Origin of the sequence: Paractinoplanes lichenicola (assembly GCF_016785085.1) — a bacterium.
In the GTDB taxonomy this organism is placed as follows: Bacteria; Actinomycetota; Actinomycetes; order Mycobacteriales; family Micromonosporaceae; genus Actinoplanes; species Actinoplanes lichenicola.
On sequence record NZ_JAENHO010000025.1, the window covers coordinates 1 to 57671 of the forward strand.

A 57671-nucleotide genomic window follows, 5' to 3' on the forward strand; every position below is an offset into this window, starting at 1 on the left:
CGCCTCACACCCATCACCACCGATGCTGACCAGCCAGAAACCGACCAGATCGTCGAGATCGCGGCCTAGCATCAGCACACACGGATCTGCGGTGACCGGCTCTTACACCACGCCAACGGACGTGACCCGGCGGGAGGCGGCGGGGTGGCGAGCGCGGCAGGCGGCAGGTGGCGGCGGATGGCGGGCGCGACAGGTGATGGGCGGTCGTCGGTGAGGGTGGCGGCGGCATGGGAGTGGCAGCGGCGACAGCAGTACGTGCCGGCGGTGGTGGTGATCGTGGTCGGCGGGGTGGCGGTGGGGGCTCGAGTGGGGTTCGAGGTGGATTTGGGACGTTGGGGGTCCGGCTGAGATTGGTGAGGGCTGAGAGGCTTGGGTGGGCCGGCTTTGGGAAAACGGGTCGCGCTCCGGGCGTCGGTGGTTCAGATTGAGGGCTGACCGAGCGGGCATGCCAACCTTGGCGTCCGTTTTGGATCTTGTTGAGGGTGGGGAGGAGTGGGCGCGAGCAGTGTCAAGGGGCCATTTGGCCTGATGACGGCCATTCGGGTGGCATGATTCACTGCTTCGCTACGGCGGGACGCCTCCGCAGCGCTTGACGGATTCTGGGCGACGGCGGACTATGGAGGTGTCGCCAGTCGCGCCCACTCGCGCCCGTTTCCAGTCGAGCGTGAGCGATCTGCACTCTTGAGAACCTCTCCTAGGGTGCATGATTCTGTGCTCAAGCGTGCCCTTGAGTTCAGTGTGGGTTGTGGCCTGAGCGCGCGTAGGCCGGCTTCTCCGGCAACGCTATCCATAAGAAGAAGCAGTGCTTCTCAAGGAGTCACCATGGCGAAGGCCCTCTTTGGCCACGTAGGTGCGGCGCCCGACCGGCGTCTGCTCGACGAGGTCACCCGTCTGCGTTCCAGGGTGCAGGCCCTGGAGTTCGAGGTCACCCGCCTCCGGGCGGAAAATGATCGTCTGGCTGCGGCAGCCGCAGAGGCAGACGATTTCGCGCGGCTGACCGAGCCCGCGCTGACCTGAGCTCCGCCGGCCGCCGCAGTCGGGTGATCGACGGCCAGGCGGCCACAGTCCCCCCACCGCACCAAAGACGCACCCCGAAATCGCGCGCCTCCACCTCGTGGCGGCGCGCATCTTTTTGAGCGGCGGCCGGTAAGTGTGAGCGGCGCGTATCGAGAGGCCGGCAACGAGCGGCCATCAGCGGGCGGCCAAGGCGGCGGGCGGCCAGCAGCGACCGGCGGGCGGCCAAGGCGGCGGGCGGCCAGCAGCGACCGGCGGGCGGCCAGGGCGGCGGGCGGCCAGAAGCGACCGGCGGGCGGCCAGGGCGGCGGGCGGCCAAGCAGCGAGCGGCGACCCGCGAGTAGTAGCAGGCGGTAATCACGTCCACCCCCAGGTGTTACCGTACGTGCCTTTTTGTCCGGTTTCTGTGGCCTCCGGAGCGGCGGGTACGGCCGCCGGCGCGTGCCGGGGGTAATCTGCGCCGAAGCAGACACGACTGACCCTCGGAGATCCGTGCACCTCAAGAGCCTGACGGTCAAGGGCTTCAAGTCCTTCGCCTCCGCTACGACGCTGCGGCTGGAGCCGGGCATCACCTGTGTGGTGGGCCCCAACGGCTCCGGCAAGTCCAACGTCGTCGACGCCATCGCCTGGGTGCTCGGCGAGCAGGGCGCCAAGGCGCTGCGCGGCGGCAAGATGGAGGATGTCATCTTCGCCGGCACGTCCGGCCGGGCGCCGCTGGGCCGGGCCGAGGTGACGCTCACGATCGACAACAACGACGGCGCGTTGCCGATCGAATACACCGAGGTGTCGATCACGCGGCGGATGTTCCGGGACGGCGCCAGCGAATACGAGATCAACGGCAACGCGTGCCGGCTGCTCGACATCCAGGAGCTGCTCAGCGACTCCGGCATCGGCCGCGAGATGCACATCATCGTCGGCCAGGGCCGGCTCGACGCCATGCTGCACGCCAAGCCGGAGGACCGGCGCTCCTTCATCGAGGAGGCCGCGGGGGTCCTGAAGCATCGCAAGCGTAAAGAGAAGGCGATCCGCAAGCTCGACGCGATGCAGGTGAACCTCAACCGGCTCACCGACCTCACCGCCGAGCTGCGGCGCCAGCTCAAGCCGCTCGGCAAGCAGGCCGAGGTGGCCCGGCGTGCGGCCGGCATCCAGGCCGACCTGCGTGACGCCCGGCTCCGGCTGCTCGCCGACGACCTGCACACGCTGCGCACCACCCTCGACAAGGAGATCGCCGACGAGTCGGCCATGCGCGACCGGCGCGGCCAGGTCGAGGACGAGAATCGCGAGGTCCAGCGGCATCTGGCCGACCTCGAGCTGGCCCACGCCGAGGACGCGCCGCTGCTGCAGGCCGCGCAGGACGTCTGGTACAAGCTGTCCGCCCTGCAGGAGCGCTTCCGGTCGACCGAGCAGCTGGCCACCGAGCGGCTGCGTCATCTGGCCGCGACCCCCGACGAGGAAAGGCCCGGTCGCGATCCCGACCAGCTGGTGGCCGAGTCGGAGCGGGTGCGCGAGCAGGAGGAGGAGCTGCGCGAGGCCCTCACCGACGACCAGATGCGCCTGGCCGAGGCGATCGAGCACCGCCAGGATCTGGAGCGCCAGCTCGCGGCGGCCGAGGGGGCCCTGCGTACGGCGGCCAAGGCCATCGCCGATCGGCGCGAGGGGCTGGCCAAGCTCACCGGCAACGTGAACGCGGCCCGGGCCCGCACCGAGGGCGCCACCGACGAGATCGAACGCCTCGCGGCCGCCCACACCGACGCGATGATGCGCGCCGAGGCGGCCCAGGCCGAGGTGGACGCTGTCGCGGCCGAGTCGTCCGAGGCCGACCGGGGCAATGTGGAGCTCGACGAGCGGCACGCCGAGGCGGTCGACGCGCACGATCGGGCGTCCGCCGTCGTCAAGGAGCTGTCCGACGCCGAGCGGGCCGCCGAGAAGGACGCGGCCAGCTGGAAGGCCCGCGAGGAGGCGCTCGCGCTCGGCCTCAAGCGCAAGGACGGCGCCGGGGCCCTGCTGGCCAAGGCGGGCGAGGTGCCCGGCCTGCTGGGCAGCCTGGCCTCGATGCTGACCGTCCAGCCCGGACACGAGGCCGCCCTGGCCGCCGCGCTGGGTTCGCTGGCCGACGCCGTCGCGCTCTCCGGAGTGGACGAGGCCGTCGAGGCCATGCGCACCCTCAAGATCGCCGACGCCGGGCGGGCCGCGCTCGTCGTGGCGTCGCCGGCCGGTCCCGGCATGCAGGGCTCGCTGGACGCGCTGCGGCCGTCGCTGCCCGCGGGCGCGACCTGGGCCCCGGATGTCATCGGCTGCCCCGACAACCTGAGGCCGGCCCTCAACCGGGCGCTGCGGGACGTCGTCCTCGTGCCTGATCACGCCGCCGCCGTCGCGCTGATCGGCGCCAACTCGGAGCTGCGGGCCGTCACGCCGGACGGGGACGTGCTGGGGTCGTACGCGGCCGCGGGTGGCTCCGGCAAGGCGACCAGCTATCTCGAGGTGCAGGCGGCGGTCGACGAGGCCAAGGCCAGCCGGGCCACCGCCGAGGAGTCGATCGTCGAGCTCAAGGAGCAGCTCGCGGCGGCCCGGGCCGAGGTCGCCCGGCACAAGGAGACCGTCAACGTGGCGGCCGCGGCCAAGCGGGCCGCCGAGGGCGAGCGCAACGCGGCCGCGCGCCGGCTGGCCGAGCTGGGCGCCGCGGCGCGGTCGGCCAAGGCCGAGACCGAGCGTCTCGGGGCCGCGCGGCAGAAGGCCGAGTCGGCCCGCGAGGCCGACCTCATGCGGGTCGCCGAGCTGGAGGAGCGGCTCGCGCTGGCCGAGGCCACCCCGATCGACGAGGAGCCCTCGACCGACGAGCGGGACCGGCTGGCCGCCCTCGTGCCGCAGGCCCGGCAGAACGAGATGGAGGTCCGGCTCGCCGTCCGTACGGCCGAGGAGCGGGTCGCCTCGATCGCCGGCCGGGCCGACTCGCTGCTGCGCCAGGCCAACCAGGAACGTCAGGCCCGCGAACGGGCCGCCGCCCGCCGCGCCGCCCGCGCCCGGGGCGCCGAGATCGCCAAGGCCGTCGCGCTGGGCGCCGGCGCCGCGCTGGCCCGGGTGCAGACGTCGCTGGCCGCCGCCATCGAGGTCCGTGACGAGCTGGCCCAGGCCCGTACGCTGCGGGAAGCCGAGCTGCAGGAGGTGCGGGCCGGGGCCAAGCGCCTGGTCGCCGAGCTCGAGCGGCTGACCAACGAGGTGCACCGCGACGAGGTGGCCCGGGCCGAGCAGCGGCTGCGCATCGAGCAGCTCGAGGCCAAGGCGGCCGAGGACTTCTCGCTCGACGTCGACACGCTGATCACCGAGTACGGCCCGGAGCAGCCGGTGCCGCCGACCCAGGCCGAGGTGGCGCTGGCCGAGAAGGACGGCAAGCCGGAGCCGCAGCCGGTGCCGTTCCACCGGCCGACCCAGGAGAAGCGGGCCAACAAGGCGGAGCGCGACCTGGCCCTGCTGGGCAAGGTCAACCCGCTCGCGCTGGAGGAGTTCGCGGCGCTGGAGGAGCGGTTCAAGTTCCTCAGCGACCAGCTGGAGGACCTCAAGGCCACCCGCAAGGACCTGCTGACCGTGGTCAAGGACGTCGACGACCGGATCCTCGAGGTCTTCACGACGGCGTTCGAGGACACCGCCCGCGAGTTCGAGACCGTCTTCCAGGTGCTGTTCCCGGGCGGCGAGGGCCGCCTGGTGCTGACCGACCCGGAGGACATGCTGACCACGGGTGTCGAGGTCGAGGCCCGCCCGCCCGGCAAGAAGATCAAGCGGTTGTCGCTGCTCTCCGGTGGCGAGCGCTCGCTGACCGCGGTCGCGATGCTGTGCGCGATCTTCCGGGCCCGCCCCTCGCCCTTCTACATCATGGACGAGGTCGAGGCGGCCCTCGACGACGTCAACCTGGGCCGGTTGATTACGCTCTTCGAACAGCTGCGGGAGAAGAGCCAGCTGCTGATCATCACGCACCAGAAGCGCACGATGGAGGTCGCCGACGCCCTGTACGGCGTCACGATGCGCGCCGGTGTGACCCAGGTGATCAGCCAGCGGCTCAAGCACGATTCGGAGGACTAGTAACCCATGACGCGCGAGCGCGCCCAGGCCCTGCTCATCGACCTGGACGGCGTGCTGCGCCGCTGGGACCCGGCCCCGATGATCGCCGTCGAGGTCGAGCACGGCCTGAAGCCGGCCGCCCTGCTGGAAACGTCGATGTCGTGGGACATCTACCGCCCCGCGATGGCCGGCGAGATCACCGACGCCGAGTGGATGGAGCTGGTCGCCTCGCGCCTCCCGCTCGACATCGAGGTGGCGCGGGCGGCGGTCGCCCAGTGGCAGTCGTATCGGGGCGAGCCCGACCCCGAGGTGCTGGCGTTCGTGCGTGAGGTGCGCGCCGCGGGCCGCAAGGTCGGCCTGGCCACCAACGCCACCGACCGCCTGCGCGGCGACCTCGACGCCCTGGGCCTGGCGGCCGAGGTCGACGTGGTGATCAGCTCGTGGGAGATCAAGACCCACAAGCCCGCCCCCGAGTTCTTCGAGCAGGCCTGTGAGCTGATCGGCTTCCCGGCCAAGGTCGTCCTCTTCATCGACGACGACGAGCGAGCCGTACGCGGGGCGCGCGCATCAGGCCTCGCGGCGTACCGCTGGAGCGGCCCCGAGCACCTCGACTACCTGCGGAAAGCGCTGGATCTTCAGCGGGGGTAGGGGACCTCGGCCACCTCGAACAGGTTGCCGTCCTTGTCGGTGCCCTCGACCTTGGCCGTGGCGTCCATGCCGTTCAGGCGCAGGGTGCTGATCGCGTTGCCGAAGTATGGTCCGGCCAGGCGTTTCCACGTCCAGGCGGGGCGCCGCACGCCGGCCGAGCGGGCCACCCCGCGTACGGCGTGGGCGGCGGCCCGGGACCAGCTGAAGCGCATCAGCGGGCGCATGAAGGCGGGCACCTGGTTGTGCACCGGCGAGCAGGTCAGCTGCATGACCGGGGTGGCCATCTTGGAGCCGAAGTCGGCCTCGGCCACGTACGAGTGGTGGACGTCACCGGAGAGGACGCTGATCGAGGCGGGGGCCGCGTAGGCGCCGCCCGCGCCGACCCGATGCCCCGGCGAGCCGGTGCCTCCCTCGCCCAGGCGGCGGAACAGTTCGCCCAGGGCGTTGAACGAGCGGCCGAACGCGGCCCAGTGCTCGAGGTCGACGGCGCGGCGAAGCTTTTCCGCGTACGCCGCCACCCACGGCCGGCGCGACGCCGCGGTGCTCTCGTTCCACGACTCCAGGTAGTGGATCGCGGGCGGCATCAGCCAGGGCAGCGACGAGCCGACGACCAGGTGGTCGTACTCGCCGTGGGCCCGGTCGACGAACCAGTTCCACTCGGCGGCGGGCAGCATCTCGCGGCGGTCGGGGGTCAGCACGCGGCTGCACCGGTTGTCGAGCATCACCAGGCGGGTGCGGCCCACGTCGAGGGAGTAGCTCCACTGGTACGGCTGCTCGCCGCTGTCGACCGTACGGCCGAAGTCGTGCAGCAGGTCGGTGGCGTCGTCGACCGTGATCACCTTCTGGAACAGCGGGTCGGTGGCCAGCTCGTCGGGGCTCAGGTTGCCCAGGTGCTGATAGACCCAGTACGAGGCCAGGCCGCCGGTGATGCGCTCGATCCACCACGGTTTCTCGAGCATCTCTTTGTGCCACGACTCGGAGGTGTTCCAGTCGTCGATCAGCTCGTGGTCGTCGAAGATCATGACGCTCGGCACGGTGGCGAACAGCCAGCGCACCTCGGGGTCGCGCCACGACTCCAGATAGAGCTTGGTGTATTCGTCGAACGTGATGACCTGGTCGTCCGGGCCGTCGTGGTGCGAGGGGCGGCGCTTCTTGAGGAATCGCTTGACCTTGGCCGAGGTGTTGTCGGCGTACACCTGGTCGCCCAGCAGGACGATCAGGTCGGGCCGGAGCTCCGGGTTCTGCGGGTCGGTCATCAGGCGCCGGCTGTACGCGTCGAGGGCGTCGGGCGGCAGCTTGCGGCTGTTCGACGTCGGGGTCGCCTCACGACAGGAGCCGAAGATCAGGCGTACGGGGGTCTCGGCGTCCTCGGCCGGGCGGGTGCGAATCACCGACGGCGGGTAGGTCGACTCCTGCGACGGCCAGACCTGGCGATCGTCGAGGAACACCCGATACGCGCTGGCGGTGTCGGGCCGCAGCCCCTCGACCACCACGATCGCGTAGTGATGCCCGTACGCGGTGAAGGTGGGGGTGGAGCCGGCGCCGCCGCCCTCGGCCTCGACCCGCACGAACGCGGGCTCGGTCGTCTCGACCCAGATGGTGGCGCGGTCACCGATCACGCGGCGTAACAAAGGGCCTATCAGCAGGTGAGCGGTCACGGGAGAGAGCCTTCACACGAGGGGTCGAGGGATCTTCATCCTCCTGCACGTGTGATGCAAGATGCCACCCGGCGGGCGACGCCACGCGCCGCGAAGACATCTGTCAGGATTTCGGCTATGGAATACGTGGTCGCCGCTGTCATCCTGCTCGTCGTCCTGCTGGCCGGCGGGATCGGCCTGGTCGTGCCCCGCATGCGCCGCCGGGAGCTCCCGCCCGCGGAGACCGGCGGCGACACGACGACCCTGGAGCGTCCCTCCGCGGCCGAGCCGGGCGTCCAGACCCCGCCGCTCGTTGTTCCCGCGGAAGTCGACGAAGGTTTGCCGCCGCTGCTCGAGCGGGAGCCGGAGGTCGTCGAGCCGGAGCCGGAGCTCGACCGCCCGGAGCCCACGGCGGGGCGCCTAGTGCGCCTGCGGGCCCGCCTGTCGCGCTCGCAGAACATCTTCGGCCGCGGCCTGCTCAGCGTGCTCTCCCGCGATCACCTCGACGAGGACGCCTGGGAGGAGATCGAGGACAGCCTGATCAGCGCGGACGTCGGCGTCGAGGCGACCCAGGTGATCGTGGCGCGGCTGCGCGAGCGGGTCCGGGTGCTCGGCACGCGTACGGTGGCCGAGGTCCGGGAGCAGCTGACCGAGGAGCTGGTCGCCGCGCTCGACCCCGAGATGGACCGCACCCTCAAGACCACGCCGCACGACGGCCGCCCCGCGGTGATGCTGGTGGTCGGCGTGAACGGCGCCGGCAAGACCACGACCTGCGGAAAGATCGGCCGGGTGCTGATCGCCGACGGGCGCTCGGTGCTGTTCGGCGCGGCCGACACCTTCCGCGCCGCCGCGGCCGACCAGATCCAGACCTGGGGCGAGCGGGTCGGCGCCGAGACCGTACGGGGTCCGGAAGGGGGAGATCCGGCCAGCGTTGCTTTCGACGCCGTGAAGCGGGGTATCGACATCGGCGTGGACACCGTGGTGATCGACACAGCGGGCCGCCTGCAGAACAAGGTCGGCCTGATGGACGAGCTGGGCAAGGTCAAGCGGGTCGTTGAGAAGCACGGCCCGGTCGACGAGACCCTGCTCGTGCTAGACGCCACGACCGGGCAGAACGGCCTCGAGCAGGCCCGCGTGTTCACCGAGGTGGTGGACGTGACCGGCGTGGTGCTGACCAAGCTCGACGGCACCGCCAAGGGTGGCATCGTGATCGCGGTCCAGCGCAAGCTGGGCATCCCGGTCAAGCTGGTGGGTCTGGGCGAGGGCCCGGACGACCTGGCCCCGTTCGAGCCGGCCGCCTTCGTCGAGGCCCTGCTTGGCAGCGCCGCGTAGTCTCGTTGAACAGAGAACCGAGTAGCAGGGGAGGGTGTTGGTGACGCAGGAGCGGGAGATCCCGCTGCACGGCGGCAACGTCAGCACCGTCTCCAAGGTCGGCGACACCGTGCGGCGCAACGCCGGGCCGTGGACGCCGGCCGTGCACGGTTTGCTCAACCACCTCGAGCGGGTCGGTTTCACCGGCTCGCCGCACGCGCTGGGCATGGACGACAAGGGCCGCGAGGTGCTGTCGTATCTCGACGGCGAGTGCGGCGAATACCCCCTGGCCCCGCACTGGGTGACCGAGGAGGCGCTGGTCACCGTGGCCACGATGCTGCGGATGTTCCACGACGCGCAGTACGGGTTCGTGCCGCCGCCGGGTGCCGTGTGGCGCTCGTTCGGCCCGCCCCCGCCGGACACCGAGGTGATCTGCCACCACGACGCCGCGCCGCACAACGTGGTCTGGCGGCCGGACGGCACCCTCGCCCTGATCGACTTCGACCTGGCGTCGCCGGGCGCGCGGATCTACGACGTGGCCTACGCCGCGTGGACCTGGGTGCCCCTGTTCAGCGACCGCGACTCGTACACGCTGGGCTGGAAGCGGCCCAACCGCCCGCGCCGGCTGCGGCTGTTCGCCGACGCGTACGGGTTGATCCCGCGTGACCGGCACCGGCTCGTGCGCACCATCCGCAAGCGGATCGTCGATCACGTCGAGGGCATCCGCCGGATGGCCGCGTCGGGCGACCCCGCGTTCGTTCGCATTGTTCACAAGGGGCATCTCCGGCGCCCGATGCGCGACCTGAGGCTGCTCGATTACGAGCGTCACACCCTCGAATACGCGCTTCGGTGATCGGCTGGTGACAATCGGCTGCGCCGCCTGGTGCGCCGATTGTCCCAGTTCCAGCCGTTTCCCTGCCGCGCCTGTGAGGCTTTCTTCACACGTACGAAACAGTCGGTCACGCGCCGGAAATCGCGCGTAGACCGTGCGTGAAACCTCCGACCGGAAGTCTCTCGTCACGAAACCGGCCGACCGGCGACGCCGCCCGTGGCTGTTTGTGAGACACCTTCATTCCGAGAGGAGGCAGCGTGGAGATCGACACCGGCAATACCGCCTGGTTGCTCCTGTCGTCTGCGCTCGTATTGCTCATGACCCCGGGTCTGGCGCTGTTCTACGGTGGCCTCAACCGGTCCAAGGGCGTTCTGAACATGATGCTGATGAGCTTCTCAGCCATCGGCCTGATCTCGATCCTGTGGGCGGTCTACGGCTTCTCGCTCGCGTTCAGCGCGAACGGCTCCGAGAGCGTCAACAACATCATCGGTAACTGGGGCTACGCCGGAACCAGCACCAGCTGGGTCGGCGACATGTGGGGCGAGACCGGCATCCCCACGTACGTCTTCATGGCCTTCCAGATGATGTTCGCCATCATCACGGTCGCCCTGATCAGCGGGGCCGTCTCCGACCGCTTCAAGTTCGCGGGCTGGATCCTCTTCGCGTTCGGCTGGTTCACCCTGGTCTACGTCCCCGTGGCCCACTGGGTCTGGGGCGGCGGCTTCATCGGCGCGGACATCAAGGCGCTCGACTTCGCCGGTGGTACGGCGGTGCACATCAACGCCGGCGCCGCGGCGCTCGCCCTGGCCCTGATCCTCGGCAAGCGCATCGGCTGGCCGCGCGAGAACATGCGGCCGCACAACGTGCCGTTCGTCGCCCTCGGCGCCGGCCTGCTGTGGTTCGGCTGGTTCGGCTTCAACGCCGGCTCCGAGCTGACCGTCGACAGCACCACCGCCGTCGCCTTCGTCAACACCCAGCTCGCCACGGCGGCCGCGGTCGTCGGCTGGCTCGCCGTCGAGTGGATCCGGGACCGCAAGCCCACCCTGGTCGGCGGCTCCTCCGGCGCGATCGCCGGTCTGGTCGCGATCACCCCGGCCTGTGGCTTCATCGCCCCGCTGCCGGCCGTGCTGCTCGGCCTCATCGCCGGCGTCGTCTGCGCCCTGGCCGTGGGCCTGAAGTACAAGCTCGGTTACGACGACTCGCTCGATGTCGTGGGCGTGCACTTCGTCGGTGGCTGGATCGGCTCGCTGTTCATCGGCCTGTTCGCCACCACCGACGTCAACGGCGCGATCACCGACGTGCTCGGCGCCAACGAGGGCCTGTTCTACGGCGGCGGCGCGACCCAGCTGGGCCGCCAGTTCCTCGGCAGCCTGGTCGTCACGATCTACTCGTTCGCCATCGCGGCTGTTCTCGCCATCATCCTCAAGGCCGTCAAGCTCGGCCGGGTCAGCGAGGACGCCGAGGTCGGTGGCATCGACATCGCCGACCACGGCGAGTCGGGCTACGACATCACCCCGGCCGGCGGCTCCGGCGGTGGCGGCGCGTTCGCCATGGCCGGCCTCAAGCCCGGCGCGGCGGTGGACGCTGACGGTAAGGCCGACGTCAGCCAGAAGGTCGCCGGTTAGATAGCCCTATGACTGCACCGATGGAAGGACTGAGCATGAAGCTGGTGACCGCGGTCATCAAGCCGTACCAGCTCGACGCGGTGAAAGAGGCTCTGCACGCGCTCGGCGTGACCGGCCTGACCGTGAGCGAGGTACAGGGCTACGGCCGGCAGAAGGGCCACACCGAGGTGTACCGCGGCGCGGAATACACGGTGGAGTTCCTGCCCAAGATCAAGGTCGAGGTGGTGACCGACGAGATCGACGTCGAGAAGATCGTCGACGCCGTCGTCACCGCGGCCAAGACCGGCAAGATCGGCGACGGCAAGGTCTGGGTCACGTCGGTCGACGACGTGATCCGGGTCCGCACCGGCGAGCGCGGCCTCGACGCGCTCTGATCTGGCCACGATGCTGAACATGCCCAGCGAGCCGCCGGCCCCGCCGCAGGTGCCGGTCGGCGGCTCGCTGGACAAACTGCGCGAACACATCGGCGCCGCCGCCCGGCAGGATCGGGCCGCGGCGCTCGATGCTTGGCTGCGCGAGATGTTCCCGGCCCACGTGCCCGGGGTCAGCCTGGTCGCGGTGGGCGGGCTGGGCCGGCGCGACTGCGCCCCCTACAGCGACCTCGACCTCGTGCTGCTGCACAACGGCGCGGCCGGCATCGACCGGATCGCCGCCTCGCTCTGGTATCCGATCTGGGACGCCCGGCTCGGCCTCGACCACTCCGTGCGCACCCTGCCGGAGGCGCTGTCGGTCGCGCACGACGACGTCAAGGTCTCCCTCGGCCTGCTCGACGCCCGCCACGTGGCCGGCGACGCGGCCCTGACCGCCGAGCTCGTCGCCGCCGCGGACGACCAGTGGCGGCGCACCGCCGTACGGCTGCTGCCGGCGCTCAAGGAACTGACCACCACCCGCTGGGCCAGCCACGGCGAGCTCGCCTTCCTGCTCGAGGGCGACCTCAAGGAGGCGGCGGGCGGGCTGCGCGACGTGACCCTGCTGCGCGCGATCGGCCGCGCCGGGGTGGCCGACACCATGCGACCCGCCGTACGGGCCGCGAACCTGCGCCAGCTCGACACCCGGGACGCCCTGCACCTGGCCGTCGGGCGCCGCGTCGACCGGCTGGTCGCCCAGGAGCGCGCCGCCGTGGCCGACCTGCTCGACCTCGACGACGGGGACGCGCTGCTGCGCCGGGTCGCGGGCGACGCCCGTACGGTGGCCCATGCTCTCGACGACGCCTGGCGGGCCACCGACCGGCTCCGCAACGGCCGCCGCCGGGGTCTGCCGGCCGGAACGCCGAGCCGCCGCCCGGTCGCACGCGACGTGGTCGAGCAGGACGGCGAGCTCGTGCTCGCGCGCACCGCCATCGGACCCAAGCCCGACCCCAGCCTGTCGCTGCGGGTCGCCGCCGCGGCCGCGGTCGTCCAGTTGCCCATCGCCCGGGCCACGTCCGAGTGGCTGGCCGCCTTCTCGCCGCCGCTGCCCAACCCGTGGCCGCCCGCCGCCCGGGCCGCGCTCGTCTCGTTGCTCGGCTCCGGCCCCGGCCTGCTGCCCACGTGGGAGACCTGCGACCGGTACGGGCTGACCGACGCGTGGCTGCCCGAGTGGGCGCGGATGCGCAGCCTGCCCCAGCACCACCCGATCCACCGGTTCACCCTCGACCGGCACCTCGTGCAGGCCGCGTACGAGGCCACGGCGTACGCGCGGGAAGTCGACCGGCCCGACCTGCTGCTGATCGGCGCTTTCCTGCACGACGTGGGCAAGGGCCTGCCCGGGGATCACAGCGTGGTCGGCGCCCCGATCGCGGGCGAGATCGCGACCCGGATCGGGCTGCCCCCGGCCGACGCGGCGACGATCGAGAAACTCGTCCGGCTGCACCTGCTGCTGCCCGATGTGGCGACCCGCCGCGACCTGAGCGACCCGATGACGATCTCGTCGGTGGCCGAGCAGGTCGGCGACGCCACCACGCTCGACCTGCTGCACGCGCTGGCCCGCGCCGACTCGCTGGCCACCGGCCCGGCCGCCTGGTCGGACTGGAAAGGCCGGCTGATGGACGAGCTGGTCGGCCGCGTGCACACCGCGCTCGACACGGGTGAGCTGCCGGAACCGCCGGCCCCCGACCCCGAGCTGCTCGACGGCGACCTGCCCGCCGTGCACCTCGACGGGGACCGCCTGGCCGTGGCCGCGGCCGACCGCCGGGGCCTGCTCGGCGCGGTGGCGGCCTGCCTGGCCATGCACCGGCTCGACGTGGTCGGCGCGAACGCGAGCACGGTCGACGGGCGGGCCATCGTCGAGTTCTTCACCCAGCCGCGCTACGGGAGCCCGTACGACCCGGTGGCGCTCGCGGCCGACCTGCGCCGGGTGGCCGCGGGAGATGTGTCGGTGACCCAGCGGGTGCGGGCCCGGGCCATGAGCGCGCGGGGCGGCACGGCCTCGCCGCGAGTGGTGTGGCAGCGCGACGTGGCCACCGACGCGGCCGTGCTGGAGCTGCGGGCGGCCGACTCGCCGGGGCTGCTCTATCGGGTGGCGACCGCGCTCGACGACGCGGGGGCCGAGGTGCGGGCGGCCCGGATCTCGACCCTGGGCGGCGACGTGGTGGACGCGTTCTACCTGGTGGGGTCGTGGGCCGATCGGGCCGAACGCGATCGCGTAACGGCCACAGTGCTGGCCGCTGTGTAACCAACCTTCTCGTCGCCGCGTTAGCCGGGGCATGCGGCCACACCCATCCGGACTCCTCGATGATCATGTGACGGCGGCCGGGTCGCGGCTGCGGCTCGCGCTGACCGCCACCGCCGCGCGCAACCGCTCGCTGGACGCCCGCGAGCTGATGACCCGGGCCGCGCTGGGTGAGCACGGCACGCTGGACCAGCTGCTGCAGGCGGCCCGGACCGGTGATCGGCGGTGGCTGCGCCGCATCCGGCGGCGGGTCGACCCGGGGCTGGTGGCCGCGATCGCGCAGATCCTGGGGTTGCAGGAGCTGCTGCCGACCGATCGGGACGACGCGATCGCGCTGTTCGAGCTGGTGCGGCGGGCCTGCGGGGCGCGGGCGTTGTCGCCGGCCAACCAGACGCTGCACGTCCAGCTCGCGCTGGCCCATCAGGGGCCGGAACGGGCCCGGAAGTTGCTGCGGCGCTACCTGAAGATCGGGGAGTCGGCCCGGGCCGGGCTGACGGCCGACCTGCTCGTGGGCCGGCGGGGATGGGCCGACGCCTTCCAGGCGCTGATGCCGGTGCCGGGGCCCACGGGGGCGCTCTTCGACGAGCTGAGCACGGCCCCGGTGGAGCGGGTCGAGGGGTCGCATCGGGTCTCGGTGATCGTCACGGCGTACCGGCCGGATCGGGGGCTGATCACCGCGGTGCGCTCGATCCTCGCGCAGAGCTGGGCCAACACCGAGGTGATCATCGTGGACGACGCCTCGCCGCCCGAGTTCGAGCCGGTGCTGCGCGAGGCCGTGGCGCTCGGCGACCGGATCACGCTGATCACGATGCCGGAGAACTCGGGCACGTACGCGGCCCGGAACGCGGGACTCGACGCGGCCGGCGGGGAGTTCGCGACGTTCCAGGACTCCGACGACTGGTCGCATCCGCGCCGGATCGAGCTGCAGGTGCGGCCGCTGATCGAGGATCGGCGGCTGGTCGCCACGACGTCGGACGGGCTGGCGGTCACCGACGAGCTGATGTGCACGCGGCCGGGCGTGCGCAGCGGGCGGTTCAACCCGTCGTCGCTGCTGCTGCGGCGGGGCACCGTGCTGCGTACGGTGGGCTACTTCGACCGGCTGCGCAAGGCGGCCGACTCCGAATACATCGGCCGGATCCAGGCCGCCTTCGGCGCGGGACGGGTGCGGCACCTCGACTCGCTGCCGCTCGCGCTGATCCGGCTGTCGGCGGGCTCGCTGTCCCGCGCCGAGATCCGGGCCCACTGGATGCACCCGGCGCGGACCTCCTACATGTCGGCCTACCAGCGGCACCACCAGCTGATCGCGCAGCGGCGGGCCAGCGCCTACCGCCCGGCGGACGGGTCGGACCGGGCCTTCCCGGCGCCCGACCACCTGCTCGGCACCGTGCGGGATCGCGCCTACGACGTGGTGATGGTCGCCGACTGGCGCTTCCTCGAGAGCACGCAGCGGACGGCCCTGGACGAGCTGCGGGCGCTCCACTCGGCCGGTTTGCGGGTGGCGGTGCTGCAGCTCGACTCGTACCGGGCGATCCAGCTGCGCCGGCTTCCGCTCGCGACGCCCGTGCAGGATCTGGTCAACGACGGGATCGCCGACCGGATCGCGCTTGCCGACTCGGTCACCGCGGCCCTGCTCGTGGTGCGGCAGGCGGGCGTGCTCCAGTTCGCGGGGGCCACCGATTCCGGCGTACGGGCGGAGCGTGCTCTGATCGTGGCGGACCGCGCGCCCGTGCGGGCCGACGGCAGCGACCACCGGTACGACCCGGCGGTCTGCTCGGCGGTGGCGCGGGGACTGTTCGGGGCGGAGCCGTCGTGGGTGCCGCAGGACCCGGGGGTGCGGGCCGCGCTGCGTACGGTGGAGAAGCTGGAGCCGGACGACCTGCCGCTCGTGCTGGCCCCGGGCGGGTGGGTCGCCGACCGTACGGGGGCCTCGGTGGGGTCGGCCATCGTCGGCACCGATCTCTGCGACGCGGCGAACTGGCCGCCCGACGCCGCCGACAGCCTCGCCGTGTGCCGCCGGGTGCCCCAGGCCGACGTACGGGTGCGGTTGCCGGACCGGCCCGCGGGCACCTGTGACGTGCCGGTGGAGCCGACGTGGCTGGGTTATCAGACCGGTGACCTCGAACCGCGGCCGTTCCTGCACCAGCTCGACTTCTATCTGCATTTCCCGCCGCGGGAACAGGCCGAGTGGTATTCGCGGCCGGCGTTGGAGGCCGCGGCGGCCGGGTGCGTGGTGGTGATGCCCGCGCGATATCGGGGCCTCTACGGGGATGCGGCCGTGTATTGCACGCGCTCCGAAGTGGACGCTCTGGTGGCACGCTATCGGGCCGATCCGGCGCTCTTCGCCGAGCAGAGCCGGCGGGCGCGGCAAACCGTGGCGGCCGAATACGACCCGGGGCGGCTCGTCGCCTTCCTGGCCGGCGACACGTCGGTTTCCTTACTGACGATCCCGTAACGGGCCGGGTCGCCGCGCCGTTGACCCCGGTGTGCGGATCACCATGACCAGGCTGCGGCGGCTCGCCCGGGCCGTCGTGCGCCGAACGCGCGGCCTGTCCCGGTGGCAGCTCGCCGGCCTGATCGTCATCGTGCCGCTGGCCCTGGGCCTCGGACAGGTCGCCGCTGTCGTCGCCCTGGCGGCCGTGCTCTATCTGTCCCACCGGATCGGCGGCGCGAACCGGGCGAACCAGGAGGCGGTGCGTGAGCTGCGCGCGACCGTCGAACAGCTGCAGCGCCGGGTGATCGCCGCCGTCGAGAAGGAACGGCTCGCCGCGGGCGACCGGCATCAGGAAGTCACCGAGGCGATGGCGCGCACCGAGCGGCTCACCGGGCGCGGGGCCGAGCTGCTGCTGCGCGAGCAGCGCCAGGAGATCGAGGCGCTGTTCCAGCTCTTCCAGGCGGTGACACCGCGGGCGCCGATGCCCACCGCGGGGCCGGGACTGCAGCCGACCGACCTGCTCGGGCTGGTGCACGTGGCTAGCGAGCGGCGGCCGGGCCTGACGGTGGCGCTGGGCTGCGGGCCGGCGACCGTCTGGCTGGGCTATGCGCTGGCGGGCTCGGGCGGGCGGCTGGTCGCTGTCGACCATGACGCGGGCCGGGTCTCGGTCGTCCGGGGGTTGCTGGCCGAACACGGGTTGAGCTCGGTCGAGGTGCGGCAGGTGGCGCCGGCGGAACTGGAGGTCGAGGGGCGGACCGTCGACTGGTACGACGTCGAACAGCTGGACGGGCTGACCGACATCGACCTGCTGGTGGTGGACTCGGCGCTGGCACCGGTCGCGGCCGAACCGCTGGCGCCGGCGCTGCACGTGCTGGGTCGCCGCCTAGCCGTGGGAGCGGCCGTGGTGGTGGACGAGGAGCCTCGGGTGGCGCCGCGCCAGGGTGGCGGCTTCGGACTGACCGTACGGCGGCGGCTGCCCGGGCGGTGGGCCGAGCTGACGCAGGCAGTCGCCACAACTCCGGTTTAGGGCCTGTGGACAACTCGTCGAGCCGGCTCGCCGGCTGTGGACAAGTCTCTTGATCAACTCTTTGGGGCGCTAAAATCGCCACCCCCGCCCCCACCCAGTTAAAGGGCGGGCTTCGATTCGAGCCGAGTTGGAAGCTCTGCGTCTGCGGAGATCGCGTTGCGGCTCGCCGGACTCCAGGAACACGGCGTTGCTTGCGGCCGGCTCGGCGATGCGGGCGAGCGCCGCGGGCACGAGACCGGGGCGTGGCGGTTGGGTTCTGGTTGCGGCGTGTGCGGGGTCAGGCGGCGGCCGCCGGGTTATTCGGTTGGGGTGTGCATAGAAATACCGCTACCCCGCCGCGGGGGACGGCGGGGTAGCGGTACGCGGGGTGGGGGAGTGGTTCTTCCCCGCATGTCGGAGCGGCGGGGGCCGGTCCGAAATCTTTGTGGCTTGTGCCCTTAGGAATCGGTCGTGCGGGGGCCGGGTTGACGATCCGGTCGGGTGCCAAACGGTTGCCGATTCTCAGCTCTGGGAGGCCAGCCAGGCGACCCGTTCGGCGTAGAGCTCGTGGGCGTGGTGGCGGCGGACGAATTCCGAGCCCTTCCCGGCCTGTTCGCGCAGCGCGGTGCGGTTGGCGTGGAGCATTCCCACGGTGTCGGGCAGCTCCGCGGGGGTGCAATAGACCGCGGCCTCGCCGAAAGCGGGCGCATACCGATACGGCAGCACGACCACGCAGCCCGCGGCCAGGGCGGCCAGCACGTCGGGGGCCGGGTCGGCGGGTTCGTCGTCGGCGGGCAGGTGCAGGTAGAAGTCGATCTGGTAGAGGAACGAGCGCAGCGTGACGTCGCCGGGGCCGTAGACCAGCCAGCTTCGGGGCGGGCCGAAGCGGCCGAACGAGCGGGGTGCAAAGCCGCCGGTGTCGAGCAGGCGGACGTCCATGCGGGCCGAGTCGGGCAGTTCGTCGCGCAGGCGTTGCCATTCGGCTCGGCCGCCCCGGCAGTGCCGGCCGAGCACGGGGCGGTCGGCGCGCGGGCCCCGGCGGTCGAGCCGCCACTGCGCCGCGTCGAGGGTGCTGGGCAGGTCGAGTTTGGCCAGGGCGGCCTCGGCGCCGGCGAGTTTGCGGCGGCCGTCGGCTCCGGCCGGGGCCCACAGCGGGCGGCGTCCGAAGAGCCGGATCGCGGCCGTGGTGGCCTGGGGGACGACGACCGCGTCCTCGATCACGACTCGTTGCGCCCGTACGCCGCTGGGCAGGTCGGGCGCGTGCTGCAGGACGCGCGCCGAGCGGGCCACGACCAGCCGGGCCCGTACGTCGTCGGTCAGCTCGACCTGGGTCAGCTCGCCGCTGTTGATCAGCACCTGGACGGCCGGGTCGAGGTCTTGCGGGCCCTCGCGCAGGTTGGTCAGCACGTCGAGGTGCAGCAGGGCGGCCCGCAAGCCCCGTGCGGCCAGCGCCCGCAACTGCCCGGCACCGGCGGCCCCCGCGCCGCCGGCCGTGGTCCAGTCGCCCGCGATCACCGCGTCGTACGCCTTGGCCCCGGTCTCCCCGAGCAACCGCCGCGGCACAGCAAAAGCCCGCGCGGAACGAGGACCGGAAAAGGCCCGAGCCGAATGCCAGGCCGAGAACGCCGACCGATAAGACCGCCGAGCCGGGTGCACCCACCCCGGCCGAAAATCCGGGGAGGAGCCGGGCGAAGAGCGAAGCAGAGCCAGCGGCCCCCCATCCACGTGCGAAACAGCGTCCGCCCCGAAAACGGCCCGTACCCGCGACGAATACTCAGCATCACCCCCCGCCCGTACGGCGTCGAAGAACCCGACCGAGGCCAGCGCCCGCTCCCGCCGCATCATCAGCGACGACAGGTTCTCCGAACGGGTCGACGGCACCCCCGGCCGCGTCATCACCAGGTCCGGCGTCACCCGCATGCCGTTCGACGTGGTGGCGAAGATGTTCTCGTCGGCCAGCAGCGGCCCCGCCTGACGTTCCAGCCGCAGCGGATGCGACCAGTCCCCGACGTCCTGGAACGTCACGAAGTCGCCGGTCGCCGCGTCCAGCCCGGCGTTGCGGGCCACGTATTTCCCGGCGTCGGCGAGCATCCGGATCACCCGTACGCGGGGGTCCACCGCGGCCGCCGCCCGCAGCAGCGGCTCGAACTCCGAGGACGAGCCGCGATCGACGACCAGGATCTCGTGGTTGGTCCACGTCTGCCGCACGAGCGAGCGCACCGCGGTCAGCAGCGACTGGCCGGGCTGCCACGTGGTGACGATCGTGGTGATCCGCAACGGGTGACCGGTGCGCTGCACCGGGCCGGTGGCGATCCGGTCGAGGGGCGTGCCCGGGCCGTCGCCCACGTGCACCCGGGGCGCCGGCAGCAGGGTCGCGAAATCCCAGGAACCAACCCCGTTCGCGTACGGGTTGGCCAGGTCGACGGTGAGCGCGATGCGCACCGGGGCCGGCACCTCCGGGTACGCCGCGAGCAGCGCGCCGGTCAGGGCGGGTTCCCCGGTGGCGTACGCGATCTGGCAGTGCAGCCCTTGGTGTACGGGCCGGATGTCGCCGCGGGTGCGCAGCCCGTCGAGCAGGGCGAGCGCGTCGGCCTGGTCGTCGGCCCGCAGGTCCTGCAGCGCGATCACCCGGGCCAGTTCGCCCACGACCCAGGGGTCACCCGCCTCGGCGATCCGGGCCAGCGGTGCGCGCGCGGCGATCGACCGTGCCTGCAGCGCGGCGACGGCTAGAGGATGCGTGTCTTCCACAACCGGTCCAACGATCAAAGAGCCTGGGTGAATTGTCCGTATCGCCCCGTTAGTGCGCGTCGTTGACCATCGCGTGTACGACGTCGCCATCCTGTCCGACCTGCGCTACCCGGGCGGCAACGCGGCGAGCATCGTCGCCGAGGTGCGGGCCCACGTGGCGGCCGGCCTGACCACCGTGCTGATCCACGTGCCGGCCCCGGAGCTGCGGCACGCCCGCCCGTTCGAGTCGCGGATCGTGGCCTGCCTGCGCGACGGGCTGGCCGACCTCGCCGACGACGACGCCCCGATCGCGGCCAAGGTCCTGCTGATCCGCCGGCCGCGCATCTTCGCCGAGGAGCCCGCGACGGTTCCGAAGGTCGAGGCCGGGCACGTGATCGTCGCGCTCGACCAGGCGCCCGGCGACGATGTGCGGGCGCGGATCGAACGCCTCTACGGCCCGGCCGTGGTGTGGGCGCCGATCAGCGGCCAGGTGCGCGAGGACATGCTCGGGGTGGCGCCCGGGCTCGCGCTGCCCGAGACCGACTGGCACGAGATCATCGAGCTCGCCGACTGGCAGGTCGAACCGCGTCCACACTCGACGGTCCCGGTGCTGGGCCGGCACGGCGGGGCCGACTTGCCGGAGGAGCCGGGCGTCCAGGTGCGGCTGCTGGTCGAGTCAGGCGCCGAGTCCCCGCGCGAGTTCCTGGGCACGCTCGACTTCTTCGTCCACTTCCCCGATCCCGAGCGGGCCGAGGCGTCCGGCCGCACGATCCTGGAGGCCATGGCGGCCGGAGTGCCGGTCATCGCGAGCCCCCGCTTCCGGTCGGTCTTCGCCGAGGCGGCGGCCTACACGCACCCGGGCGGCGTCCGCGATCTCGCGCTGCGGCTGCACAAGGACCGGCCCGCGTACGAGGCCCTGGCCGCTCGCGCCCGCTCCTTCGTCACCGAGCAGTTCGGCAGCGCCTCGCACATCGCCCGGCTGGCGTCGCTGGGCGTGCTCACCCGCGGGGTCGTGCCCGCGCCGCGCGCCGAGCTGATTCCCAGCGCCCGGCCGGCCCGGCGGATCCTGTTCGTCGGCGACGACATCGCCCGGTTCCGGGCCATCGCCCGCCGGTTGCCGGCCGAGCTCGAGCCGATCGTCGTCGCCGGCTCGGCCGGGCTGCCCGCCGCGCACGCCGCCGGCCTGCTCACCGAATACCTGCCCGCGGCGGCCGAGCTCGGCGTGGCCGAGAACCGCTGGGCCGGGTTCGTGCGCGACCGGCTGCGGCACCTGATCGAGCTCTACGACCCGCGCGCGGTGCTGGTCGGTGGGGTGCCGCACGACGGGATCGCCGCCGCGATCGAGCAGAACGCGGGCCCGCGCTGGCTCTGGCTGCGCCCGGCGATGTGGCGGCGCGGCACCGGCGGTCAGTGGGCGGCCCGGGGCGCGCTGTTCGCGGGCATCCTCGAGCCGGGGGAGTTCGCGGCCGGCGGCGACGAGGGCTGGACCACCACCGCGCGGGCCGGGGTGAGCACGGTCGGCCCGATCACCGAGCTGCCCCTCAAGCCGCGCCGGCGCAGCGGGGGCAACGCGTTGCTGTGCCGCGGAGTCGTGGCCTCGCTGCCCGGCTTCACGGTGGCCGAGGCCCGCCCGGGGGAGCTGGGCGGCATCACGGTGGCCGTGTCCCGGGCCGACTACACGAACTTCCACGAGCTGCTCGGCGCCGCGGTGCCGACCGTGTTCGTGCCCGACCCCGACGGCGCCGACGACGAGCTGGCCCGGGCCCGGTTCGCCGCGGCGGCCGGGGTGGCGATCTGCGCGACCGACGACGACGCGGCCGCCGCGGCGCTGGAACACCTGGCCGATCCGGCGACCCGGGAGGCGCTCAGCCGGCGCTGCGCCGAGCTGTCGTTCGGCAACGGGGCCGCCGACGCCGCGGCCTGGCTGGCCGGGCACTGCCGGGAACAATCCGAGACGGGGGCCGGAAGTGTTCGATGAGCCCGACGCGGCCGACCTCGCCCTGGCCCGGTGGCAGCTGGCCACGCTGACCGGCCGGCTGCGCTGCGTCGAGGACGAGCGCGATGCCGCCGTACGCGACCGGGACCGCAATCGCGAGCTGGTGCTGGCGTTGCGCCGCAGCCGCTCGTACCGGCTCGGCCGCGCGCTGGTCGACCTGGCCCGCGACCCGATGCGGTGCTTCCCGTCGATCGCCGGTCGCGCGGCCCGGCGGCTGCGGCGGCGCGCCGTGATAGAGGCGGCCCGGCCCCGTCCGGCGGTGCCGCCCGCGGCTCCCGTGCCGGGCCGCGTCTATGTGGCGATCGGACTGTCGCGGGACGGGTCGCACGCGCTGATCCGGGCGCTGCGCCAGCGGGTGCTCGTGGACGCCGATCACCTGCCGGTGGTGGTCACCGATCAGCCGGCGCTGCGCGGCCTGCAGGTGCCGGGTGTGGTGCTCGAATACCTGCCCGACCCGGCGACCTGGTCGCGGCACGACCCCGGGGCGCGCTGGGAGGCGCTGCTGGCCGGGCGGGTCGCCCAGTTGTGCCGCGACCACCGGGCCTCGCGCGCGACCGTGATAGATCCGCGGGACCCGCCCACGCTGGCCCGGCTGCTCGAGAGCGTCACCGATCGATCGGCGGTCTCGTTGACCTGAGACATGAGCGCCCCGACGATGGATGCCCCGCCCGCCGCTCCGCGCGTGGGGATGCGCTTCGTCGTCGAGGGGCCGCCGATCGGGGCGCTGTGGCGGCGGGCGCTGCTGCGGGCCGTGCTCGTGCCGTTGCCGGTGCTGGCCCCGCTGGTCGCGCTGGCGCCGAGCCGCGATCACCGGTTCAACCTGTATTGGCACGGCGGCCTGTTCCGCGACGACCCGCTGCGGATCGTGCCGCACACCGTCGACTCGCTCCCCGGCTATCTACGGCTGGGCAACTTCCGGCTGTTCGGCCGGATGCTGGAGAAGGCGCTCGACACGGCCGCGTACGCCCTCAGCGAGGTGCTCGGCCTGCCGGTGAACGTCGGCTTCCGGCTCGTCTCGTTCGTGTCGGCGCTGCTGTTGTGCGTGGCCGCCGTGCTGCTGGCCGAGAGCGTCGTCGCCCGCGGCAAGCTGTTCCGCCGACCACCGTCCACAGTGGCTGCCGTGGTGCCGTTCGCGGTCGCCGCCGGGTTCGTCGCGGCCGGCGGGTCGAGCCCGATCGTGCTGTTCGGCGGCCTCTATCTGGCCTCGGCCGCCCTCGTGCTCGGGGTCGCCGCGGGGCTGTGCCGCATCGATCCCGACCGGCCGTTCCGGCTGTGGTGGGCGCCCCTGCTGATGCTCGGCGGCGCGGCCCTCGCGGCCTTCAACGAGATCGCTTGTCTGGCCCTGCCGCTGGCCACCGTCGCGGTGCTGGCCCGGGGCGCGTTGGTGCTCGGCCTGACGCCGGGCCGGTTGTTCACGGGGACGCCGGCCCGCGCGCTCGCGTTGGTGTGGCTGGGTTTCCTGCCGATCTTTCTCGCGGTCCGGGTCGTCATCCAGCGCTACTGCGCGGCCGGCGACTGCTACAAGGGTTCCGACGTGCGGCTCACCGCCGACACTGTGCAAGCCCTGCCCGTACGGGCCATCGACTGGCTGCCTCCGCTGATGTGGCGCGCCGCGACGGCCGGTGGCAGCCCCCGGCCCTGGCTCGGCGGAACGGTGCTGGTCGTCGCGCTGGTCGTGCTCGGACTGCTGGCCTGGCACGCGCTGCGCGACCTGCCCCGGCTGTCGCAGGTGAGCGGCCGGGCGGCCCTGGCCCTGGCCCTGACCGCGGGCACGCTGGTCGCCGTGGGGGCCGCAATGGGGTCGCTCAACGCCGACGTGCAGCAGCTCGTCACGGCCGGGAAGTGGGGCTGGGGCTGGCGGGACTCGGCGGTGACCACGACGGCGGGGGCGCTGCTCGTCGTGGCCGGGGCTCACCTCGTACGGCGGAAGTGGTTGATCGTGACGGCCGTGGTGCTGCTGGCCGGGGCGGCGGCCGGGTCGGCGGCGGCCAACAAACGTCAGCGCGACACCACGATGGCGACGCCCGCGGCCCGGCTCGCCGACCGGGTCGCCGTCGAGATGGCCGACTTCGACGCGAGCCCCGAGGGTGCGGCCCGCCGATGCGCCCTGCGGGCCGAGTTCCTCAAGCTGTACGCCGATTCCCCGTTCTCGGTGCGCCGTTTCGACGAGTCGCTCGAGGTCGCCGCCCGGCAGCGCGCGGACGTGGCTTTCTGCCCGGGCGTAACCGGCGGGTCCGGTCCGCGTTGACGTGGGCAGGTTGAAGATCAGCAGGGGAGGACCGATGCGCCGGTTGCGCAATCTGACCAGGCGTCAGGCGATTCTGGCCGTCGGCGCGTGTCTGCTCTGCGCGGCGGTCGGGGCGGCCGCGCTGACCGGCAACGTCACCGTCGCGCTGACCCTGCTCGCGGTCTTCTTCACGGTCCTGTTCGGCGGCCTGCTGCTGATCGCGCGGCGGATCTCGGGGCTGGCCCGGGCCCAGCGCCGGCAGCAGAACGACGTGCGCGCGGTGCTCGACCAGACGCAGCGGCGGCTGCTGGGTGCGATGGAGGAGCTGCTGCTGCACTCGGGCGACCGGCATCGCGAGCTGACCGGCTCGCTGGCCGGGCAGATGCGCACGCACACCCGCGACATCGAGGCCATCGTCCAGCTCTTCCAGCGGGTCACGCCGCGGGCGCCGATGCCGCCCGCGCAGGCCCCGGCCGAGCTGCTCGAGCTGCTGCACCTGATTCGCACCCGCAAGCCGCGGTTCGCGCTCGAGCTCGGCAGCGGGGTGTCGACGGTCTGGCTGGCCTACGCGCTGGAACAGGTCGGCGGCCGGCTCGTGTCGCTGCACCACGACACCGGCGCGGCCGAGAGCGCGCGGGCGGCCGTGGCCACCCACGCGCTCGTTCCGGTGGCCGAGGTGCGCGCGGCGCCGCTGCGCCCGGTGCCGATCGGGGAGAGAACCTTTGCCTGGTACGACCTGGAGTCACTGGCCGACGTGCACGACGTGGACCTGCTGGTGATCGCCGGCCCGCCCGGCACGACCGGGCCCGACGCCCGGTTCCCGGCGATGTCGCTGCTCGAGGAGCGGCTGGCCGACGCGGCGGCGGTGTTCGTGGCCGACGAGCGCGAGGTGCTGGGCCGGTGGCTGGAAACGACGGAGGGCCTCACCCGGGAAGGTGAGGCCCTGCTGTCCTATCGCCGTGTGGTGCGGCAGTTGAGCCGCTCCCAATAGCTCAGTAACCGAACTCCTGCGAGATGTACGTGGTGCCGTTCGCGGCGCGGACGACGCCGACGCCGACGGCCTTGGCGGTGCAGTTGAGCAGGTTGGCACGGTGACCCGGGCTGGCCATCCACGCCTTGACGGTGTCGGCGCCGGTGTTGTAGCCGAAGGCGATGTTCTCGCTCAGCGGGCGGATGTAGCCGGCGGCCTTGATGCGACGGTCGAAGGTCGAGTTGCCGGCGCCGACGTGGCTGAACTTGCCGGTGCGGGCCATCCAGGCGCTGTGGCCGACGGCGGCCTTGGTCAGGCTCGGGCTGGCGACGACGGCCTTGCAACCCTTGGCGGCGCGCATCTTGTTGGTGTAGGTGACGATGTCGGCCTGCATCGTCGCGGTGCTCGGCGCCGCGGTGGTGGCGGCCTGGGCTGACGAAGCGAACGCGACCAGCACAAACAGGGTGGCGGGGATCATCGCGATCAGGGCCAGACGCTTGGTGATCGAAGAGCGCATCGACTGCCTTTCGTTGATGTCCGCGTCGGCTCCTACCGCCGCGTTCAGGGTTATGTTCGGCGCCCAGGCAGTGAAGATGACCCATGTTCGGGTGCCATGGAGATGCCCTTCGGTTGCCGGTTGGTTGACTAGCCGCCCCCGGTTCCCGTGACGTTGCCATCACGGTGCGTGCCGGTGATCGTTGAGCCGAGAGACGGGCAAAACGGACACTGGGAAGGGGGAATCGCGGTGACTGCGACCGTTCACGACGTGGCGATCCTGGCCGACTTTCGCTTCGCCGGGGCGGGAGTGGCGGCCGAGGTGCTTGCGCAGCACGAGGCGGCGCTGAGCACGCTGCTGGTGCACGTGCCCCGCGACGCGCGGCCACTGCCCTTCGCTCCGCGGGTGCGCGACCTCCTGCGGGACGGCGCGGCCACGCTGGCCCGGGAGGACCAGCCCGCAGCCGTACGGCTTCTGGTCGCCCGCGGCCCCGACCTGCTGGCCCGCGCCCGCACGCGGGTGCGGGCCGAGCACACGGTCGTGGTGGTCGAGCAGGCGCCCGCGCCCGGCGACCTGCCCGAGGACGTCGACTGGGCGCCGGTCGACGACCGGGTGCGCGACGCCATGCCGCTGCTCTGCCGGCTGACCGTGCAGAACTGGCACGAGATCGTCGACGCAGCGGCCTCCTGGCAGGAGTTCCCCGAGCGGTTCCGGGCGCTCGAACGCACCTCAGGCCACCAGTCGCACCTCAGGCGGCTGGCCGGCTTCGGCATCCGCCCCCGGATCAGCGCCCCGGCCCTGCCCCGCGAGCCCGGCCCGGTGCCGCCCGCGCCGACCCGCCGCGTGCTCATGGTCGGGGCGCCGACCCGGCTGACCGCGATCGCCCGCCGCCTGCCGGCCGCCCTCGCGCCCGTGATCGCCACCGAGTACGCCTCCCCGGGCGGCGGCTTCCTGACCGAGCACATCCCGTCCCGCGAGGCTCTCGGCGCGACCGAGGCGGCGTGGAACCGGATGCTCCGCGACCGCCTGGCCCACCTCGTCGACCTGCACCGGCCCGAGATCGTGGCGGTCGACGACCTGCCGCACGAGGGCATCGTGGAGGCCGTCCGCGCCCACCCGCACGTGCTCTGGGTGTGGGTGCGGCGGGCGATGTGGCCCCGCGGCACGGGCCAGGAGTGGATCACCGAGGGCAAGGTGTTCGACCACGTCCTCGAGCCGGGCGAGTTCGCCGCCCTGGCCGACGACGGGCCGACCGTGGCCGAGCGGGCGGGCGCGCACCGGGTCGAGCCGATCACGCTGCTCGACGCGGGCGAGCTGCTCGACCCCGCGGCGGCCCGCGCCGACCTCGGGCTCGACGACCGGCCGGCCGCGCTGGTGCGGCTGAGCGACACCCGGGTCGTCGAGCGGCTGGAGGGCCACGGCTTCCAGGTGGTCGTGCGCGAGCAGGGGGTGAGCCGCTATCTGCGGGCGTTCGACCTGGTGGTCAGCTCGGCCGGCTACGACGCCTATCACGAGCAGCTGCGCTTCGGGATTCCCACGGTGCTCGTGCCGCGCCGCGACGACCCGCTCGACGACCAGCTCGGCCGGGCCCGGTACGCGGACGCGGCCGGGGTGGCGCTGGCCGTCGAGGACCCGGATTCCGAGGAGCTGGAGCGGGCGCTCGACACGGCCGCCCGCCCCGACAAACGCGCCGTGCTGCGCCGCCGTTGCGAGGAGCTGACGTTCTCCAACGGCGCGTCCGCGGCCGCGACCTGGCTCGGCGGGCTGGCCGCCCGCCACGAACGGATCGGAGGCTGACGTGCCCGAAACCGCACTGCAGACGCTCGACACCGCGCAGCGGGCGCGCTGGGAGCTGGCCGCCATGGCCGGCCGGCTGCGCATGCTGGAGGCCCGGCTGGTCGAGGAGCGGCACCGTGGCGACGAGCTGCGCCGCGACCGCGACCGCGAGCGCCGCCGGGCCGACCGGCTGCGCCGCAGCGAGTCCTACCGGATCGGCTCGGGGCTGCTCGCGCTGCTGCAGAACCCGGTCAAGGCCGCCCCGCGCCTGACCCGGTCGCTGCTGCGGCGGCTGCGCCCGGCGCCCCGCACGATCCCGCTCGCGCTCGAGCCGGTCGGCACCCCGGTCGCGGTCGCGCCGCGTCCCCCCGTCCACCTGTACGTGGTGATCGGGCTGGAGTTCGAGGCGGTGCGCGAGTTCGTGCTGACGCTGCGGCAGCGGCTGCAGGTCGACCCCGACCACAAGCCGGTCGTGATGACCGACTGCGAGTCCTTCGCCCTGCTGCGTGATCTCGGCGTGCTGCTCGAATATCTGCCCGACCGCGCGACCTGGGAGCGGCACCGGCCGGACCGCTCGTGGGAGGACGTGCTCTCCGAGCGGCTGTCCCGGTTGTATCGCGACCACGAGTCGGTCCGCACGATCATCATCGACCGCACGCAGCCCCCGACCCTGGCCGAGCTGCTGCGCTGACGCCTTTTGTAACTTTTGCCGGCGTGCCCTCGTTGGGCGAGCGTGACCGTATCGAGCCCGATGATCTCCGTGGTCGCGCCCGTCTTCAACGAGGGCGCCGGCGTGGAACGCTTCGTGGCCCGCCTGGCCGCGGTGCTCACCGGCGCCGGTCTGACGTACGAGCTGGTGCTGGTCGACGACGGCTCGGCCGACGACTCCTGGGATTTCGTCGTCGCCCAGGCGGCGCTCGACGACCGGGTCCGCGGCATCCAGCTCTCCCGCAACTTCGGCAAGGAGGCGGCGGTGCTGGCCGGGCTCGAACACGCGGCCGGCGACGCGGTGGTCGTGATCGATTCCGACCTGCAGCACCCGCCCGAGGCCATCCCCGAGATGGTGCGGCGCTGGCGGCAGGGCGCGCACGTGGTCGAGGCGGTCAAACGCAACCGTACGGGTCAGGGCGTGGTCGGCCGGGTCGGCGGGCGCGCGTTCAACAAGGCGTTCACCGGCCTGACCCGGGTCGACCTGGTCGACGCGACCGACTTCCGGCTGCTCGCCCGCCCGGCCCTGGAGGCGCTGCTGCGGCTGCCCGAGCACTCGTCGTTCTTCCGCGGCACGAGCAGCTGGATCGGCTTCCGCCGGAGCACCATCGAGATCGACATCGAGGAGCGCGCGGGCGGCCGCTCCCGCTGGACGCTCGGCTCGCTGTTCCGGCTCGCGGTCAACGGGCTCACCTCGTTCACCTCGGCCCCGCTGCACCTGGTGACGATGGTCGGGCTGGCCTTCGCCGCCTTCGCCGTGCTGCTCGGGGCGCAGACCCTGATCCGCTGGATCGGCGGCGACTCGGTGGCCGGCTTCCCCACGGTCATCCTGCTGCTGCTCGTGATGGGCACGTTCCTGCTGCTGGGCCTGGGCGTGATCGGCGAATACCTGGCACGCATCCACGAGGAGGTTCGGGGCCGCCCGCGCTATCTCGTGCAGGAGCGGGTCGAGCACCTCGCTCTCCCCGAGCAGCGGGTACGTGCGAAACGCTGAGCTCGTCCGCTACGCGATCAGCGGCGGGGCGAGCGCGGTGACCCACGTCGGCGTCGGGTTTCTGCTGGCCGGGGGGCTGGGCATCCGGGCGGTGCTCGCCTCGGCGCTCGGCTTCGGCGCGAGCGTCCTGGTCTCGTACGGGCTGCAAAGGTCTTGGGTCTTTCGCTCGACGACCGGACATCTGGTGGCGGGCCGGCGCTTCCTGACCGTGACGGCCGTGGCCCTCTGCGCGAACAGCCTGATCCTCTGGCTCGGCACCGAGGTCCTGACCGGCCCGTTCGTGCTGGTGCAGGCGGTGGCGCTGGTGACGATCCCGGTCGTCAACTACGTGCTCAACTCCCACTGGACCTTCCGCGTCCCTTGATTTCGATCATGTTTACGGGTGTCATGGTCGTGTGGCGGAGCTCACGGTCCACGACACCAACGGCATCCTCCGGCAGCCGTGGGTGCACCCCGACCGCACCAGCCGCGGCCTCGGCTGGCAGTCGCTCTACGTCTCGACCCAGAGCGAGCGGCCCTATCAGGCCAGCTTCGGCGGCGCGCCCAGCCACCTGGTGATCCTGCACCTCAACGGCCCGGTCACCGTGCGCCGCGGGCATCTCGGGCTGACCAGCTCGCGAACGGTGCCGCCGGGTGGGTTGTTCGTGCACCCGGCCGGCAAGGAGCTGACCGTCGAGCTCGGCGGGGCGCTCGACACCGTGCACGCCTACCTGAGCGACGACCTGCTCCGCGCGGCGTGCGACGACGGGCCGGTCGAGCTGGCCGAGGAGCTGGGCGCCCTCGACCCGCTGGTCGAGCACCTGATGCTGACCCTCGACCGGGTGATGCGCGAATGGGAGCCGACGGCCCGCACCTATGTGGACCACCTCGGGCACGCGCTGGCCGCCCAGCTGGGCCGGCAGCACAGCGTGCGCGGGCGGCCGGTGCCGCCGCCACGGCTCGGGCGTTGCGGGCTGACCGATCGGCAGCTCGACGCCGTACGGGAAATGGTGGAGGCCCGGCTCGGCGAGCCGCTGCCGCTGCGCGAGATGGCGGCCGTGACCGGGCTGAGCGTGAGCCAGTTCGGCCGGCAGTTCAAGGCGCGCACGGGGCTGTCGCCGCACCAGTTCCTGATCCAGCGCCGGGTCGACGCGGCCGGGCGGCTGCTGCGCGGCACGACGATCCCGATCGCCGAGGTGGCCCAGCGCTGCGGCTTCTCCCACCAGGAACATCTGACCCGCGTGCTGCGCGCACACCTGAGCACCACACCGGCCGCGATGCGCGTTTCGTGCAGTGCGTAGGTGCAGGATCCTGATCGTTCACGCGCCGACACTGGGCGGGTGGAGCCGTTCGAGTACAACGCGCATGCCTCCCGGGTGATCTTCGGAGCGGGGACTCTGGGGCGGCTGCCGGACGAGGTGGCGCGGATCGGGGCCGCGCGGGTGCTGCTGCTCGGCGGGCGCTCGGATCGCGCGGCGGAACTGCTCGGGCCGCTCGTCGTCGCGCGTTTCGAGCAGGTCGCGATGCACACTCCGGTCGAAGTGACCGAGCAGGCGCTCGCACTCGTCCGCGAACACGACGTGGACTGCCTGGTGTCGATCGGCGGCGGATCGAGCACGGGCCTGGGCAAGGCGCTCGCGGCGCGCACCGGATTGCCGCAGATCGCGGTCCCGACGACGTACGCGGGCTCGGAAATGACGCCGGTCGTGGGCGAGACCTCGGACGGGGAGAAGACGACGCGCAGCGACCCGGCCCTGGTGCCGCGGACGGTCGTCTACGACGTGGAACTGACCCTTGGGCTGCCGGTCGAACTGTCGGTGACGAGCGGGCTGAACGCGATGGCGCACGCGGTCGAGGCGCTGTACTCCCCGCAGGCCAACCCGGCGGTGGACAATTTCGCGCAGGATGCCCTTGCGCGTCTTGCGCGTTCCCTGCCGGTCATCGCCGAACGGCCGGACGACCTGGACGCGCGGGCGGACGCGCTGACGGGGGCTTGGCTGGCCGGAATCTGCCTCGGAACCGTCGGAATGGGCCTGCACCACAAGCTCTGCCATGTGCTGGGCGGGTCGTTCGGGATGCCGCACTCGCCGACGCATGCCGTGATGTTGCCGCATGTGATGGCCTACAACGCCGCGGCCGCTCCGGATGCCATGCGGCGGATCGCATCGGCCCTGGGCGCGACCGATGCCCCGGCGGCCGTTTTCGATCTGGCCGCGCGGCTGGGTGCGCCGACGTCGCTGGAAGAACTCGGAATGTCGTCGGGTGATCTGCCGCGTGCCGCTTCGCTCGCGACCGCGCAGCCGTATCCCAATCCGCGCGCCCTGACTCCGGAGGGCGTTTTGTCGGTTTTGGAGGGCGCATGGCGTGGCGATCGGCCCTCCACCGCCGGGCGGCCCGACATCGGGTGGCTGACCGATGAGGTGGTGGCCAGCTTCGCGGGGGCGGCCTCACCCCGTACGGCGCAATTGCTCGGAGATTTGGTGCGGCGACTGCACGGGTTCGTGGCGGACAACGATCTGACCGAGGACGAGTGGCAGGCCGCGATCGACTTCCTCACCCGTACGGGCCAGCTCTGCTCACCCACGCGGCAGGAGTTTGTGCTGCTCAGTGACACGCTCGGGATCTCCAGCGCGGTCGACCTGCTGACCAATTCGCGATCACCGGAGACCACGCCGTCGGCCGTGCTCGGACCCTTCTACGTCGAGGGGCCGCCCGCGGTGCCCGCCGGGACGAATCTCGCCGAGGGGCTGCCGGGCGTGCCGCTGCGGGCCGACGTACGGATCGTCGACCTCGACGGGCGGCCGGTGCCGGACGCGGTCGTCGACGTGTGGCAGTCCAATCAGGACGGCTTCTACGACGTGCAGCTGCCCGAGCTCGAGGGGCCGGTGCTGCGGGCCCGGCTGCGCAGCGACGCCGACGGGCGGTTGTGGTTCCGCTCGATCCTGCCGTCGGAGTATCCGATCCCGGACGACGGCCCGGTGGGGCAGATGCTGCGGGCCACGGGCCGGCATCCGTACCGGGCCCCGCACCTGCACTTCATGATCAGCGCGCCCGGCTTCCGGCGGCTGATCACGCAGCTCTTCGTGGCCGGCGGGCCGTATCTGGACTCCGACGCGGTCTTCGGCGTCAAAGACGACCTGATCGTCGAGTTCCCGGCGGCCGCCGACGGCACGCGCACGGTCGAGTTCACCTTCCGCATCGCACCCCAGGGGGACCACCATGGCTGACGTCGAGACCGACGTGCTGATCGTCGGGAGCGGCCCCGCCGGTGGGGCCGCCGCGCTGCTCCTGAGCACGTACGGGGTGCCGAACATCGTCGTCACCAAATACGGGCGCCTGTCGGACACGCCGCGCGCCCACATCACCAACCAGCGGACGATGGAGGTGCTGCGCGACGCCGGAATCGAGGACCAGGTGATCGCTCAGGCCACCCCGCAACGCCTGATGGGTGACACTGTCTTCTGCTCCAGCCTCGCCGGTGAGGAGCTGGGCCGGCTGCACACCTGGTACACGCATCCGGCGCGGCAGGCCGACCACGACCTGGCCTCCCCGTCCAGCATCTGCGACATGCCGCAGCACCTGATGGAACCGGTGCTCGTCGACAACGCGGTGGCCCGGGGCACGGCACTGCGCTACCAGACCGAATACCTGTCGCTGGAGCAGGACGACTCCGGCGTGACGGCGACCGTACGGGATCGGTTGCGGGGCGACGAATACCGGATCCGCGCGAAATATCTGATCGGCGCGGACGGCGGGCGCAGCAAGGTCGCCGACGACATCGGGCTGCCCATGGTCGGGCAGATGGGCGTCGCGGGCAGCATCAACATCGTCTTCGAGGCCGACCTGACCGCGTTGACGGCGCACCGGCCGAGCACGCTGTATTGGGTGCTGCAGACCGGCTCCGACGTCGGCGGCATCGGGATGGGACTGGTCCGCTGCGTCCGGCCGTGGCACGAATGGCTGATCGTCTGGGGTTACGACATCAACGGTGAGCCGCCCGACCTCACCGAGGAATACGCCCGGCGGATCGCTCACCACCTGATCGGCGACGACTCGGTGCCCGTCACCATCAAGTCGTCCTCGGCGTGGACGGTCAACCACCTGTACGCCGAGACGTACCAGAACGGGCGCGTGTTCTGCATGGGCGACGCCGTGCACCGGCACCCGCCGTCCAACGGGCTCGGCTCCAACACGTCGATCCAGGACGCCTACAACCTGGCCTGGAAGCTGCGCCTGGTGCTGAACGGGACGGCCTCGCCCGCGCTGCTCGACACGTACTCGGCCGAGCGCGCGCCGATCGGCAAACAGATCGTCGACCGGGCCAACCGCAGCATCGGCGAGACGACCCGCATCTTCGAGGCGCTCGGGCTGCTCAGCACCGACGACCCCGAGCAGCTGCGCCGCAACATGGACGCGCGCAAGCTGGCCACCCCGGCCGCCGAGAAGCAGCGCCGGGAGCTGCGCGAGGCCATCGAGTTCAAGAACTACGAGTTCAACACGCACGGCGTCGAGCTCAACCAGCGGTACGCCTCGTCCGCCGTGCTCAGCGACGGCACGCCCGCGCCCGTCAACCCGCGCGACGACGAGCTCTACCACCAGCCGACCACGTGGCCGGGAGCCAAGGTGCCGCACGCCTGGGTCGGCCGCGGCGACCAGCGTCTGTCCACACTCGACCTGGGTGGCGGCGGCCGGTTCGTGTTGCTGACCGGGCTGGGTGGCGAGCCGTGGGTGGCCGCCGCCGCGGAGCTTTCCGTGCCGGCGATCGTCATCGGTCCCGGCGCCGACTACGAGGACATCTACGGCGACTGGGCCCGCCTCCGCGAGGTCGGCGACTCCGGCTGCGTGCTGCTGCGTCCGGACAACTACGTCTGCTTCCGAAGCGCCGACCTGCCCGCCGAACCCGGCGCGGTGCTACGTTCCGCCCTCGACCGGGTGCTTCACCCGTCGGCCGGGGTCAGCTCCCAGCCCGCGTAGCCCGATCCCGACTCGAAGCCGTCCGCCGTCCGGGCTCGCGCCTGCACCTCCAGGAAGATGTAGTCCGGCGGCAAGGTGTGCTGGAACGTGACGTTGCCGTCGGCGTCGGCCGCCACCACCTGCTCGGTCTGGCCGAAATCGAGCGAGACGACGAACTCGGCGACCTCCGGGGAGTCCGTGCGCAGCACGATGGTGACGGTCTCGCCGACCGTCGGCGGCGGCGTGCCGTCGCCCGGGAAGTCAGGCGACGAGATCTGCGGGACGGGCACCTCCACCCGCACATAGACGTTGAACGTGATCTCGGGCGAGACCACCCCGTTGCCCGTACGGCTGGTGACCGTCATGGGGTTGTCGCCGCGCCGACCCGGCGTGACCGTCGCGTGCCCGTAGCCCTGAGCGTCGGCCGGCACGGTGACCGCGGGGCCGCCGTTGAAGGTGTACGTGAACGACTGCGTGCCCGGCACCGCGCTCCAGAACCGAATGACGCGCGGCTCACCGATCGCCGCCGACGGGTTGTCGTCGTACACCCGGGGCTCGTTGTCGATCACGGTGAACTCGTACGTGGTCTCGGCCGAGCGGTTCCCGGTGCGGTCGATCGCCTGCACAGTCACGGCCTTGGCGCCGTACGAGTCCGGCGTGATCGTGACCGTGGCCCGGCCCCGCCGGTCGGCCGGCACCTCGACCAGCCCGGCCCCCGGCGCCGAATAGCGGAACTTCACCACGTCACGGTCGCCGTCGGCGGCGAAGGTGAACTTCCCGGCCACGCCGGCTCCACCCGCGCTCTGCCCGCGCGGATAGTCGGCCGAGGTGACCAGCGGCGCCTTCGGCCGAACCGTGTCGACCGTGAAGGTGCACGAGGCGCCGTGCGCGGTCAGCCTGTATTTGCCGCCGTCGACGACCGCGGACGGCAGGGTGGTGAAGGCCGTGCCGGGCCGGCTCAGCTCGGGCGCGGTCCACTCGACGCGCTGCGCCGGGCGGCCGGCCGGCCACACGGCGAAGGACGGGGTCAGCGTGCCCGAGCCGGTGAACCGGGCGGTGATCGCCGGGGTGGGGGAGCCGACCAGGATGCCGCCGGGGGCGCAGGCCACGCCGCCGACGGTCAGGGTGGGCGCCGTGGGCGCGGCCGAGGCGGCCGTGGCGGGCAGGGCGAACAGGACGGCCGCTGTCGCGACGGTCAGGGCCCGAAGTGAGTTCACAAATCCTCCGTGAAGAGCGAAGCGCGTCGATCGGACGCGATCATAGGAGGAGGGGGCGCCGCCGGTCGGCCCGGTGCTGTAGTCGTCGGCCCGCCCTAGCACTGGGTGGGGGCGGGGGTGGCAGATTTTACGCCGAATCCGAAGACGATCTTCGGGCTGTCCACAGGGGCGAAATGTCCGGTCACGGTTGTCCACAGGGCCGAGGCCAGAGTTGCGGATCGTGAGGCGGGGCCTACAGCCGATGTGCGTCGGAACCTGTCGTGGCGCCGCGCGTATCGAAGAAGCGCTTGGCCAGCGCGGCCAGCTCGTCGGCCTGATAGTCGCGGTGGTTCTGCACCAGAATCACCAGGTCGGCCGACACCACAGACCCCAGCAGATCCTCCGCCCGCGGCACGATCCACTCAGCCACGTACGGGTCGTGAAAGACGACGGAAGCGCCCAGCGATTGCAGTTGACGGGCCAGCGGTGTGGCAGGCGACTCCCGCTGATCGGCGATGTTCGGCTTGTACGTGACACCCAGCAACAGGATCGTCGCGCCGTGCACAGCCTGGCCGTCCGCGTTCAGCAAGTTCTGCGCCCGACGGGCCACATAGGACGGCATCGTCGCGTTGATCTCCTGGGCCAGTTCGACGAACCGGAACGGGTAGCCGAGCCGGCTTCGGACGTTGTGCGACAGGTAGTTCGGGTCGATCGGGATGCAGTGGCCGCCCACCCCGGGCCCCGGATAGAACGCCTGAAACCCGAACGGCTTGGTCGACGCGGCCCGGATCACGTCCCACAGGTCGATGCCGAGCTCGTGACAGAACCGGGCCATCTCGTTGACGAGCGCGATGTTCACGTGACGATAGGTGTTCTCCAACAACTTCGCGGTCTCGGCTTCGCGAGTTCCCCTCGTACGCACCACGGTGTCGATGAAACGTCCGTAGAAGCCCGCTGCCCGCAGTGTGCAGTCCGGCGTGTAGCCCCCGACCACCTTGGGGGTGTTGCGCGCCCCGAACAGCGCGTTGCCGGGATCGATCCGTTCGGGGGAGAACGCCAGGTGGAAGTCCACGCCCGCGGTCAGCCCGGACAGCTTCTCCAGCAGCGGCCGTACGACCTCGTCGGTCGTACCCGGGTAGGTGGTGGATTCGAGCACCACGAGCATGCCCGGCCGCAGGCTGCGCCCGATCGCCGAGGCGGCCCCGGTGACCGCGCTCAGGTCGGGCCCGTCCCCTTCGGCCAGGGGCGTGGGCACACAGATCACGGCGGTCCCGCAAGCGCCGATGAGCGCCTCGTCGGTGGTGGCCCGGAAGCCGCCGTCCAGCATCTCGGCGATGTCGGCGTCCGACAGGTCGTCGACGTGGGAGCGGCCGTCGTTGAGCGCGGCGACCACCCCGGCCGAGACGTCGAAGCCGAGCACGGACAACCCCGCCCGTACGGCCTGCTGAGCCAGCGGCAGCCCGACGTAGCCCAGGCCGAGCACCACCACGTCGGCGTTCATCGCACCACCTCGGGGACGGCGGCGACCCGCTTGACCTGCCGGGCGACGCGCGCCACCACCGGGCCCTCCCACCGGGACGGGAACGGCAGGTAGGCCGGCAGGAACTCGGCCAGCAACGCGGCCTGTTCGGGCACCGCGCTCGCGGAGGAGTCGGTGTCGTTGAGGCAGAACGCGTCGAGATGTCGCTTGTGCAGCAGCCGGGCCAGCTGGAACGGCGTCGCCGGGTCGGCCAGGTCGGTGTAGAGGTATTTGATCTGCCCGGGGGCGGCCCGGCCGGTCAGGTAGGCGTAGTACTGCTGCAGCGACGACAGCATGGCGATGTCGTCGGGATGCCGGAACTGGTGCGCGGCCGTCGATTCGACCTGCTCGGCGAAGCGCAGCTCGATCTCGGCCAGCACACTGCGCCGCGACGGGTGCGGGGTGTGCTTCATCTTGTGGGTCAGCACCCGGCCGAAGGCGCTCTGGATGAGCCGGCGGTTGTTCTTGCCGGCCGAGTCGGCGGGGGCGTCGGCGGTCGAGCGCGGCGCCGAGCCGACCAGCGCCCCCGAGGGGAAGAACCGGGTCAGCCCGCCGGGTGTGAAGAACAGCTCGGGCGCCACCGGCCGGCCCAGGAAGACGTCGTCGTTGAGATAGAGGAAGTGCTCGGCCAGCCCGGGGATGTGGTGCAGGCGCGACTCGATGGCCTGCGAGTTGAAGGTGGGCAGCCGCCCGGCGCCGCCGAAGATCTCGCGATGGCTGACCACGGTCAGGTCGGGGCGGGTGGTGTCGAGCCAGGGCGGCACCTGGTCGTCGGTGACCAGATAGACGTGCCGGATCCAGGGCGCGTACGCGTGCAGCGAGCGCAGCGAGTAGCGCAGCTCGTCGCGTGAGACGAACCGGGAGTCGTTGGCCGTCTGCCCGCTCGAACCGGTCACCCAGCCGTTCTCGCGCAGCGCCGCTGCCTTGCGCGCGTGCCAGGCTGGGTCGCCGCCGTCGACCCACGTGTAGACGGCGTCGATCGGGAACGCCACGCGATCCGGGCTCACCATCGTGAACACCTCGCGCGTGCGATAGCGGCGGGTCGTGCCGGGCGCGCCGAACGGGCCGAACACCGGCTCGGCCACCACGATCTCGGGCTCGTCCACCGGCACCACGTCGGCCACCGGGTTGCTGCGCGGTCCGATCAGATTCCCGCCCTCACGCCGCCAGAACTCCACTTCGCACCCGTACGCGGTACCGAGCGTGAGACGGCCCTTCGGGTCGGTGACAGGCCAGCACACCCGTACGACCTGTCCCGGCCGCACGCGGTCGAGCCGGCCCTCGCCGTGGGCGGTCATCGTGGCCAGCGCGGCCATGGCCCGGGCGCGGTCGGCGGCGTCGATGGCCACACCCGTACGGGTCAGCGAGGCCACCGGAATCCGGAACCACTCGATGCCGGCGCTGCTCAGGGTGTCCAGCACGCGGTCGAGGTTCTCCCGGCGTACGGCGGCCGGGGTGGCCTCGAGGCGACGCCGGGCCGTGAGTCGCCCCGCAGGCGTGCGGACCCGCAGAGATGGCGCGTCGCCGATCGGCTTGAGCCGGGGGCGCGGACCGAGCGGCACGATCCGGCGGGCCACCCGCAGCCGGCTCGGCGGGGGCACGAGGGGCAGGAGGCGGTGCTGCAGGTGGTGGAGCAGGCGCCGCCGCACGGGCCAGGGCGCCAGCCGGATGATCCGCACGCCGTCGTCCTTCCGCCGGGTCCGTTCGGTCACGACCCCCAACGGGCCCGCCTGCCAGAAGTTGCGGCGCGTCGTCGGCGTTACGCCTTGAATGGGTGGTATAGGGGGCATATCGGACAGCGGCTCAGGGTTACCACCGATGCGCGAGGTTGCCGTGGTGAGTCATGGTGGAGTCCGCAGCTTCGACTCGGGGAGGCCGAGATGGGTAAGGCCGTAGCGTTTCTGGTGGCACTGATCGCCGGAGTGATCGTGGTCGGCTGGGTGGTCAGCTCGTTGCTCGGGCCGGCCCTGTTCTACCTGATCGTGGGCGCGCTCGCGGTCGGCGGAGGCTATTACCTCTACACGAAGGCCAAGAAGTCGATCGCCCCCGGCACGCGCACGCAGCGCCGGATCGAGGCGGCGACCAAGACGTACCGGATGCGGAACCGGTGAGGCTCCTCCCGGGCGGCTAGGCTCTATGTAAGACCACCCGGCTGAGCTGACTAAAAGGACCACTGCGCCGTGTTTGACACTTTGAGTGACCGCCTCTCCGGCATCTTCACCAAGCTCCGGGGCAAGGGCAAGCTCACCGACGCCGACATCGACGCCACCGCTCGCGAGATCCGTCTCGCGCTGCTGGAGGCCGATGTCGCGCTGCCCGTGGTCAAGGCCTTCATCTTCAACGTCAAGGAGCGCGCCCGGGGGGCCGAGGTCTCCCAGGCGCTCAACCCGGCGCAGCAGATCATCAAGATCGTCCACGAGGAGCTCATCAACATCCTCGGCGGCGAGGGCCGGCGGCTGGTGTTCGCCAAGCAGCCGCCCACGGTGATCATGCTGGCCGGCCTCCAGGGCGCCGGCAAGACGACGCTGGCCGGCAAGCTGTCGCGCTGGCTCAAGGGCCAGGGTCACCAGCCCCTGCTGGTCGCGGCCGACCTGCAGCGCCCCAACGCGGTCAATCAGCTCCAGGTGGTCGGCGGCCGGGCGGGCGTCGACGTCTACGCGCCCGAGCCCGGCAGCGGCGTCGGCGACCCGGTCAAGGTCGCGAAGGACTCGATCGAGGTCGCCAAGCGCACGGCCAAAGACATCGTCATCGTCGACACCGCCGGCCGTCTCGGCATCGACGAGGAGATGATGCAGCAGGCCCGCGACATCCGCGACGCCGTCGAGCCCGACGAGGTCCTCTTCGTCATCGACGCCATGGTCGGTCAGGACGCGGTGCAGACCGCCGAGGCGTTCCGTGACGGCGTCGGGGTCACCGGCGTGGTGCTCTCGAAGCTCGACGGTGACGCCCGCGGTGGTGCCGCCCTCTCCGTCCGGCACGTCACGGGCGAGCCGATCCTCTTCGCCTCCACGGGCGAGAAGCTCGAGGACTTCGACCTCTTCCACCCCGACCGGATGGCCAGCCGCATCCTGGGCATGGGTGACGTTCTGACCCTCATCGAGCAGGCCGAGCAGGCCTTCGACGAGGATCAGAAGGAGAAGATGACCGGCAAGCTGCTGGCCGGCGAGACCTTCACCCTGGAAGACTTCCTCGACCAGCTCATCGCCGTGCGGCGGATGGGCCCGATCGCCAACATCCTCGGCATGATGCCGGGCATGGGCCAGATGAAGGACCAGCTGGCCGAGCTCGACGACAGCCATTTCGACCGGGTCACCGCGATCATCCGCTCGATGACCCCGGCCGAGCGCAGCAACCCCAAGATCCTCAACGGCTCCCGCCGCGCCCGCATCGCCAACGGCTCCGGCGTCACGGTGATGGACGTCAACCAGCTGCTCAACCGCTTCGCCGACGCGCAGAAGATGATGAAGCAGATGAGCGGCATGATGGGCCTGCCCGGCGGCGGCCGGCGCAAGGCCACGAAGAGCCCGAAAAACAAGCGCAAGGGCACCAAGGGCGGCAACAACCGACCCCGCACGGGCGGCGGCGGCCTGCCCGCGGGCTTCCCCGGCGGCATGCCCCAGCTCCCGCCCGGCCTCGACCCCAACGCCCTCGGCGGCGCCGGTGGTGCCGGCGGCTTCAACCTGCCGAATCTCGACTTCAACAAGCTGATGAAGCAGCAAAAAGACGACAAGGACAAGCGCTGACAACCGATTGGTGATCTAGACATGGGTACAGTAGTCTCGTGACACCCCCTGAGGAGGTCCCGATGACTGCGGCCCTACAGCTGCCGAGCCTGCTGGATGAAAAGCAGGACTGGACCGTCGACGACCTGGCGAGCCTTCCCAAGGATCTTCGCTATGAGTTGATCGACGGAAGGTTGATCTTGCCGTCCCCGACGATGCTTCATCAAGAACTGTGCTGGGAGCTGGTCCGCATGCTCCTGCCGAACTGTCCGCCTGGATACAAGCCGGTCATCGACCTGTCGTTGGAGGTCGACCGGCGAAACGAGCCTCGACCGGACGTCGTGGTGCTGCGGAAAGAATACCGCCGCCGCACTCCGGCTCCGGTCGACGGTGCGCTACTCGTCCTCGAGGTGGTTTCGCCGACCTCTCGCGTCCGTGACATGAACGCGAAATGGAAGGTCTACGCGGCTAACCGCGTGACCACCTACCTGCTGGTCGACCCGTTGTTCGAGGATGGTGTCGTGCTGACTGAGTACCGCCTCGGCGAGAACGGCCAGTACGAGACGATCACCAGTACGAGCAAGGTATTCGCCACGGATGTCCCCTATCCGATCAGCATCGACGTGCCGGCGCTGACCGCGCTCCGCGACGAGGAAGACGACCAGGCTCCGGACAATTCATGATTGGCGGCGGCATTCGCCTTACGATCGATGACGTCGAGGACTTTCCGGAGGAGTCGCGCTTCGAACTGCTCGACGGAAAAATTGTCCGTCCGCCGCCACCCTTCCCCATTCATCAGATCCACTTGGCTGATGTCATGTTTGCTCTTGACGCGCACGTGCCGAGGTCCTGCATGATCAGCCACCGGCAGGCCGTTCTGCTCGACCGTCACAACATGCCATTTGTCGACGTGGCCGCCATCCGCGTGGAAGCCGCGTTGACCTCCCCGGTGCCCGCCGTGGATGTACTGGTCGCGGTCGAGGTGCTGTCTGACTGGTCCGAGAGCACCGACCGGGCACTGAAGAAGCAGCTTTATGCGCGCGCGGCCATACCGGCCTACTGGCTCGTCGATCCTCTGGGCGATTCCGTTACAGTCACACAGTTTCGGCTTGACCGAAATGGCCACTACCGCGGGCGTCTCCACTGCGCTGACGTTGCCGTGATCGATCAGCCTTGGCCGGTCACCCTGGATCTGTCCGCGATGACCCGTACGCGGAACCGTATCCGGGCGGCTGCTCGTTCGGACGGGTGACGGGCTGATCGGGTAGGACTGTTGTATGGCGTTGCATGTGCGTGGGGCGGTTCTGCCGGACGGTGAAGTCAGGGACCTCTGGCTGGTGGGGGACACGGTCACCTACGAGCCCGTACGGGGTGCCGAGACGATCAGTGACGGCGGTTTCATCGTGCCGGGGCTGGTCGACGCGCATTGTCATCTAGGGATCGCGTTCGGAGCCAAGCCGATCACCAGCCTCGATCAGGCGCGCGAGCTGGCGGCGACCGATCGGGACGCGGGAGTTCTGGCCCTGCGCGACGCGGGCTCGCCCTATCCCTATCCCGAGCTGGAGGATGAGGACGGCATCCCCCGGCTGGCCCGGGCCGGCCGGCATGTGGCGGCGCCGCGGCGATATCTGCGTGACGTGGGTGTCGAGGTCGAGGGTGAGGCCGACGTGCGGGCCGCCGTGACCGAGCAGGCCAAGGCGGGCAACGGGTGGGTCAAGCTGGTCGGCGACTGGATCTCGCGGGACGCCGGCGACCTGGCGCCCTCGTGGGACGCGAACACCATGGCGGCGGCCGTCGAGGCGGCGCACGCGGCGGGGGCGCGGGCCGCCGTGCACACGTTCTCCGAGGAGGGCGTCGAGCTCATGGTGCGGGCCGGGGTCGACTCGGTCGAGCACGGCACGGGGTTGTCGCTCGACCTGATCGACGAGATGGCCCGGCGGGGCACGGCGCTGGTGCCCACGATGATCAACATCCGGACCTTCGGCGGGATCGCCGATCGGGCCCGGGGCAAGTTCGACACGTACGCCGACCACATGGTCGCGCTGCAGGAACGGTTCCCGTCGGTCGTCCGGGCCGCGTACGAGGCCGGGGTGCCGATCTATGTGGGCACCGATGCCGGCGGCGGGATCCGGCACGGGCTGGTCGCCGAGGAGATGCTGATTTTGCAGGAGGCCGGGCTGCCCGCCGAGGAGATCCTGGCCAGTGCCTCGTGGCGGGCCCGCGAGTGGCTGGGCTTCCCGGGGCTGGTCGAGGGCGGGCTGGCCGACCTGGTCGTCTACGAGACCGACCCGCGCGCGGACCTGCGAGTGGTCCGCGCGCCGAGCCGGATCGTGCTCAAGGGCAGGGTCGTGCGATAAGCACGGTCATCGTTTGAGCTGGTAGATCCGCACGTCCTTCGCGGTCGGACAGACGAGCCGGTCGGGGGTGTGCACGCACGGGCCGGTTCGCGCGGGCAGGGTGCCGAGCCGGCTGACCGCGCCGTAGGGGGCGTTCACGACCGATACCTCGCCCCCGGTCAGCGGCGGCATGACCACCGCATAGCCGCCGTCCAGCCACTCGAGATCCCCGTCCGCGGTGCGGAACACCTCGCGCCCGTTGCCGTCCAGCATGGCGGCCGGGCCGCCTTCGCCGCCGACCAGGATGTCGAGGCCGTAAGCGGCGATCGAACCGGTGCTCGGTCCGGGCACCGACCAGAGCACTGAGCCCCGTACAGCGTCGATCAACAGCACCCGGGTCGTCTCGCCCTCACGGTCGAGCAGGCAGACGCCCGGATCGCAGACGGCCATGCCGCCGGACGAGTGACCGAGCTCCCCTCGGAAGACCTTCTTCGAGGCGCCGGTGCCCAGGTCGGTGACGACCACCCGGTACGGATCGACGTCGCAGCACCCCGGACCGTCGTCGTACAGCTTGCCGTCGTACGCGATCAATGAGCCGGGCGGCGCGCCCTGCGGAGGCGAGACCGGCGTCGTCGTCCGCTGCACGTCGCCGCTGACGATGTCGCGCAACTCCACCTTGCCCGAGCGCCGTACGACCACCAGCCGGTTGTCGGTGTACCCGTCCTGGAGCTGCTCCTGCCCGAAGACGCGCATGCCGAGCACCTGGTCGACCTTGTCGGCGCTCGGGGCGATCGACCACAGTTCCTGTCCGGTCTTCAGCTCGTAGGCGTCGACTCGGCCCGTCTGGTCGTTCCGCTGGACCAGCACCCGCTGGTGCACGACCCATTCGCCCAGGTGGCTGCCCGTGAAGTCCCAGCGCCGGCTGCCGTCGGCCGGATCGAGCACCCAGGTCCGTCCGCCGCCCGAGCTGACCAGCACCGCGTCGTCCGTAGCGCTGACGAACGCGCCCAGGTCCTGCGAGGTCTCGAACCCCTCGACCCGCCACACGACCTCGCCCGTACGCGCGTCGGCGGCGACGACCGCGATCTTGTCCCCGACCTTCCACGCGTCGTAGACGCGGCCCTTCACGATCACCGGACTGGTCTCGTTGACCGTCCGCCCGTACGGGATCGGCTTGCCCACCATCGGCAACGGGCCGGCCGCGACAGTGGTGCTGGTGACGGTGGGCGAAGGTGTGGGCGCGACGGTCTTCTGGTCGGCCCACCGCTCGGGACTGGCCAGCACGCCGACGCCGGCGGCCACCACACACACGGCCGCAGCCGCCGCGACGATGCCGTTGCGGCTGCGCTGCCGTCCGCGCCGGCGAGCCTCGGCGGCGGTGCGGAGCGGGATCGCGTCGGCCTCGCGGGCGACCGAGGCGAAGATGTCGTCGAGATCAGTTGGCATCGTCGGCTCCGTTCGTGGCCAGGGCGGGTGTCTCGCCGAGGGCGGCCGCGAGCTGGGTCCGGCCCCTCGACAGCCACGACTTGACCGTGCCGATCGTCGCGCCGGTCTCGTGGGCGATCTCGGCCACAGACCGGTCGAGCAGGTAGTGCAGGGCCAAGGCGCGCCGGTGCACCATCGGCAACGTGCGCATCGCGCGAATCAGCAGCACCGTGTTCTCCGAGGGTGGTGGCGAGTGTTGCGGTGGTGGTTCGGCCGCGGCCCGGGCCCGTCTTACGCCGAGGCGCCGCCACCGGTCGGTCGAGAGCCGGTTGACCACGAGCCGTAACCAGGCCTCGCGGTCCTCGTAATCCACGAGCTGCCGCCAGCGCTGCCAGGCCCGCGCGTACGCCTCCTGCACGAGGTCCTGCGCGTCGCCCGGGTCACCGGTCAGCCCGTACGCGTATCTGGCCAGGCGCCGGGAGGTGTCCCGGTAGAAGTCGTCGAAGTCCGCTGTCGTTGTCATCCCCACCGCCCTTCCACCTAGGACACGACATGCCCTCCCGCAGGGTTGCGCACGGACGCGACTAGGATGTCGCCTCATGGCCCGTGTGCTCACTCCCCGTGCGGAAGACTTCCCCCGCTGGTATCAGGATCTGATCGCCAAGGCGCAGCTGGCCGACAACGGCCCGGTGCGCGGCACGATGGTGATCCGGCCGACCGGCTGGGCCATCTGGGAGCGCATGCAGGCCGACATGGACCTGCGGATCAAGGAAGAGGGCGTGCAGAACGCCTACTTCCCGCTGTTCATCCCCGAGAGCTACCTGCGCCGTGAGGCCGACCACGTCGAGGGCTTCTCGCCAGAGCTGGCCGTGGTCACCCACGCCGGCGGCAAGCAGCTGGCCGAGCCGCTGGTCGTGCGGCCCACGAGCGAGACCGTGATCGGCGAGTTCATGGCCAAGTGGGTCGACTCGTATCGTGACCTGCCGCTGCTGCTCAACCAGTGGGCCAACGTCGTGCGGTGGGAGCTGCGCCCGCGCACCTTCCTGCGCACCACCGAGTTCCTCTGGCAGGAGGGCCACGACGCGCACGCCACCGAGCAGCTCGCGCGTGAGCACGCCCGCAACATCCACCGCAACGTCTACCAGGCGTTCATGGAGGAGCTGCTGGCCATCCCGGTCATCCCGGGCCGCAAGACCAAGGGCGAGCGCTTCGCCGGCGCCACCAACACCATGACCGTCGAGGCCATGATGGGCGACACCAAGGCGCTGCAGATGGGCACCTCGCACGAGCTCGGCCAGAATTTCGCCAAGGCCTTTGACATCACGTATTCGTCGAAGGAGGGCAAGGTCGAGCACGCCTGGACGACCTCGTGGGGCACGTCGACCCGCATGGTGGGCGGCTTGATCATGGTGCACGGCGACGACAACGGGCTGCGCCTGCCGCCGCGGCTGGCCCCGATCCAGGTGCAGGTCATGGTGGTCAAGGCGGGCGAGGGTGTCGCCGAGGCGGCGGGCAAGCTCCGCGACGAGCTCAAGAGCGCCGGCGTACGGGTGAAGCTCGACGACCGGGCCGACATCCCGTTCGGCCGCCGGGCCGTCGACGCCGAGCTGCAGGGCGTCCCGATCCGCATCGAGGTCGGGCCGCGTGACCTGGCCAACGGCAGCGTCACGATCGCGCGCCGGGTCGACGGCTCGAAGACCCCGACGCCGCTCGCCGAGGTGGCAGGCGCGGTCTCCAGCGCTCTCGAGGCCGACCAGCAGCGGCTGTACGACGAGGCGCTGGCGTTCCGCGCGGCGAACACGGTCGAGGTCAAGACGCTCGACGAGGCGATCGAGGCGGCGCAGACCGGCTGGGCCCGGGTGCCGTGGTCGGCGGTCGGCGAGGAGGGCGAGAAGGCGGCCAACGGCAAGGCCGTCACGGTCCGCTGCCTGACCCGCCCCGACGGCACGATGCCCGACTCCGACGAGGAATCCGACCTGGTCGCCTATCTGGCCCGCTCGTACTGATGCGCTTCGAGCCCGGCCGGCTCATCCTGCATCGCGACACGCACCGCGGTCGTCTCGGCTTCGTCAATCCCGTACGGGTGGTGGCCGACGACGACCGCGGGCTGCTGGTCTGGCTGGCCCGCGGCTCGGCGGTCGCGCTCGAGACAACCACCGACGGCCGCGGCCCGCGCGACATGCCCTCGTTCGCCGAGTGGGAGGCGGCCCCCAAACAGGCGACGTTCGCCACCTGGCGCGGCCCGGGCGTGCTGCGCTTCTTCCCGGCGGGCGCCGCCCACTCGGTCTGGTTCTTCCGCGACGACGACGGCTTCTTCACCAGGTATTACGTCAACCTCGAAGAACACGCGGTCCGCTGGGACGACGGCGCCGTGGCCGGCTTCGACGTCGTCGACCAGGACTTGGACATCGTCGCCACCCCTGATCTCCAGTGGCAGTGGAAGGACGAGGACGAGTTCGCCGAACGCCTGGCCCACCCCGACCTCTACTGGGTCCCCGACGAGCAGGCAGTCTGGTCCGAGGGCTTCCGCGTCATCAAGATGATCGAGGCCGCCGACTTCCCGTTCGACGGCACGTGGACCGACTTCCACCCCGACCCGTCCTGGCCCACCCCGACGGAATTGCCGCCCGGCTGGGATCGTCCCGTTGTCGCCCGGGTTTGACTTTCGAGCGCAACCATTTACGCAGGTCGCCCGGGTGGGCTTCGCGTTCTGGACGCGTAGCGGCCAGCGAATCCCGCCTGGGTCCCCGCGGGAGCGACGGTCTGCAACCCCCCACCCCGCCGGGACATCGGCATTTTGCCCTTGATCGTTCCTTTTCTTGACCCGATTGGGAGTCACCCCCTCTCGTCTGGCAGAATGGTCCTCTGGTATCCGGCTCGCGTGAGGCGCCCTCTAACCCCTCCTGCGTTGCCAGTCCTCGAGACGACGGCTGCTCTGTCCCCACGGGGGAGCCCATTCTCAACCACGCAGTCATTCAGGAGCGAAGAGAACCGTGGCCGTTAAGATCCGGCTCCTGCGGATGGGCAAGATCCGCAACCCGCAGTACCGCATCGTCGTCGCCGACTCGCGCACCAAGCGCGACGGCCGCGCCATCGAGTACGTCGGCATCTACCAGCCGAAGGAACACCCCTCGGTCATCCAGGTGAAGTCCGAGCGTGTGCAGTACTGGCTGTCGGTCGGCGCGCAGCCGAGCGAGGCCGTGCAGCGCATCCTCGAGAAGACCGGCGACTGGCAGCAGTTCAAGGGCCTCCCCGCCCCGCCGCCGCTGCTCGTCAAGGAGCCGAAGCAGAGCCGCACCGAGATCTACGAGGCCGAGGCCAAGTCGGCCGCCGGTGTCGCCGAGACCCCGGCCAAGAGCACCAAGCCGGCCAAGAAGGCCGCCGCTGCTCCGGAGGCCGCCGAGGCCAAGCCGGCGCAGACCAAGGCCGTCGACCCGGCCGAGCCGAACCGTGAGGCCGTCGCCGAGACCGCAGAGGACCCGGCCGGTGCCGGCGCCGACGCGAGCTGACGGGGCGCTCCGGCCGGCGCTGGAGCACCTCGTCAAGGGCATCGTCGACAACCCGGACGACGTCCGGGTCCGGCTGGTCGACTCGCGCCGCGGCAAGCGGCTCGAGGTCCGTGTGCACCCGGAGGACCTCGGTACGGTCATCGGGCGCGGCGGACGCACGGCCAAGGCCCTGCGGCAGGTCATCGGGTCGATCGGTGGGCGCGGCATCCGCGTCGACATCGTCGACGCCTACTGAGCTTCCGAAACGGCTTCGCCGTAATGCAAAGGAAGTTTGAGTGCTCCTTGTAGTCGGCCAGATCGGCAAACCGCACGGCATCCGGGGCGAGGTCTCGGTGGTCGTGCGGACCGACGAACCGGAAGAACGTTTCGTCCCCGGGTCGGTGTTCGTGACGGAGGTCCCTCGGGTCCGCCGCGTGAGCACCGGCCCGGCGGCCGCTCCGGGGGTTCGTTTCGAGGTGCCGAAGCAGCTCACGCTCGAGACCATCCGCTGGCATCAGGGCCGCGGCATCGCGCTCTTCTCCGACATCTACGACCGCAACCTCGCCGAGGAGCTGCGCGGCGTGTTTCTGCAGGTCGACAGCGGTTCGTTGACGCCGCCGGACGATCCCGACGAGTTCCACGACCACCAGCTGGTCGGCCTGCGGGTCGAGTCGGCCGACGGCACGGTGCACGGGTCGGTGGAGCGGATCGAACACGCGCCCGCCTCGGATCTGATCGTGCTCAAGAAGGCGGCCGGGGGCACGGCGCTGATCCCCTTCGTGAGCGCGATCGTGCCCTCCGTGGACGTCGCCGGGGGCAGGATCGTGGTCGACCTGCCCGAGGGGCTGCTGGATCTGTAGTGCGCGTCGACATCATCTCGATCTTCCCGGACTACTTCGCCCCGCTCGAGCTGTCGCTGATCGGCAAGGCGCGCACGACCGGGCTGCTCGACCTGTCCGTGCACGATCTGCGCACCTGGACGTCGGACGTGCACAGAACCGTCGACGACACCCCGTACGGGGGTGGGCCGGGCATGGTCATGCGGCCCGAGCCGTGGGGGCAGGCGCTCGACGCGGTGGGCCCGGGCACGCTCGTGGTGCCGTCGCCCGTGGGGAAGCCGTTCACGCAGGCCGACGCGTACGAGCTGGCCGCGCTCGAGCATTTGATCTTCGCCTGCGGGCGGTACGAGGGCATCGACCAGCGCGTGATCGACGACGCGGCGTCCCGGATGCCCGTGCGCGAGGTCTCGCTGGGCGACTACGTGCTGTTCGGCGGCGAGGTCGCGGTCATTGTGATCATGGAAGCGATCACCCGGTTACTGCCCGGGGTGCTCGGCAACGCCGACTCGCTGACCGAGGAGTCGCACGCGGCGGGGCTGCTCGAGGCGCCGGTCTACACGAAGCCGGCCTCGTGGCGCGACCGGGAGGTGCCGGACATCCTGCGCTCCGGTGACCACGGCCGGATCGCTCGCTGGCGGCGGGATCAGAGCCTTTCCCGTACGGCGTCCCGGCGGCCCGACATGATGGCGGCGTACCCGCTCGATCATTTGGACAAAGCGGACAGGAAGGCCCTCGACGAGGGTGGATTTCAGATCACGCCTCCCTCTGTGGCAAAGTAGGGAGGTTGCCGATTTCGCCCCACGCCGTGGAGCGGAGTCGAGGATCTTCTGAACTCGAGGAAGATCAGAAGTACCCCTGCGCGCATCGAACTCCCGGTGCGCTACAGAGAACGAGGATGCAGCGATGAACACGCTGGACGCTCTCGACGCCCAGTCGCAGCGCACCGACATTCCCGCCTTCCGGGCCGGCGACACCGTCAAGGTGCACGCCCGGGTCGTCGAAGGTAACCGTTCCCGCGTCCAGGTCTTCCAGGGCGTCGTGATCGGTCGCCAGGGTGCCGGCCTCCGCGAGACCTTCAAGGTCCGGAAGATCAGCTTCGGCGTCGGTGTCGAGCGGACCTACCCGATCAACAGCCCGGCGATCGACAAGATCGAGGTCGTGAGCCGCGGTGACGTCCGTCGCGCCAAGCTCTACTACCTGCGTGAGCTCCGCGGCAAGAAGGCCAAGATCAAGGAGCTTCGGGAGAAGCAGACCGTCTGATCGTCATCGATCCGAGCACACTCGCATTACTCTTGCCGTGTGCCGGATGGGATCAGTGTGAACCCTTCCAGTACTACCGCCCGTAAGTCCCCGCGAGGGGAAATACTCGGGCGGTAGTGCTGTATCCGGGGTAGTTCGGCCGGTCGGCGGCGGGAGATGCGAAGCGTGGAACCGATGGAGGGCTACGGCCCGGCTTCTCGGCGGCGACGGGGATTGGTCCGGCGCAAAGAGATGCCACTCTGGCAAGAGCTGCCGCTGCTGCTGGTGGTGGCCTTCTGCCTGGCCGTTCTGATCCGCACCTTCCTGGTGCAGGCGTTCTACATCCCCAGCGGGTCGATGGAGAACACGCTGCTGGTCAAGGATCGCGTGCTGGTCAACAAGGTCATCTACGACATGCGCGATCCCGTCCGCGGCGAGATCGTGGTCTTCCGCGGCGACGAGAACTGGACCCCCGAGGTCACCGAGCCGGTCAGCAACACGTTCGCGGCCAAGCTCGGCCGCACGATCGGCGACCTCGTCGGCGTCAGCCGCCCGGGGGAACGCGACTTCATCAAACGGGTGATCGGCCTGCCCGGTGACAAGGTCGCCTGCTGCGACGCCAAGGGGCGGATCACCGTCAACGGCGTCGGCATCGACGAGCCGTACATCGCGGACGGTTTCAACTCCGACCTCAACCAGCCGCCCAACCCGAACCAGTGCACCAGCCGGCAGTTCACCGAGGTGATCGTCCCGGACGGTGAGATGTTCATCATGGGCGATCACCGACAGGTCTCGCAGGACGCGCGGTGCCAGGGCCCGGTGCCGATCAGCAACATCATCGGGCGGGCATTCGTCATCGTCTGGCCCAGCAACCGGTTCACCAGCCTCTCCGTGCCCGACGTGTGGAAGGCGTACGCCGCCGACCACCCGACCGCGGCCGCCCCGGCGCTCGAGCCGATGCGGAAGGACGATCCGGCCACCGAGGTTTTCGCCCTCCCGTTTCTGTTAAGTGCGGCGTTATCCGCGCGTTCCGGACTGCCGTTCGGGACCCGGCGACGTAGGCTCCCCTCGTGATTGACGAGCAGACCGAGAAGCGCAAGAGCTCCTTCTGGCGCGAGCTACCGATCCTGCTGGGCGTGGCGGTTCTGGTCGCCGTGCTGGTGCGCGCTTTCGTGCTGCAGACGTTCTACATCCCGTCGCCGTCCATGGAGCACACGCTCAACGTGCTCGACCGGGTGCTCGTCAACAAGCTGGTCTACGACTTCCGCGAGCCCCGCCGCGGCGAGATCATCGTCTTCGAGGCGCCCTCGCAGTGGCAGTCGGGCGCCGAGGGCGAAGACTTCATCAAGCGGATCATCGGCGTCCCGGGCGACCAGATCTCGTTCAAGGCTTCCGACAACAAGCTCAAGATCAACGGCGTTCTGCTCGACGAGCCGTACATCTTCAAGAACGAGGCCGGCGAGCAGGACGCGCCCGCCGATGAGGACTTCGAGGTCACCGTCCCGGCCGACCGGCTCTGGGTGATGGGCGACCACCGCTCGGCGTCAGGCGACTCGCTCGAGCACTACCAGGACAGTGACAACAACGTGATGGAGGCGACGATCCCCGAGGATTCGATCGTCGGCCGCGCGTTCACCGTGTTCTGGCCGGTCGGACGGGCCACGTGGCTCTCCGTGCCGGACGGCTTCAGCGCGATCCCCGATCCCAAGTAACCCTCGGTCGTAAGATCCACCTCCGGCGCAATAGGCTTGAGCGCGTGACCGTTGTCCAACGCCGCGCCGCCCGCGTGCTGCTCGTCGACTCGGCCGGCCGGGCCCTGCTGCTCTACGGCGGCGATCCGGCCCGGCCCGGCACGAGTTGGTGGTTCACCCCCGGCGGCGGGCTGGAAAGCGACGAGACGCCCGCTGAGGGCGCCGCCCGCGAGCTCTTGGAGGAGATCGGCCTCCAGGTCGACCCGGCCGAGCTGGGCGAGCCGGTCTTCCGCCACGTCGCCGAGTTCAGTTACGACGCCCGCGACTACCGCCAGGAGCAAGACTTCTTCGTCCTGCGGGTGCCCGAGTGGCAGGTCGACACGGCCGGCATGGACGCCGAGGAGAAGGCGACCATCACCGCGCACCGCTGGTGGTCGGCCGACGAGATCGAGGCCAGCGCCGAGTCGATCTTCCCGGTCGAGCTGCCCGAGCTGTTGCGGCGGGTTCCCTGATGCTGGCCCCACCTCGCACAGTGGTCCGCCGCGAGGGCGGGCTCTACGCGCTCGAGCGGGCCCTGCAGCGCCGCGGCTTCCGGCACGTGGCCGGCGCCGACGAGGCCGGCCGGGGCGCGTGCGCCGGGCCGCTCGTGGCCGCGGCCGCCCTGCTGCCCGAGGGCAAGCGCGGCGAGATCGACGAGCTGGCCGACTCCAAGCTGCTCACCCCGGCCGCCCGCGAGCGCGTCTACGAGCAGGTGGTCGAGCGCGCGCTGGCCTGGTCGGTGGTGATCGTGCCGGCCACCGAGGTCGACGCGCGCGGCCTGCACGTCTGCAACCTGGCCGCCATGCGCCGGGCGCTCGCCTCGCTGACCACCCCACCCGAATACGTGCTGACCGACGGCTTCCCGGTCGACGGCCTGGGCGTGCCCGGCCTCGCGGTGTGGAAGGGCGACCGGGTCGCTGCCTGCGTGGCCGCGGCCAGCGTGCTCGCCAAGGTCACCCGGGATCGCATCATGGTGGAGATGCACGACCAGTTCCCGGCGTACGGGTTCGCCGTGCACAAGGGCTACATCACCGACGAGCACAGCGCCGCGCTCAAGCAGCACGGGCCGTGCGCCGAGCACAGGTTCTCTTATGTGAACGTGGCCGCCGCCTCCGGGCGGGGCAACCGGCCGCCGCGGGCCCGCCGCCCCGTGCAGGCCCAGCCAGTACTCTTTGATGCATCCGACAGCACGTCCCTCGTGCTTCCGGAGACCCCTGGGGGTACCGTCGGCGTGGCGTCGGGCGACCAGCCTCGGACGTCGCCGTCGGTGGGGGAAGATGAGGCCATGGAGGGCGAGAAGCGATGAGCGCAGAGGATCTCGAGAAGTACGAGACCGAGATGGAGCTGCAGCTCTACCGGGAGTACCGCGACATCGTCCGCCAGTTCTCCTACGTGGTGGAGACGGAGCGCCGGTTCTACCTGGCCAATCAGGTCGACCTGCACGTGCGCAACTCCGACGGCGAGGTGTATTTCGAGGTCGAGATGCACGACGCCTGGGTCTGGGACATGTATCGCCCGGCCCGGTTCGTCAAGAACGTGCGGGTGATGACGTTCAAGGACGTGAACGTCGAGGAGCTCGAGAAGCCCGACATCTCGCTGCCCGACGAGCCCGGCTTCGGCGGCAGCTGAGTTATCCACAGGGCCGTTTTTCCCGGTCCTGATGCGGCAGATTCCTCGGCATGGTTCTGCTGCTCGCTGTTCTGTTGTTCGGGTGGCCCGTCGCGCCGCCCGACGTCACGCGCCCCTTTGATCCGCCGGCCCAGCCCTGGCTGGCCGGGCATCGCGGGGTCGATCTCGCGGGTCCGCCGCTGACCGTGGTGCGGTCGGCCGGGCCCGGCACGGTGCTCTTCGCGGGCCTGGTCGCCGGGCGCGGGGTCGTCAGCGTGGCCCACGCAGGCGGGCTGCGCACCACGTACGAGCCGGTCACCGCCACCGTCGCCGTGGGCGACTCGGTGGCCCAGGGCGACCCGATCGGGCGCCTCGAGGCCGGGCATCCGGGCTGCCCCGCGGCGGCCTGCCTGCATTGGGGGCTGCGCCGCGGGTCGCTCTATCTCGACCCGCTGGCTCTGCTCGGGCTGGGCAAGGTGCGGCTGCTGCCCGTCGGCTCCGCTGCTCGGCGGCAATAGTGGTGCGGCAGCCGCTCGTCTCAGCGGCGATAGTCGTGCAGCAGCTGGGGGAGGCGCTCGGCGAACCGGTCGTATTCTTCCGGCCGGTTGTAGACCTGGGCGCTCAGCCGCAGCAGGCCCCGGCCGCCCCACGCGTTCACCGCGGTCTCCACGGCCAGCTTGTCGGCGATGTGCTGCCGCAGCGCCTGCGCCTCGGGCGGGGTGGTGGCCAGGCCGGCCGGCAGCGGCACGATCCGCATCGCCAGGTCGGGGTCGCCGGGCCGGGGCAGCTCGGCCACGGGCACGTTCAGCGCCTCGCCGACCACCCGCTGGCCGTAGCCGGCGAGCGCCGAGTTGTGCGCCCGCACCTCCTCCCAGCCCAGGGTGCGCAGCGTGAACAGACCGGTCGGCGAGGTCAGCCAGGGCGTGTAGTCGAGCGTGCCCTGCGACTCCACGGCGTGCGGGAAGCCCTGCTCCTGATCCCACGAGACGACCAGCGGCTCCATCTTGCGGCGCCACTCGGGGGCCACCGAGAGCAGCGCCGTGCCGCGCGGGGCGAAGGCCCACTTGTGCAGGTTGCCCACCCAGAAGTCGGCCCCGATCGACGCCACGTCGACCAGCAGCATGCCGGGCACGTGCGCCGCGTCGACCATGACCGGGATCTCGTGCTCGTGCGCGGCGGCGGCGATCTCGCGTACGGGGAAGGTGGTGGCGGTGGCCGAGGCGATCTGGTCGATGATCAGCAACTTGGTGCGGCCCGGGCGCAACGCGGAACGCACCCGGCTGACCAGCTCGGCGTCGGTGGCGCCCATCGGCAGCGCGACGGTCCGCACGGTCGCGCCGGCCCGGCGGCACCGGCGACGGGCGGCCATCGCCACGGCGCCGTACGCGTGGTCGGTGAGCAGCACCTCGTCGGCCGGCTCGAGCTTGACCGACTGCAGCACCAGCGAGGCGGCCGCCGTCGTGTTCGGCACCAGCGCGCTGACCTCGGGATCGGCGCCGAGGAAGGCGGCCAGATGGCGTCGGGTATGGATGATCCGGTCGCTCAGGCCCTGGGCGAAGAAGCGCAGCGGGTTCGACTCGATCTCGTCGCGCAGGCGCTGCTGGGCCCGCTGCACCCCGATCGGCACGGCGCCGAACGAGCCGTGGTTGAGATAGGACACACCCGGGTCGAGCGAGAACAGAAGGCGGGCGCCTGGGATGGGGGCGGGCGGTTCTCCGGCGCTCACCCTTGCGATCGTACGGGGTCAGGCCCGCGGGTGCGCCTGTTTGAACGCCGCACGCAGGCGCTCCGTGGACACGTGGGTGTAGATCTGCGTGCTCGACAGCGAGGCGTGACCCAGCAGATCCTGCACCGCGCGCAGGTCGGCGCCGCCGTCGAGCAGGTGGGTGGCGGCCGAGTGGCGCAGGTCGTGCGGGCTGGTGTGGGGGAGCCCGGCCGCGCGGGCGGCGGCGGCCACGATCCGGCGCACGACCGTCTGCTGCAGGCGGCCGCCCTTGACCCCCAGGAAGAGGGCGTCGCCGCTGGTCTTGACGGCCAGCAGCGGGCGGGCGTGCTTGCGATAGGCGTCGAGGGCCTGCTGAGCCGGGATCCCGTACGGGACGGCCCGTTCCTTGGCGCCCTTGCCGAAGACCCGTACGACCCGCCTCGCCTCGTCCAGGTCGGCCTGGTCGAGACCGCAGAGCTCACTGACCCGTACGCCCGTGGCGTAGAGCAGCTCCAGCACGGCTCGGTCGCGCAGGCTCTCGGGGGTCTCCTCCTTCGCCGGCTCCACCAGCGCCGCGGCCTGGTCGGCGCGCAGCACCGTGGGCAGGGTGCGGTGAGCCTTGGGGCTGGCCAGATGCGCCCCGGGGTCGGTCGCGATCCGGGCCGAGCGGAACGCCCACGCGGTGAACGCGCGGGCCGCGGCCGCCCGGCGGGCCTGGGACGTACGGGCGGCGCCCTGCCGCATGCGGGCCGCGAGCCAGCCCCGCAGCAGCACGATGTCGAGCTCGGCCAGCGTGGTGACGCCCGAATCGGCCGCGTGGTCGAGCAGCGAGACGACGTCGCCCAGATACGCGCGTACGGTCTCGGCCGAGCGGTCGTCGACCCGGGCCAGATGGTGACCGAACTCGTCGACCGCCGTGCGCAGCTCCGGTGGCAGTCGTTCGTGCGTCTCGCGGGTTCCCACGTGTCGACGTTCTTCGTTCCGCGGGTGATCGTCAAGCTCTTGTCCGGCGTTTCTAGACTGCCCTCACCATGGCAACGATCCGCGGCATCCTCGTGCCGGCCCTGTTGGGCGTGCTCTCCGGCTGTTCCGTGCTCGGCGGGGGCTCACCGACCCCGACCCCGACCCCGGTCACCGCCCCGCCCTCGGCCAAAGCCGGGTTCGGCGGCCCCGAGCCGGCGGCCCAGTCGGTGACCGAGGAGATGTTCCAGACGCCGTCGAAGAACATCGTGTGTGCGCTGACGTCGTCGGAGGTGCGGTGCGACATCGCCAAGAAGTCGTGGGCGCCGCCCCCGGAACCGGCCGACTGCGATTTCGACTGGGGCAACGGGCTGGTCGTCACGGGCGGCAAGGTCACCTTCACCTGCGCGAGCGACACCGTCCTGGGCTCGGCCCGCATCACCCTGGAGTACGGCGAGGCCATCCGCGCCGGGACGGTCCGCTGCGACAGCGCCAGCAGCGGGCTGAAGTGCCGAGACGTGGACACCGGCCACGGCTTCACGCTGGCCACGGCGAACTACACGGTGTTCTGAGCGTTCTTGTCGTACCCCCGGTCTAGCGTCTCGGTCATGGCTAGCTGGCATGAGATCGAGAAGGATGCGCCCGCCTTCGCCGAGCGGGTGCGGGCCCTGTTCGACGCGGGCACCAACAAGACGATCGCCACCCTCCGCCGCGACGGCTCCCCCCGCATCAGCGCGAATGAGGCCAAATTTGAGAACGGCGAGCTGACGTTCGGCATGATGGCCGGCTCGATGAAACTGCATGACGTCCGCCGCGACCCCCGGCTGGCCATGCACGCGCCGACCCTGGAACCGCCGGCCGACAACCCCGAGTCCGGCCCCGGCGACGCCAAGCTGGCCGGTGTGGCCGTCGAGATCGAGCCGCCCGCCGACTGGCCCCACGGCGAGGCCGGCCTGTTCCGCATCGACATCCACGAGGTGGTGCTGACCTATGTGGGCGTCCCCGCCGACCACCTGGTGATCGAGTCCTGGCACACCGGCCGCGGCCACACCCGCAGAACCCGACTCTGACCCGCCGCTCGATGGGCTGCTACGGACGGGTGAGCTGCACCCGGTCGGCGGGGTGGACGGTCTCGGTGCCGTCGGTGCCGGTCACCACGAGCACGGGCACGCCCTCGCCGAGGCGGTATTTGCGACGCTCGGCATCCGTGGGCATGCGGGCACTGGCGCGTTCGCCGCGGGCCAGCGCGATCAGCTCCGTCGGCTCGGGCACGCGCACGAAGGTGCCCCGCGGCCGATCGACGGTCACCAGGCCCTCGGTGCGCAGCTGCCCGATCGCCTGGCGGACGGTGGTGCGACTGATGCCGTATTCCTGCGCGAGGCGCAGCTCGCTGGGCAGCGGCTCACCGGGCCCCAGCTCTCCCGATTCGATCTGATTGCGGAGCAGGTCAGCCAGTTGGCGAAAGACCGCACGGTCCGCGGAGGGATCGATCATGCACCTCAGTCTACGTGACCACGATGCTCCATCGGATTGTACGTACGAAGCCATGTAGGTATGATAATCCTGCCGCACTGAGAAGGCTGAGACTTGATCGGGCGGCAGGGCGGGCGGCGGTAAAAGCCGCGAAACGGGGTGCGTCAGCACCCACGGACGGCCCAGCCGTCGCCCGTTCTTCCGCTCCTCCGGGAGCACTCGAACACTCCGCGCCCTGCGGGCCGTCGGCGCTGCCGCCGACTCCAGCCCCACTGAGGGCCGCCCGGGCAGAGACCCTGTGCCTCGCGCTGCCTTGACCCCGGCCACGTCGTCGCCTGTGGTGCCGTCGACTCGAACTCTTCGCTTCCGACGGTCAGCCACCGCGCGGCCCCGTCAGCC

The 57671-nt window shown here is 71.4% G+C and carries 52 protein-coding genes; 41 read left to right on the forward strand and 11 right to left on the reverse strand.

Features of this window, described 5'->3' with window-relative positions; translation table 11 throughout:
• The first annotated feature begins 822 nt into the window (after positions 1 to 822).
• From JKJ07_RS47725 to JKJ07_RS47735, 3 genes are all read left to right on the forward strand, one after another.
• On the forward strand, positions 823 to 1017 hold the full coding sequence (locus JKJ07_RS47725) for a hypothetical protein (protein WP_127497323.1): 195 nt from the start codon (positions 823 to 825) through the stop codon (positions 1015 to 1017).
• Between the two features lie 489 nt (positions 1018 to 1506).
• Positions 1507 to 5088, forward strand: coding sequence for a chromosome segregation protein SMC (gene smc / locus JKJ07_RS47730; protein ID WP_203078544.1), 3582 nt, complete (start codon positions 1507 to 1509; stop codon positions 5086 to 5088).
• Between the two features lie 6 nt (positions 5089 to 5094).
• Positions 5095 to 5715, forward strand: coding sequence for an HAD family hydrolase (locus JKJ07_RS47735; protein WP_203078545.1), 621 nt, complete (start codon positions 5095 to 5097; stop codon positions 5713 to 5715).
• Here the strand turns inward: JKJ07_RS47735 and JKJ07_RS47740 are convergent.
• On the reverse strand, positions 5703 to 7373 hold the full coding sequence (locus tag JKJ07_RS47740; RefSeq protein ID WP_203078546.1) for an alkaline phosphatase D family protein: 1671 nt from the start codon (positions 7371 to 7373) through the stop codon (positions 5703 to 5705). The genes JKJ07_RS47735 and JKJ07_RS47740 overlap by 13 nt on opposite strands.
• A gap of 117 nt (positions 7374 to 7490) precedes the next feature.
• On the opposite strand from JKJ07_RS47740, the gene ftsY reads away from it, so the two are divergent.
• From ftsY to JKJ07_RS47775, 7 genes are all read left to right on the forward strand, one after another.
• Complete coding sequence (gene ftsY, locus JKJ07_RS47745) at positions 7491 to 8684, forward strand: signal recognition particle-docking protein FtsY (RefSeq protein ID WP_203078547.1); 1194 nt, start codon at positions 7491 to 7493, stop codon at positions 8682 to 8684.
• Between the two features lie 34 nt (positions 8685 to 8718).
• On the forward strand, positions 8719 to 9516 hold the full coding sequence (locus tag JKJ07_RS47750) for a phosphotransferase (protein ID WP_239092534.1): 798 nt from the start codon (positions 8719 to 8721) through the stop codon (positions 9514 to 9516).
• A 236-nt stretch (positions 9517 to 9752) separates the two neighbouring features.
• On the forward strand, positions 9753 to 11120 hold the full coding sequence (locus JKJ07_RS47755) for an ammonium transporter (RefSeq protein ID WP_203078548.1): 1368 nt from the start codon (positions 9753 to 9755) through the stop codon (positions 11118 to 11120).
• Between the two features lie 35 nt (positions 11121 to 11155).
• Positions 11156 to 11494 (forward strand): P-II family nitrogen regulator, encoded by a 339-nt coding sequence (locus tag JKJ07_RS47760; protein WP_166661209.1) that lies wholly within the window; start codon positions 11156 to 11158, stop codon positions 11492 to 11494.
• 10 nt (positions 11495 to 11504) lie between these two features.
• Positions 11505 to 13772, forward strand: a complete 2268-nt coding sequence (locus JKJ07_RS47765) for a [protein-PII] uridylyltransferase (protein WP_203078549.1) — start codon at positions 11505 to 11507, stop codon at positions 13770 to 13772.
• Between the two features lie 67 nt (positions 13773 to 13839).
• Entirely contained in the window at positions 13840 to 16221 is a 2382-nt protein-coding gene (locus JKJ07_RS47770; RefSeq protein ID WP_307834825.1) for a glycosyltransferase, read from the forward strand.
• Between the two features lie 43 nt (positions 16222 to 16264).
• Positions 16265 to 17227: a class I SAM-dependent methyltransferase gene (locus tag JKJ07_RS47775; protein ID WP_203078551.1), complete on the forward strand. Its 963-nt coding sequence runs from the start codon at positions 16265 to 16267 to the stop codon at positions 17225 to 17227.
• 501 nt (positions 17228 to 17728) lie between these two features.
• Here the strand turns inward: JKJ07_RS47775 and JKJ07_RS47780 are convergent.
• Positions 17729 to 19954: a glycosyltransferase family A protein gene (locus tag JKJ07_RS47780; RefSeq protein WP_203078552.1), complete on the reverse strand. Its 2226-nt coding sequence runs from the start codon at positions 19952 to 19954 to the stop codon at positions 17729 to 17731.
• Between the two features lie 52 nt (positions 19955 to 20006).
• Here JKJ07_RS47780 and JKJ07_RS47785 point away from each other — a divergent pair, with 52 nt between their 5' ends.
• From JKJ07_RS47785 to JKJ07_RS47800, 4 genes are read left to right on the forward strand one after another with little or no spacing between them, the layout of a single operon-like run.
• Positions 20007 to 21911, forward strand: coding sequence for a glycosyltransferase (locus tag JKJ07_RS47785; RefSeq protein ID WP_203078553.1), 1905 nt, complete (start codon positions 20007 to 20009; stop codon positions 21909 to 21911).
• On the forward strand, positions 21901 to 22566 hold the full coding sequence (locus JKJ07_RS47790; RefSeq protein WP_203078554.1) for a hypothetical protein: 666 nt from the start codon (positions 21901 to 21903) through the stop codon (positions 22564 to 22566). Before JKJ07_RS47785 ends, JKJ07_RS47790 begins: the two co-directional genes overlap by 11 nt.
• Positions 22567 to 22569: 3 nt before the next feature.
• Positions 22570 to 24177 carry a hypothetical protein gene (locus tag JKJ07_RS47795; protein WP_203078555.1) on the forward strand — a complete coding sequence of 536 codons (1608 nt, stop codon included), beginning with the start codon at positions 22570 to 22572 and terminating at the stop codon, positions 24175 to 24177.
• 34 nt (positions 24178 to 24211) lie between these two features.
• Positions 24212 to 25147, forward strand: coding sequence for a class I SAM-dependent methyltransferase (locus tag JKJ07_RS47800; protein WP_236031513.1), 936 nt, complete (start codon positions 24212 to 24214; stop codon positions 25145 to 25147).
• A gap of 1 nt (position 25148) precedes the next feature.
• Here JKJ07_RS47800 and JKJ07_RS47805 read toward each other — a convergent pair whose 3' ends face one another.
• Positions 25149 to 25643 carry a CAP domain-containing protein gene (locus JKJ07_RS47805; RefSeq protein WP_203078556.1) on the reverse strand — a complete coding sequence of 165 codons (495 nt, stop codon included), beginning with the start codon at positions 25641 to 25643 and terminating at the stop codon, positions 25149 to 25151.
• A gap of 228 nt (positions 25644 to 25871) precedes the next feature.
• Here JKJ07_RS47805 and JKJ07_RS47810 point away from each other — a divergent pair, with 228 nt between their 5' ends.
• From JKJ07_RS47810 to JKJ07_RS47840, 7 genes are read left to right on the forward strand one after another with little or no spacing between them, the layout of a single operon-like run.
• Positions 25872 to 27419: a glycosyltransferase gene (locus JKJ07_RS47810; RefSeq protein WP_203078557.1), complete on the forward strand. Its 1548-nt coding sequence runs from the start codon at positions 25872 to 25874 to the stop codon at positions 27417 to 27419.
• Between the two features lies 1 nt (position 27420).
• Positions 27421 to 28089: a hypothetical protein gene (locus JKJ07_RS47815; protein WP_203078558.1), complete on the forward strand. Its 669-nt coding sequence runs from the start codon at positions 27421 to 27423 to the stop codon at positions 28087 to 28089.
• A 60-nt stretch (positions 28090 to 28149) separates the two neighbouring features.
• Positions 28150 to 29100 (forward strand): glycosyltransferase family 2 protein, encoded by a 951-nt coding sequence (locus JKJ07_RS47820; protein ID WP_203078559.1) that lies wholly within the window; start codon positions 28150 to 28152, stop codon positions 29098 to 29100.
• Positions 29087 to 29464 (forward strand): GtrA family protein, encoded by a 378-nt coding sequence (locus tag JKJ07_RS47825; protein WP_203078560.1) that lies wholly within the window; start codon positions 29087 to 29089, stop codon positions 29462 to 29464. The genes JKJ07_RS47820 and JKJ07_RS47825 overlap by 14 nt, the downstream gene beginning before the upstream one ends.
• 31 nt (positions 29465 to 29495) lie before the next feature.
• Positions 29496 to 30380, forward strand: a complete 885-nt coding sequence (locus JKJ07_RS52135) for a helix-turn-helix domain-containing protein (protein ID WP_203078561.1) — start codon at positions 29496 to 29498, stop codon at positions 30378 to 30380.
• A 39-nt stretch (positions 30381 to 30419) separates the two neighbouring features.
• Positions 30420 to 32306: a maleylacetate reductase and hydroxyquinol 1,2-dioxygenase domain-containing protein gene (locus JKJ07_RS52140; protein ID WP_203078562.1), complete on the forward strand. Its 1887-nt coding sequence runs from the start codon at positions 30420 to 30422 to the stop codon at positions 32304 to 32306.
• Positions 32299 to 34053, forward strand: coding sequence for an FAD-dependent oxidoreductase (locus tag JKJ07_RS47840; protein WP_203078563.1), 1755 nt, complete (start codon positions 32299 to 32301; stop codon positions 34051 to 34053). The genes JKJ07_RS52140 and JKJ07_RS47840 overlap by 8 nt, the downstream gene beginning before the upstream one ends.
• Here JKJ07_RS47840 and JKJ07_RS47845 read toward each other — a convergent pair.
• From JKJ07_RS47845 to JKJ07_RS47855, 3 genes are all read right to left on the reverse strand, one after another.
• Positions 34017 to 35249 (reverse strand): hypothetical protein, encoded by a 1233-nt coding sequence (locus tag JKJ07_RS47845; RefSeq protein ID WP_203078564.1) that lies wholly within the window; start codon positions 35247 to 35249, stop codon positions 34017 to 34019. The genes JKJ07_RS47840 and JKJ07_RS47845 overlap by 37 nt on opposite strands.
• Positions 35250 to 35481: 232 nt before the next feature.
• On the reverse strand, positions 35482 to 36729 hold the full coding sequence (locus tag JKJ07_RS47850) for a nucleotide sugar dehydrogenase (RefSeq protein WP_203078565.1): 1248 nt from the start codon (positions 36727 to 36729) through the stop codon (positions 35482 to 35484).
• Positions 36726 to 38459 carry a stealth family protein gene (locus tag JKJ07_RS47855; protein ID WP_307834826.1) on the reverse strand — a complete coding sequence of 578 codons (1734 nt, stop codon included), beginning with the start codon at positions 38457 to 38459 and terminating at the stop codon, positions 36726 to 36728. Before JKJ07_RS47855 ends, JKJ07_RS47850 begins: the two co-directional genes overlap by 4 nt.
• Positions 38460 to 38627: 168 nt before the next feature.
• Here JKJ07_RS47855 and JKJ07_RS47860 point away from each other — a divergent pair, with 168 nt between their 5' ends.
• The 5 genes from JKJ07_RS47860 to JKJ07_RS47880 all read left to right on the forward strand — a co-directional run bounded on the left by JKJ07_RS47860 (position 38628) and on the right by JKJ07_RS47880 (position 42826).
• Positions 38628 to 38858, forward strand: coding sequence for a hypothetical protein (locus tag JKJ07_RS47860; RefSeq protein ID WP_184955409.1), 231 nt, complete (start codon positions 38628 to 38630; stop codon positions 38856 to 38858).
• A 69-nt stretch (positions 38859 to 38927) separates the two neighbouring features.
• Positions 38928 to 40490: a signal recognition particle protein gene (gene ffh, locus JKJ07_RS47865; RefSeq protein ID WP_203078567.1), complete on the forward strand. Its 1563-nt coding sequence runs from the start codon at positions 38928 to 38930 to the stop codon at positions 40488 to 40490.
• A 62-nt stretch (positions 40491 to 40552) separates the two neighbouring features.
• Positions 40553 to 41152, forward strand: a complete 600-nt coding sequence (locus JKJ07_RS47870) for a Uma2 family endonuclease (protein ID WP_203078568.1) — start codon at positions 40553 to 40555, stop codon at positions 41150 to 41152.
• A complete protein-coding gene (locus tag JKJ07_RS47875) occupies positions 41149 to 41721 on the forward strand; it encodes a Uma2 family endonuclease (protein WP_203078569.1) in 573 nt (190 codons plus the stop codon). Before JKJ07_RS47870 ends, JKJ07_RS47875 begins: the two co-directional genes overlap by 4 nt.
• A 25-nt stretch (positions 41722 to 41746) precedes the next feature.
• A complete protein-coding gene (locus tag JKJ07_RS47880; protein ID WP_203078570.1) occupies positions 41747 to 42826 on the forward strand; it encodes an amidohydrolase family protein in 1080 nt (359 codons plus the stop codon).
• A gap of 6 nt (positions 42827 to 42832) precedes the next feature.
• Here JKJ07_RS47880 and JKJ07_RS47885 read toward each other — a convergent pair whose 3' ends face one another.
• Together JKJ07_RS47885 and JKJ07_RS47890 are read right to left on the reverse strand one after the other, a co-directional pair.
• Positions 42833 to 44251 (reverse strand): outer membrane protein assembly factor BamB family protein, encoded by a 1419-nt coding sequence (locus JKJ07_RS47885; protein ID WP_203078571.1) that lies wholly within the window; start codon positions 44249 to 44251, stop codon positions 42833 to 42835.
• On the reverse strand, positions 44241 to 44753 hold the full coding sequence (locus tag JKJ07_RS47890; protein ID WP_203078572.1) for a SigE family RNA polymerase sigma factor: 513 nt from the start codon (positions 44751 to 44753) through the stop codon (positions 44241 to 44243). The genes JKJ07_RS47885 and JKJ07_RS47890 overlap by 11 nt, the downstream gene beginning before the upstream one ends.
• 76 nt (positions 44754 to 44829) lie before the next feature.
• Between JKJ07_RS47890 and proS the strand changes: the two genes are divergently transcribed.
• From proS to JKJ07_RS47955, 13 genes are all read left to right on the forward strand, one after another.
• Entirely contained in the window at positions 44830 to 46236 is a 1407-nt protein-coding gene (gene proS / locus JKJ07_RS47895) for a proline--tRNA ligase (protein ID WP_203078573.1), read from the forward strand.
• The gene (locus JKJ07_RS47900; RefSeq protein WP_203078574.1) at positions 46236 to 46892 is read left to right on the forward strand and encodes a ribonuclease FAU-1 family protein; all 657 of its coding nucleotides are present in this window, start codon (positions 46236 to 46238) and stop codon (positions 46890 to 46892) included. Before proS ends, JKJ07_RS47900 begins: the two co-directional genes overlap by 1 nt.
• A 331-nt stretch (positions 46893 to 47223) precedes the next feature.
• Positions 47224 to 47739 (forward strand): 30S ribosomal protein S16, encoded by a 516-nt coding sequence (gene rpsP, locus JKJ07_RS47905; protein ID WP_203078575.1) that lies wholly within the window; start codon positions 47224 to 47226, stop codon positions 47737 to 47739.
• Complete coding sequence (locus JKJ07_RS47910; RefSeq protein WP_014447131.1) at positions 47717 to 47974, forward strand: RNA-binding protein; 258 nt, start codon at positions 47717 to 47719, stop codon at positions 47972 to 47974. Before rpsP ends, JKJ07_RS47910 begins: the two co-directional genes overlap by 23 nt.
• 40 nt (positions 47975 to 48014) lie before the next feature.
• Complete coding sequence (gene rimM / locus JKJ07_RS47915; RefSeq protein ID WP_203078576.1) at positions 48015 to 48578, forward strand: ribosome maturation factor RimM; 564 nt, start codon at positions 48015 to 48017, stop codon at positions 48576 to 48578.
• A complete protein-coding gene (gene trmD, locus JKJ07_RS47920; RefSeq protein ID WP_203078577.1) occupies positions 48578 to 49336 on the forward strand; it encodes a tRNA (guanosine(37)-N1)-methyltransferase TrmD in 759 nt (252 codons plus the stop codon). Before rimM ends, trmD begins: the two co-directional genes overlap by 1 nt.
• A gap of 124 nt (positions 49337 to 49460) precedes the next feature.
• Positions 49461 to 49817, forward strand: a complete 357-nt coding sequence (rplS, locus tag JKJ07_RS47925) for a 50S ribosomal protein L19 (RefSeq protein ID WP_203078578.1) — start codon at positions 49461 to 49463, stop codon at positions 49815 to 49817.
• Between the two features lie 156 nt (positions 49818 to 49973).
• Entirely contained in the window at positions 49974 to 50870 is an 897-nt protein-coding gene (gene lepB / locus JKJ07_RS47930; RefSeq protein WP_203078579.1) for a signal peptidase I, read from the forward strand.
• Positions 50867 to 51508 (forward strand): signal peptidase I, encoded by a 642-nt coding sequence (gene lepB / locus JKJ07_RS47935; protein ID WP_203078580.1) that lies wholly within the window; start codon positions 50867 to 50869, stop codon positions 51506 to 51508. The genes lepB (JKJ07_RS47930) and lepB (JKJ07_RS47935) overlap by 4 nt, the downstream gene beginning before the upstream one ends.
• Positions 51509 to 51552: 44 nt before the next feature.
• On the forward strand, positions 51553 to 51999 hold the full coding sequence (locus tag JKJ07_RS47940) for an NUDIX hydrolase (protein WP_203078581.1): 447 nt from the start codon (positions 51553 to 51555) through the stop codon (positions 51997 to 51999).
• On the forward strand, positions 51999 to 52832 hold the full coding sequence (locus tag JKJ07_RS47945) for a ribonuclease HII (RefSeq protein WP_203078582.1): 834 nt from the start codon (positions 51999 to 52001) through the stop codon (positions 52830 to 52832). Before JKJ07_RS47940 ends, JKJ07_RS47945 begins: the two co-directional genes overlap by 1 nt.
• A complete protein-coding gene (locus JKJ07_RS47950) occupies positions 52829 to 53155 on the forward strand; it encodes a DUF2469 domain-containing protein (RefSeq protein WP_133874843.1) in 327 nt (108 codons plus the stop codon). Before JKJ07_RS47945 ends, JKJ07_RS47950 begins: the two co-directional genes overlap by 4 nt.
• A gap of 50 nt (positions 53156 to 53205) precedes the next feature.
• Positions 53206 to 53652, forward strand: a complete 447-nt coding sequence (locus tag JKJ07_RS47955) for a M23 family metallopeptidase (RefSeq protein ID WP_203078583.1) — start codon at positions 53206 to 53208, stop codon at positions 53650 to 53652.
• A 20-nt stretch (positions 53653 to 53672) separates the two neighbouring features.
• Here the strand turns inward: JKJ07_RS47955 and JKJ07_RS47960 are convergent, their stop codons facing one another.
• Both JKJ07_RS47960 and JKJ07_RS47965 read right to left on the reverse strand, forming a co-directional pair.
• Positions 53673 to 54860 (reverse strand): aminotransferase class V-fold PLP-dependent enzyme, encoded by a 1188-nt coding sequence (locus JKJ07_RS47960; protein WP_203078584.1) that lies wholly within the window; start codon positions 54858 to 54860, stop codon positions 53673 to 53675.
• An 18-nt stretch (positions 54861 to 54878) separates the two neighbouring features.
• Complete coding sequence (locus JKJ07_RS47965) at positions 54879 to 55802, reverse strand: tyrosine recombinase XerC (protein ID WP_203078585.1); 924 nt, start codon at positions 55800 to 55802, stop codon at positions 54879 to 54881.
• Positions 55803 to 55870: 68 nt separating this feature from the next.
• On the opposite strand from JKJ07_RS47965, the gene JKJ07_RS47970 reads away from it, so the two are divergent.
• Both JKJ07_RS47970 and JKJ07_RS47975 read left to right on the forward strand, forming a co-directional pair.
• The gene (locus JKJ07_RS47970; RefSeq protein WP_203078586.1) at positions 55871 to 56371 is read left to right on the forward strand and encodes a DUF6636 domain-containing protein; all 501 of its coding nucleotides are present in this window, start codon (positions 55871 to 55873) and stop codon (positions 56369 to 56371) included.
• A 36-nt stretch (positions 56372 to 56407) separates the two neighbouring features.
• Positions 56408 to 56869, forward strand: a complete 462-nt coding sequence (locus JKJ07_RS47975; RefSeq protein WP_203078587.1) for a pyridoxamine 5'-phosphate oxidase family protein — start codon at positions 56408 to 56410, stop codon at positions 56867 to 56869.
• A gap of 19 nt (positions 56870 to 56888) precedes the next feature.
• Here the strand turns inward: JKJ07_RS47975 and JKJ07_RS47980 are convergent, their stop codons facing one another.
• Entirely contained in the window at positions 56889 to 57293 is a 405-nt protein-coding gene (locus JKJ07_RS47980) for a GntR family transcriptional regulator (RefSeq protein WP_203078588.1), read from the reverse strand.
• Positions 57294 to 57671: the final 378 nt, after the last annotated feature.

Bases quoted from the DNA above. Each gene is read 5' to 3' on its own strand.
- JKJ07_RS47725 (WP_127497323.1), top strand. From the start codon at position 823: ATGGCGAAGGCCCTCTTTGGCCACGTAGGTGCGGCGCCCGACCGGCGT.
- JKJ07_RS47735 (WP_203078545.1), top strand. From the start codon at position 5,095: ATGACGCGCGAGCGCGCCCAGGCCCTGCTCATCGACCTGGACGGCGTG.
- ftsY (WP_203078547.1), top strand. From the start codon at position 7,491: ATGGAATACGTGGTCGCCGCTGTCATCCTGCTCGTCGTCCTGCTGGCC.
- JKJ07_RS47760 (WP_166661209.1), top strand. From the start codon at position 11,156: ATGAAGCTGGTGACCGCGGTCATCAAGCCGTACCAGCTCGACGCGGTG.
- JKJ07_RS47765 (WP_203078549.1), top strand. From the start codon at position 11,505: ATGCTGAACATGCCCAGCGAGCCGCCGGCCCCGCCGCAGGTGCCGGTC.
- JKJ07_RS47775 (WP_203078551.1), top strand. From the start codon at position 16,265: ATGACCAGGCTGCGGCGGCTCGCCCGGGCCGTCGTGCGCCGAACGCGC.
- JKJ07_RS47795 (WP_203078555.1), top strand. From the start codon at position 22,570: ATGAGCGCCCCGACGATGGATGCCCCGCCCGCCGCTCCGCGCGTGGGG.
- JKJ07_RS47800 (WP_236031513.1), top strand. From the start codon at position 24,212: ATGCGCCGGTTGCGCAATCTGACCAGGCGTCAGGCGATTCTGGCCGTC.
- JKJ07_RS47805 (WP_203078556.1), bottom strand. From the start codon at position 25,643: ATGCGCTCTTCGATCACCAAGCGTCTGGCCCTGATCGCGATGATCCCC.
- JKJ07_RS47820 (WP_203078559.1), top strand. From the start codon at position 28,150: ATGATCTCCGTGGTCGCGCCCGTCTTCAACGAGGGCGCCGGCGTGGAA.
- JKJ07_RS47840 (WP_203078563.1), top strand. From the start codon at position 32,299: ATGGCTGACGTCGAGACCGACGTGCTGATCGTCGGGAGCGGCCCCGCC.
- JKJ07_RS47850 (WP_203078565.1), bottom strand. From the start codon at position 36,729: ATGAACGCCGACGTGGTGGTGCTCGGCCTGGGCTACGTCGGGCTGCCG.
- JKJ07_RS47860 (WP_184955409.1), top strand. From the start codon at position 38,628: ATGGGTAAGGCCGTAGCGTTTCTGGTGGCACTGATCGCCGGAGTGATC.
- JKJ07_RS47870 (WP_203078568.1), top strand. From the start codon at position 40,553: ATGACTGCGGCCCTACAGCTGCCGAGCCTGCTGGATGAAAAGCAGGAC.
- JKJ07_RS47875 (WP_203078569.1), top strand. From the start codon at position 41,149: ATGATTGGCGGCGGCATTCGCCTTACGATCGATGACGTCGAGGACTTT.
- JKJ07_RS47880 (WP_203078570.1), top strand. From the start codon at position 41,747: ATGGCGTTGCATGTGCGTGGGGCGGTTCTGCCGGACGGTGAAGTCAGG.
- JKJ07_RS47885 (WP_203078571.1), bottom strand. From the start codon at position 44,251: ATGCCAACTGATCTCGACGACATCTTCGCCTCGGTCGCCCGCGAGGCC.
- JKJ07_RS47890 (WP_203078572.1), bottom strand. From the start codon at position 44,753: ATGACAACGACAGCGGACTTCGACGACTTCTACCGGGACACCTCCCGG.
- proS (WP_203078573.1), top strand. From the start codon at position 44,830: ATGGCCCGTGTGCTCACTCCCCGTGCGGAAGACTTCCCCCGCTGGTAT.
- JKJ07_RS47900 (WP_203078574.1), top strand. From the start codon at position 46,236: ATGCGCTTCGAGCCCGGCCGGCTCATCCTGCATCGCGACACGCACCGC.
- rplS (WP_203078578.1), top strand. From the start codon at position 49,461: ATGAACACGCTGGACGCTCTCGACGCCCAGTCGCAGCGCACCGACATT.
- lepB (WP_203078579.1), top strand. From the start codon at position 49,974: ATGCGAAGCGTGGAACCGATGGAGGGCTACGGCCCGGCTTCTCGGCGG.
- JKJ07_RS47945 (WP_203078582.1), top strand. From the start codon at position 51,999: ATGCTGGCCCCACCTCGCACAGTGGTCCGCCGCGAGGGCGGGCTCTAC.
- JKJ07_RS47950 (WP_133874843.1), top strand. From the start codon at position 52,829: ATGAGCGCAGAGGATCTCGAGAAGTACGAGACCGAGATGGAGCTGCAG.
- JKJ07_RS47955 (WP_203078583.1), top strand. From the start codon at position 53,206: ATGGTTCTGCTGCTCGCTGTTCTGTTGTTCGGGTGGCCCGTCGCGCCG.
- JKJ07_RS47970 (WP_203078586.1), top strand. From the start codon at position 55,871: ATGGCAACGATCCGCGGCATCCTCGTGCCGGCCCTGTTGGGCGTGCTC.
- JKJ07_RS47975 (WP_203078587.1), top strand. From the start codon at position 56,408: ATGGCTAGCTGGCATGAGATCGAGAAGGATGCGCCCGCCTTCGCCGAG.
- JKJ07_RS47980 (WP_203078588.1), bottom strand. From the start codon at position 57,293: ATGATCGATCCCTCCGCGGACCGTGCGGTCTTTCGCCAACTGGCTGAC.